We start from the raw sequence: 57,671 nt of genomic DNA, 5'->3' as shown, positions 1-57,671 counted from the left end.
GATCATAAGAAAATCCGCGCTGATCTCGAAAAGCAGGACGGCGCTGCGTTCGATCTTGCTTATCTGGCTGCGCAGATCCTCGACCATCAGAAAACAGCGCAGCTTCTGGCTTGGGAGATTGGCTCCGGCGAAGATCCAGAGCTCCAGCACTTCGCCTCAGGCAACCTACCAAAGGTGCTCGAGCACCTCGATATGGCGCGCACGCTGCACGCGGAACTGGCGGGACAAGCCTTGCTCGCAGCGGAAGCGCAAAAGAGCAAATAAACTGCCAGCCACATCCGCAACGTGAACAGGGCTTACCATTGCACGCGAGCCGCCAAACGCGTCTATCTTAGCTGTTGTGGTCATTCGGCGAGCTCCGCCTGTCAAACCGCCCTCAAAAGTGACCCTGGAGTGGAGTAGGCCCCTCAGGCCGGACACAAGTCAGGCCGCTGATTTGATCGTTTGCCGGGTGTGTTGATCTTCGAATTGCATTGGACGAGTGGTGAGTGAACCGTCGCCAGGCCGTGGGCGGCAAGATGATCGCGATAGGCTGTCGCATCATATTGTGACCGAGATCAAAATGATGCGCAGCGGGGTGGCGGTTTGCGTCCTTCGACAGCGGCGGCCAAAGCCATCAGCATCAGCCGAGCGTCGATCGAGCGGATGATGGCGTATCCGATACCCGCCGCGACAGGCATGCAATGACAACGGCAACATAGGCAAACCGGCAACGACGGTGACGTATGTGAGGTCGGCTACCCAGAGCTGATCGGGTCCACCGGAGATGAAGTCCCGGGCGAGGTTCGGGAAGATCGGTTGGTTGTGATCGGTATCCGTGGTCACCGTGAATCGACCGCGCATTTTCGGCTGAAGTGATGCCGCATCAGGCGGCAGATCTTCTTGTGGTTTACGATCATGCCTTTTGCCGAAGAGCGGCACGGCCACGACGCTAGCCATAGTGCTCGAACTGGTGCCAGATGGGTACCATCGCTTCGACGGTGTCGTTTGCAGCGCGGCGCGGCTGGTCGTAGAAGGTCGTGCGCGAGAGGCCGGTCAGCCGGCATCCTTCAGCGACGGAGAAACCATGGACCGGTGGTCGCGGATGTAGACCCGATTCTCTGCCGACGGCCTCATGCAGAGCCCCCACTAGAAACTCGAGTCCAGAACCTGCTTGCCGACTAGCCGTTCGAGCGCGGCAATGCGCGCTTCATCTCTGTCTGGTTCGTGGCCAGTGGCAAGCGGTACGAGTCTGAGGGCGTAGCAGTGAAGGAAATGCATCGCACATTGCGCGGCGAACGTGCTCCGCAGGGATTTCCGGCAGAAGCTCTGTTGCGGCGGGGCCGAACAAGGGGCGAGCTTCTTACCGGGCCTACGCCAACACCAGTGAGTTCAGGGTCCGAGACAAGCTGTAGAATCTCGCCTGCTTCGAATGCTGCCCGTAACTACACGAAAACTCATTCCCGACTGCCTGTGCCGATGATCTCCGGGGATACGCCACGACGCCTGCTTGATTTATGCGGGAGTCTCCCGACTACGTTGCTGGATGGGTAGCACGCCACAACTTGAGACGGTTTTGATCGAGATGATTGTCCAAGCTGCAGACTTTCCGGCGGCCAGCTTCGATTCCGTAGCAGGCGACTGCGCCGATAAATCTGGAGGCCGAATACTCTTCAATGTTCGCGTTGACAGCCATGCGGATGTTCAGCGAGTTGCCGCCATCGCGAGCAAATCGGACGGGGGGATGACTCCTTTGCTTCTGCTGTTGGATCGTACGGGGACATCGATCAAGATCCATGAGGTGCCGGTTGAGGACTACCCGTTGGTAGTCTCCATCGCCCGTTGGGCCAATCAGCCCCTTCACTCGCAAGCCATTACCAGCGTCAATGTCGAGGTTACCCTGCTCCTGGAAGCTGTCGCATCGGAAGCACGGCCGGATTAGCTGAATTGCGGTCTCAGCCGATGTTAGCGGGGCCTACGCGTTATGAACGGGCCCCCACTCTCCTGCTACTTTGTGCATTCCACACTGCCATTTATGCGACTTTTCGAGCACAAACCGGGAACGCCTGACCGTTTCCATTCATCGCCCAAGGCCAGTTTAGCGCTGGAAAAGCCAAAGTGCGGGAGTGCAGAAATGGCCGCAACGGGCCGGAAGCAGACCATCCGGTTAAGGGTACGGCGGGACCGTTGCCGCCATTCCCGATTCGCCAAATTCGGGCATGACGGCCTTTAGCAAAACTTGCAATCGACGGCTTGCTTCCGTATCACCATTGGGGCTTGGGCACAGTAGAGTGCAGTCGCTTGCACCTGGTATTGTCTCGAGGCTGCTCCACGCGCGGGCGGGTGGGGGGAAAACGACAAATCCACCCATGGGATGACATCTGACGACCTGGTCCTCAGTGGACCAACCAATGGTTCTCCTATACTTCTCGACGGTATAGGGTTTCGAGTTCGTAATCTCGCCCGACTTTCCATGATGCTCGGAACTGGCCAAGCAAGCGTCCCCGACCAACAGCGCCTTTTGAGTCGGCGTTGTTATCCGAACCAGATAGTCAGGCGAACACTTGAGCTCTGTTCCTATAAAAGGGCGCTCGACATCAAGGTCCTGATGGCGCGCCGCCCACTCCAGCGCGGGCGTAGCGCGCTCATGTGCCGGGGGGATCCGGTCATAGTCGATGAAGACGGGCTCAGCCTCGAAGTCCAATTCGATGACAACCTCACCTCTCGTGAGATGCCAAGAGCTTCGTTTCACACTCTCGACCACCTCAACGGTGCACAGGCCGGAGAATCCCTGTCGGCGCAGCTCTTTTGCGATCCAAACAATTCCCCAAAGCTCCCAAAGACGATTGAGGAAGAGCGGTGGGTAATGAGATCGCGCCGATTCAACCTCAGAAATCGCCTCTGACGGGGTCGGCGCGAAAGCGCGTAGCAGCGATCGAACTCTGTGATCTCGCTGAAAAAGCGGGCTCGGGTGGATTCGTGTACCAAGCTCAATGTCCCTCACGAAACCAGCAAGCCTCGTCCTCACATCGCCGAGTCCACGCAAGATTGAGCTCAGGCGCTCGACTTCCGCATTGATCTTTGTCTGACGATTACCAGGATTTTTCCGACCACTTTTGGCCGCCATGGTCTCAAGCGCACCCTCTAGAACCTTGGCAAGGTCGCATACTTGACCCGAACGGCGAGTCGCCCAGTGGGAGACTAGGGCGTTTTCTGCGAGCGGCACATCCTGTCTCGAGTGAGGCGCCAATTCCGTGAAGGGATTATTGCGGATCGAGCCTGCAGCACGGATCTCCTCTTCGAGCAGACTCATGATCTCGGCCGGCGTGCTTGAGCGCGGCCCGCTCACGGGCCGGCTCCATGTCCGGCCGGGCCGGTCGGCCAGCATGTCCCACACGGCTGCGAACCCTAGTTCACCTTCGATATCCTCCGCCATCGCAACCACATCGCGATAGCTGATAAGCGCCGTCGGGATGACATAGCAGCGCAGCACACTGTCCTTGGGGAATTTTAACACGGCGCTGACTTCGCCGAGCCGCCGCTGTCTCGACAATTCCTCTGACAGGTCCCATCGCTGCCATTGCATACCGTCCTCGCAAAGTTCGGACAGCTTCGAAACCTTCGTTTCACGGTGGCTAGGTTGCGCGGGGTGGCCCCGGGTTAAGAAATCCAGATAGGGATGATCGTCTCGGATTAGATAGCATGCGTCCGGTTTCCAGGGGTATTTGACACCCATCCCGTCCGCGTCCCTGACGCGCACCTCTTCGATGGTCGTCTGGTTCACTGCCACGGGGAAACGAACCCGAGGCGCGCCTGCTGGCGCGCCAGTTTGAGGCGACGTCGTGTTCTGGGCAGATCCTCGCCATCTTCGACAAAAGCTTCGATCGCCGTGAGCGCGGGGGCGAGCTGATCGAAGGCACCCGACAGTTTCACAAGTATGCGGCTTGCGATGAGGCGATCCACCAGATCGCTGCGATCCAAGAGCTCCTTGCCCTGGAGATCAAGCCGGTGATGCAGACTAAGCGATGCCCTGATGTCGGAGAGCACCCGGCGCGAGGGCAGCAGATCTTGACGAAGATCATGGTGATAGACCGCCTTGTGAAGCGCGCTCAACACGCCATCAATTCGTTCATCGGTGCTCGCACCAGTCATCGAGACTGCCGGCAGACCTGGGAGCGGGGTGAGAGAACGCAAGATCGTAAGCTCGGACGGTATTTCTCGATCATAGGGGACTTGCGATAGCTCTAACAGAAAACAGCGATCGATTACCTTTGGGGAGGGAGGCCTGGACGATTCGTCGATGTTCAGCGTCCCGAATACCCGACAGGCCGCGATCGGCTGATCTCGAGTCAGCGTGCCAGTCCCGCTATCGAGAGCATGGAAAAGCCGAGATAAATAATACTCTGGCCTCGTCAGATTAAATTCATCGAACAGGACCAGATGGGCCATCTCCCGTTGCGTGCGCAAAGCATTCAGCATGCCTTTGTCGCCAAAAAGGGCCTCGTCGTCCGCCCAATGCGCCTGCACGGCGACATCATGGAAGTCTTCTCCAGCGTTCTTGCCCAAGAGACGGGCAATCAACCGTACGAGCGTCGATTTCCCGCAGCCGGGTGGCCCGGCGAGTAGCACGATCGGTCGGACAGAGAGCGCCAGAAGCGACACTACGATGTCATCGAAGTGGAGATGAGGAGCCTCACTCTTAAGGACGTCGCGCAAGGTCGTCAAAGCGTGGGAGAAATCAGAGTCTGCGATCCGAATACTCCAGTCCGAGCGGCCATCCCGCTCTGATCGGGCAGAAGGTAAGAGCGGACCGGATGCGGCGACTACCGGTCCCGCCTTAGCCGGAGGAGCGCCGTCGACGAGTCTCATCTCGCTGACGACCACATCAGCCAACGGTTCGGCGGCATCAATGCCGTCATCCGACGTGAGAAACGCGTCCTCAACGTGGCGGCGAACAGGTCGGCCGTCGCGACCAATTGCGACGTCTGCTTCGCGATCATCGTCCGTATGCGGATCGTCGTCGACATCGATTCCGGCCATCAGACGCGCAGCGGCTGGGTCCCCTTCCTTGATAAGCCGCTCCAGCTCTTCGATTGAGACCCATCCGCGTTCGGCTGTGACCGCGACGATTTTAGACATGCCGAGATCAATAATGATGTCGTCGGCAGTGTCGACTGCCAGCGCGTTCGTCGGCAGAGGCTCGTCGAAGGGATTGAGCGCAGCTTCCTTTCTCTTTCGCAGTTTGCTGGCGTCGATCCAGAGATGCCCCGTTCCGTCCACCTGTTCCGAGGTTATGGACGCCCGCTCGGCTGCCGGGTCCCACACCAGCCGCATCCTGCCAGGCGAATGGCGGACTTGTATGGGCATAAAGCGTCGGCCGCGGCGGGCATCGACCCCGGCAGTGAGGGCGGGTACCAGCCGCGCCTTGGGCTCAGCGCCTTGGGCCAGAGCGGCTAGGCCATCGATCAGGCGTTCCCCACCGTCATCTACAAACGGGTCGTTTGGATCAAGCACGGTGACATAACGCTCCCGCTCCGCCGCCTCCTTGACACCCAATAGCAGCGGATGGGGGAGAGTGGCCTCAAGTGAAGCCGTGAAGAGCTCGCTGCTCGGTCCACTAGCCTCTCGAAGGCGGGGCGGAGCGTAATTGTGCAGAATATGTGCAAGGCCGCCAGCTGCAGCTGCGACGGCGAAAGAGCTTCCTACACGCAGCACGTTGGGGCGATGACCGTCCGGGAAGAGCGTCGCCAGCATCGCCTCTTCAAAGCCCGGCAGGAGGCTTGTTCCACCCGCCAGCAGGATCGTGTCTATCAGACGGTGCGCGTCACCAGGCGCATTCACGTCGCGTTCATGGAGACGTTCTTCGCTCTTTAGACGGGCGTCCTGCGAAGAGATTTGATTTTCGTAAAGCCGTTCGCATAGCTTTTCGAACAATGGACGCAACTCCGCCCAAAGCTCTGAAGAAACGGAGGCCAGCATGGCTTGGTCAATTGCAAGCGATGTCTGCGGCAACGAGTGGGGGTAGGAGTCCTGAGTTTTGCCCAAGCTAGCTTGCACTTTGTCCCGTTCGATGTCGCGCAGGACCGTGTCCGTAACATTCAGGCCAAGACGTTCGGCCAGTCGCCGATCTACCCATCGACCGGCATGATGATCGCTATCCCCACGCAGCGCGCGAAGCCGCAGGTCGCGCTGGGCACCCGTCTTGTCTATGTTGAGGATGGTACTATCGCGGCGACTGACGATCAGGGTCATGTTGGCGGTCGAGGCGCCGGCATCCACGACGAGGAGGACATTGTTCTCGCCTGCCTCGAGCTTCAGACTGCGCTTGAGAAGACGAAAATACTCCGCGACCATCTCTGGTTCTGGGAGAACTGTGACACCCGGAATGGCAGCCTCTATACCATCCTTGTACCGCGTTCTAGCGTCACTATCGGCGATCGACGGCATGAGGGCAAATTTGCGCCGCGACTGATATTCGGCGGGTATCCTGTCGAGGATCTTGCGGAGATATTCTCGAAAGACTTCGTCTCGTTCGAACTGTCGGAACGGCGTGCGAGGATCCGCCCGATCGTAAAAAATCTTCCGCACTGGGTTACCGTGCAACATCCAGTCCTTGATGTCATCGATTTCATAAAACCACGACGCATCGTCTGGGCGCTCCAGTTGGAGCGTCCACTGTTTACGGTCATTAATGGCCGGATCGGCGATTATGAAGCATTTAGACGATTGATATGGCTGATCATTATCCCATAAGAGAAATCGAAATGCAAAATCAGCCATGTCTACTATACTTCCGTCAATATCGAACTCTTGGTTTATGGGTGCGAACCAAGCTCTGGAACACTACCATATCACCAACTTCGCCCCATCTCGAAGCATATGCCGGTAGGAGCATCGCCCTTGCAAGAGGGCTCTGGCTTCGAGTTGCTAGGAGTATCCGGCTTCGGACAAAGTGACCGCTGATGTCGAACGGTTTCGGGATTGCCAAATCTTAGCAGCGATGCTGCGAGTGCGTGCAGATGCGGTCAGCTGGAGCGGCGTGTTTCGGGGTCACGACGATCACCGTGAACGGCGGGAATGAGGCGCAAAGCTGACACCAAAGCCGGCGCTTGGAATGTCGATTAGACTAGCTAAGGGGAAATCGAACGGCACGGTATTTCCGCAGCGCATCAAGAAGTCCAATCTCATCCGAGCTCATGGACCGCTACGCCCGGCACTACAGCCTTGGCGATCTCGCACAGGTGCTGGTGGTGCGTCAGGTAGATTACCTGTCCTGCACTGGCCATCTCCCCAAACAGCCGGAAAACCTCCTCGGACCGGACATGGTCGAAGGTCTCCATGATGTCATCGGCGATGAATGGAACTGAGGGTCGGAACTGTGCGAACTCGTAATACCCGGCAAGCCTGAGCGCCAAGTAGAGCTGAAAACGTGCCCCTTTTGACAGCGCATCGGCGACCTTGGATTGCCCGTCGCGCTGCAACGCGATGAGCACTTCCCCACCCTTCACGGGCTGGGTTGTCAGGCCAGAGTACTGGCCGCGCGTCATGAGGGCGAAGGCGTCCGACGCGCGCTCCATCATCCCGGAGCGATGACGTTCACGGTAGACGCGCAAAGCATTGCCAGCCGACATTATTCCCAATTTCAGCTCGATATAGCGGACGGCCTTTTCCTCGATTTCCAGAAGGACGGTGCGCCGTTCGGCATCTACGCGGGCAACAGCACTGTCGCCGCCAATAGCGTCCAGCTTGTCGGTCGCGCGCGTCTGCCGAATGAGCTGGTGCTGTATTGCCTCGTCAGAAGCGCGAAGCCGTTGCTCGGCCTCAGCCTTCTCGATTGCGAGACTGTCGAGATCGACGGCATCCAATATCGAACGCGCCTGCTCGAACCCTTCCGTCGCGAGCTCGGATGACACCTGCTCCTCAAGCTCGGCCACGGTTGTGCGCAGGCGATCCCTGTCGCGCAGCAGTTCGTCGCGTTGCACGACGTCCGCTAGCGTGGCAACGCCAAAGACGCTGAGGACCTCGTTCTTGTGGCGCTCATGCGCCGAAATCTCGGCATCGAGGATCTCACGCTGATCCTGCAGGCGCTGCAAGTCATTGACGAGGCTTGCCTTGGCCTCGCGCGTGCGCTCGGCGCGCTCCAGGCGCTGGGCAAGCCGGATCGCCAGCTGTTCCGGTTCGTCGTCGGCCGCCTCGCCCGCTTCGGCTGCAACGGCGGAAACCTCGACCAGAAAATTGTCCCTGTCGGCCTCCATCTTCTCGATGCGAAGCTGCATGGCGTCCCGGTCCTGAAGGCCCTTGGACAGTTCAGCGAGTTGATCAAGGACGCCCCCCATGCCGGACACCGAGATGCCGCTCTCCAGCCAGGTGCCCTTGAGCGCTTCGGCAGTACCGGCCTGCCATTCATCCTCACGTCGCTCCGCGACTTCGACAGCGCGGCGCCTGGCGGCCAGATCCTCTTGCCTTGTGCCAACGGTCTTGAGCGCTTCGGTGCGCTCAGCGTCCACCTTGAATTGTCTCTCAAGGAATAGCTCTGCCACGGCCATGACCGTCTCCAGGCTGTCACCAGCATCCGAACCGACGCCGACGCTCGCCAGAGCACCGTTCAACACCAGGCGTATTCGCCCTTCCTCATCAACCGCCCGCTCGGCTTTCTTGCGCGAAAGCTCGATCTCCTCCCAGGCCGCGAGCGCATCGATGCGGGCATCGATGCGGTCCTCGATCAGCTCGATCAGCTGTTCGGGTGATATTTCCTGGCACGGTCCGAGCAGCTCTCTGGCGGCCGTGCGTATTTCCAAGAGCAAAGCCTCCCGATCTGAGCCGTTGCGGGCAAGTTGGTCGCGCGCATGCGCGATGGCGGCCGCGGTTTCTGCGAGGTTGCGGCTTGTGCCGCGAATCTCGACCAGTTCCCGGGCGTTGGCCAAGCGGCCTGCGCCGACACTGTCGTCTCGGGCCAGTGTTGCCGCGAAATCATCCGCGGTTTCGCCAGTCAGGTCATCGCGATGTCTTGCCCAGGCCTCGTCCCGGGCGCGCCGAATGGCGTCCGCCGCATCATCGTCGGCGACATCGACCGAGGCTCGAAGGACTTCCAGCCGCGCCGAAAGCAAGTCGTGATTGCCTTGGTGCTCGGCAAGACGATCGGAAAGGACGCCTCTGCCCTTCCCGAGCTCCGCTGCCAGCGCTTTCCATGCGCCAAGCTGCGCAGCATTCGGTATGGCGATCCTGGCCAAGGCCTGCGCATCTCCTGACCAGGGATGCAAGCGCGCGATCGCGGCCTGCCATCGAATTGCACCGGCATCCGCGGCCTCGCGTGCCGCCTTGGTCTCCCTCATGTACCCACTGGCCTTTGCCGTAGCCAAAGCCGAAACCAGCCTTGCCCTGGCAGGCTCGGGCACGGCCCGTTCTTCTCCGACCCGCTCGCGTGCCGCCTGAAGCGCATCGGCTGCTGCCGCAGCCTCCTCGCGCGCAACGCGGACGCTGGTCACAATCCCCGATCGCTGCTCGATCATGGTGCGCACGGCGCCAATGGTTGCGGCAGGCAAGAGCAGTTTGGCAGGGTCTGGCTCAGAGGACCTGCCAAGAGCGGCAAGGCAGGCCGCCACGGCATTGTCGAGGATTTGCAGTTCCGTCCTGCGGCTTGGCAGGTCGAGACCGGCCGAGACGTGGCGCACCTTGCGGTCCGCCAGGCCGCGAACCCGTTCGGAAATCGCAAGGATCACCGCGTCCACGTCGACCGATGCGATTTTCGTCGTCACCCGCTCAAGCTCGTCCTCGCTCGCCGATAGCCGCGTTCTCAGGCTGGCGTCGGCCTCGATCATGTCGGCGACGTTGCCGGTCCAGCTCCGTGGCGGTGACGCGATCTCAGGCAACTCGGCCAATTGCGCTTGCTTGCGCCTGATGTCCGCAAGGATCGGCATCGCGCGAAGATACTTCGCGATCGTATCGAGCCGAGCCGACAGCACCGACCGCTCGGCGATGCTTCGGTCGTATTTTTCCGTCGCGTCGAGACGCTCGGCTTCAAGGCTCTCATAAGTCGACGCCAAAGTGTCGATCGCGTCCTTACTGGCCTTCAGTTCCGCAAGCCGCTTCTTGAGCAGTGCAAGCTCGGTTCCGTGTGCCTGCTTGCGATAGAGCCTGTCCGCCTCGGCCTCGAGCAGGCTCAATGTATCGCTTGCGTGCCCAAGCCCTGCGCTCGCCGTGAACAGCAGCTTGCCCAGGTCGCCGCGCGATTCCAGGATCGATCTTCCACCTGCTTCCAGCGTTTCGTCGTCCAAGGAGAACATGGTCTGGTATGCGTCGCGAGACAGTCCGGCGAGATGGGATGAGATCGCCATCTCGCTGACCGGTTGGCCAGCCGCGTTCAGCAAGGAGTTGGCGCGCTGTTTGGTGCGTGTGAAAAAGTGCTCCTCGCTGCCGAGTTCGAGCACCCCGCCGATGCGCATGGCGCTGTACTCGTGCAGGAAATTGTAGCGGCTGCGTTCCTCGATGCCGAACAGCAGGTCGAGATAGCCCGAAAGTGCTGTCGACTTGCCGGCTTCGTTCAGGCCGAAGACAATATGCAGGTCGGGACCCGATTTAGGTTTCGGACCGAAGTCGATCGTCCTGTCGGTGAACTTGCCATAACGGATGAGATCAAGTCGCCGCAGCCTCATTGTGATCCACCGGCCTTGAGACGGGCGGTAACCAGGTCGGCGCCCTTGGCAAGCACCCTGTCGAGGAACAGCTCCAGCTCAGCCTCGTCCTTGCCGGCGAAGTCGCGCCCGTCAGGCGGAAGGTCCGCGATCATTTTCTGGACAAGCGCCCTCGCCTCAGCTCGGAACGTGTCCGAGCCGGCATCGGCGCGCATGGATTGAGCGAGTTCGAAAATCGGATCGGCGATGCCCTCGGATGGTTCGGCCGCGGATGGAGAGACGTTAAGCTCGAGCTTCTCCACCCAGGTGTCACCCATCTGCTCCGCGACCTGCTCGGCTTCCGCGAGCAGCAGGTCGCGGTCACGGATCAGCGCCCAGGATAAAGGTGATGCGCCGGTCAGGCCGAGACGGACCATGGCATGACGGGATTTGACAGAGGCGCGAACACGTTCGAGCGCGGAGCGGACTCGGCCGACGACATCGGACCACTCGACCGTTTCGGTCAGGTCGACGTTCACCCGCTCAAACTGCGCGATACCGGTCAGCCGTTCTTCGATCTCAATGGTGCGGTCGTCGCGTATCGTCACCAGGGTGACGGATTTCTCCCCGGCCTCATTGATGTCCCTGCCCTGTGGAATTCCCGGCATCACCACCGTGCTCGATCCGGGATGGACCTGGCGGACATGGATGTGCCCAAGCGCCCAGTAGTCGAAGCCATGGGCATGCAGGTCGGTGGCGTTGCAGGGGGCATAGACGTCGTGGCCGGGCGATCCGGCCAGGCTGGTATGCATGATGCCGACATTGACCGCGCCTTCACGCGGCGCTGAATACTTGGGCAGCAGGCTGTCCGGCGCCTTGGGGCTGGCGAAGCTCAAGCCATGAAACATGACGTCGAGCCCGGCGGCTGTCTGCAGCACTGACTGGGGACTGCCACCGAAGATCGTGACCGTCTCCGGGAACACCAGCTGCTTCGATATGCGCGATAGCGCGTCATGATTGCCACGGATCTTGAAGACCCTGATGCCGGCCTGATGCAGCCGTGTCATCTGCGACCCCAGGAAGCGGGCGGTTTTCATCGACGTCTGGTCGCCATCATAGAGATCGCCGGCAATGACCAGCGCATCGACGCGTTCCGCAAGGCAGAGGTCCACGATCGAGACAAACGCCTGACGGCTGGCGTCTCCGACGAGTTCGGCAAGGTCGCCGTTTCGCATCGCCAGCGAACGCAGCGGCGAGTCGAGGTGGATGTCGGCGGTGTGGACGAATCGAAATGGCATGGGACTGGCTCCGGTCCGAGCATAACGGTGTTCGGCTGCGGCTCGACTGGAAAAATTTCAAGATACGGGGTGTTGCCCGCGCGGCGATCGGCACCTGACGGCCAATGGGCGCCGTCACCTGGTGGCAGGCGTAGGTTAGCGGAGCTCGTCTGGAATAAAGCCGCCGGTCTGACGTTTCCAGAGGCGCGCAAACAAGCCGTCCTGTTTAACCAGCTCGTCGGGCGTGCCTTCTTCCACGATACGGCCCTGATCGAGCACGACTATCCGATCCATCATGGCGATCGTAGAAAGGCGATGCGCAATGGCAATCACCGTCTTTCCCTCCATGACCAGGTTGAGCTGTTCCTGGATGGTGGCTTCGGATTCGCTGTCCAGAGCAGAGGTCGCCTCGTCCAACACCAAGATCGGCGCGTTCTTCAACAACACGCGGGCGATGGCGACGCGCTGGCGCTGGCCGCCCGACAGCTTGATGCCGCGGTCGCCGACGAAGGCCTCATAGCCCTTGCGGCCTTCGGCGTCCGAGAGATCGGCAATGAAGGCATCGGCGGCCGCCATTTTCGCCACCTCTTCGACTTCCCGCTCGCTCGCCTCCGGCCGGCCATAGCGGATATTGTCGCCAACTGAACGGTGCAGCAGCGCGACATCCTGCGCGATGACACCGATGGCGCGCCGAAGGCTTGCCTGGCTGACGGCGCGGATATCCTGCCCGTCGATCAGGATCGCGCCCTCCCTGATATCGTAGAAGCGCAAGAGCAGGTTTGCCAGCGTGGTCTTGCCCGCACCCGAGAGGCCGACGAGGCCGACCTTTTCGCCGGGACGGACCGTCAGCGACAGATTTTCGATGACAGGCTTGCCGGCCTTGTAGGCGAAGCTGACATTTTCGAAACGGATCTCGCCGGTCTCGACCTTAAAATCAGGCGCATCCGACCGGTCGGTGATGGTAGGCGGAGTTGTCATGACCGGCATGGCGTCCTTGAACGTGCCGATCGCCTGGAAAATCTGCTGGCCCATTTGCAGGAACGTGAAGATCTGTGTCGACAGCCGCTGGAGGATGTACACAGCGCCGACAAACTGGCCAACGGAGAGAAACCCTTTGACGAGACCAGAAAATCCGATCGAAAGCCTCGTCAGCCACAGCACCATATTGAGGACGACGACCGTCAGTTCCGAGGTGCGATAGATGCGTTGTTCGCGGTGTTGCGTCTGTACGGCCTCCTGGATGGTTCGACGGATAGCGCCGGCCTCGCTGTCTTCGGCAGCGAACTGCTTGATCATCTGCATGTTGGTGTAGAGGTCGGTGATGGCGCCGGCGACCATGCTGCGCTGCTTGGCGGTACGGCGCGCGCGTTCGGCAAAGGTGGGAACGAGTTTGACGGTGAATGCCACGTTGAGCGCGATCCAGACGACGACCGGCAAGGCAAGCTGCCAGGACAGCGAACCGAGCAGGACCACCGAGCCGACCAACTGGACCAGGAAGCGTGGGATGGACTGGAACGCGGCAATGATCTGCTGCTGGACGGCAGATGCCACCTGCTGCAGGCGCGAGGCAACCTGACCGGCATAGAGATCATGGAAAAAGGCGAGATCCTGTCGCGCCACCGCCTTGTGGCCCTGCCACTGGATGGCGGCCGGCATGCCGACGCCGAGCGTGTGCGAGGTCAGAGTGTTGAGCAGGAACGAGGCGACCGGCATGGCCGGAAAGATCAGCAGGCCAAGGAAAGTCAAAAGCGGCCATTCGTTTTGCAGGAATGCGGAAGCGCCCTGCTGCGTGACGCCGTCGACGATGACCGAAAGCCCCCAGACGATCGTCAGATTGATGGCTTCCATCGCCATCGAGGAAAGCGCTAGCGCAATTAGCACGCCGCGAAACATCGAAATAAAATGCAAAAGGACGGCTAGCGGCCCCTTGGAGGGCAGCGGCCGGTAGGGAATATCCAGTGGCCGGATCAAGTTCTCGAATGGACGGTAAATCGCATCTGAAATTCACATGGGCCGCTCGGGTCAAATCGGTAGGAGGGCGGGACTCAGCTCCACGGACCGGGATAGGATCAGTTACCGGCTGCAATCCTAGATAGAAGATCTTGGCACTCACATTTGCAAGCGCGCGGTCACAGAGCTCAAACGAGAGGGAAGGAATATCCCAGATACGCTGGTGAAGCATATCTCGCCTCTAGTTGGGAGCACACCAACCTGACCGGCATCTACACCTGGGACAGCGAGCAACATCTCTCGGAAGGCTTCAGGTCGCTTCGCCTCCCGGCAGGGCTACGGCGTGCCGCATAAGGTTCCTGCTCGGTTCGACCCTTTGCGTACGATTCCGCACTGTTCTTGTTCCGACGCCCTTGCAGAGAGGTTACGCTGCCTACTTTGCGATGGTCTCTGGAAAGCGCATTACCTTTAAGCATCGCATATCCCACGTTACTGTCTCATATTGTTAGGAGCCGGACATCATGGTCGGCGTCCGGTATACGTTTCATGCGGCCGTCGGCCGTGACCAAGACGAGATCGCGTTCTTTAGCTTGGGCGCACATCCAAAGGTCATTCTCATCAATGCCCAGTTTCTGTCCGGTCGCCTTGTCTACCCATTCCTCGATATACTTAGGGCGATCCTTACGAAGCATCTTGGCCAGATATTTCTGCGCAATACGCGCCTTCACCTCCGCGTAGACGGCGGCAGTATGATGGGTGATATCGAGAATCGCATAAGAACGTGCCTGGACGATCATCGCCTCAAGGGCGGACAGGTTGCCCTTGCCGATCACGGCAGCTAGCTTCGTCCCGAAACCCAACTCAGCTAGCGCGATCGCAGAAATGAACCGGGGGCTTTCAACTGGTAACGCTGCGAGAGACTGGCCTTTCTCCGCGTGGTGGGGATGCGTAGGATCAAGGTAGATCGACAGCACCGTCGTATCGAACAGGTACGCGTCCATCGGAACTACGCCACATAGTCGCGAAGGAAAATCGCTTCTTCGTGGGGCAGCGGTTGGAATACCGACTGAACCCAATCGCCGCTAGCTTTGAACCGCCCAGAAACCCGTTCCGCGAGGCTCAGTGCTAACATCGGATGGGACAAATCCCAATGCTGCCAACCATGTGCAAGAGGGCGTTCCGCGTCTTTGAAAAATGTCAGGAGCTGACGCTCGAGCCGAAGCGGCAAGTCATAAGCTTTCAGTACGGCCGCATCGATTTCCGTCAGGAGCTGTGCGAGTTTGGCATCTCTGTCGGCGAGCAGCTCCCAGTTTTGTAGCATCGTCTTATAGGTCGCAACGAGTTCGCCGATTTTCTCGGGCAACTGGACCGGAATAGGAATGTCGTCGACCACTGCAGTGCGAAAGCGATCTTTGGGCGAGTTGATTGCCAAGAAAGCGTTTGCCACGGCTCCATTCAGGACGGCGCTCAAAGCGAACAAGTCGGTTGATGAAACTGGATTCCTTGGGCGCATGGCGAAGAATTGCTGCGAGCATAGCAACCCCTCTAAATCGGCGAATCCCCCTATGCACCAAGCCCCTCGACTTAATCGAGTCGCGCTGGCGATAAGCTTAGGCGTAGACCAGTCATGTGTCGCCCCGCACCGAAGATTTTCACGACGGAAGTCTAGCCAGAGCTTCTGTGGCGGCAGATACTGGCGCAGGTGGCGCGCATTTCCATAGCCAGCCTTGTATCCTGTTAAAGGCTCAGGACTCGTCGCTTTCGCCTGGCTATAATGCCATTCTAGACCTCGGCGTGTCTCCAGAAGCGCTCCGAACTTCGGGTAGCTGCGTAAATAATCCCAGATGTCGCCAAGTGGCGGAAGCCATAGCTGTCCGCTTGGCGCGGCATCCACTGTCCGCTCCGCTTCGCGTTGAACTGTGATGTGACCGGTTTTCAGAAAAAGGCCGCGATCATACTCGGCCACTTCGGTCGAACGTATCGTAACCTTGTCATCGTCCGCCTCGCGCAAATCGCGGGCAATTACGGCGGAGGATTCCACGTCGGATGCGCCGAAAATGCCATCGGGCATTTTCAAGATCTCGACCAATCCGTACAGCGCTTCTAACCTTTTGCGCTGTTCGGCAAACTGCTGATCAACAATAAAGGATCGAGGAAGAACAAATCCCAGGGCAAGCGGCTTGGAATCCAACGCAGCACTTAGTGCCGCAATTGCCTTAGAATAGGTCTTGCTCGCAACTGGATATCTTGCGCGATCAGCCTTGCTAAAGGATTCAAACGGTGGGTTGCAGACAATGATGTTGTTGGCCTGCAGACGCTTCGCCAAAACATCATCGGTAAACAGGTCGCCTTCTCTAACATGCCAGCCGTTGTGGTTCGGATAGTCCGCGAGAATGAGCGATAAGGTAGCCACCTCACATGCGAAGGGATCGACCTCGTCGCCAGAAATGTGGTTGATGAGAAAATCGTGCCGTTGCTGATCAGTCCATTCGACCGGCAGAAGGTCGCGTAGATGGCGGAGTGCCGACACGAGAAAAACACCGGCTCCGGCAAAGGGCTCATAAATTCTGATATCTTCTGGGCGGTGCCGGTGCAGTTCAAGGCGCTGGACGACGTATTCCGCGACCTGCCGAGGCGTGCTGTGCGTACCAAACAGCTTGCGAGTCTCGGGCGTTACAAGGGTATTTTCGTAGACGAAGGCGAGGTCGTCGGACGAAATGTTGGAAAAGCTTATGCCGGCCCTCAGATGCCGCCATGCCGCATCAAAGATGCCTGGCAGTGCGGCGTTCGGCGTAGCCTCAATCGTTCCGAGCGCATAATAGCTTTCGATGCCAGCAAGCACGGACCCCAGATCGTCCGCGTCCCAGCCATCCGCGTAGGGATGGCGGCGGTCCTGCAGAACCTTGGCAGCCAGCAGACGAAAGACGACGCGGAACAGCGTCCGTACATTAAGCCGGTCTCCGCCGGGCACCTTACGGGCCAAGTCGAGGGTCTCGACTAGCAAGCGATCCAGCTTAACGTGAATCTCGCCTTCGATTGCTGGCAGAAGGCCCAGGTCAACAAAATCGAGCTGATAGGCTGTCCCTGACGCACCGATCGATTTCGCGCGGTGAATAGCATCGGGATGCCAGTTCGCCTGATTGCGTGCGAATAGCTCGGCTATATCGGCGAGCCTGACCTTTTCGATCGCACGCGGTGGTGCGTCGCTTCGCACCTGCCAGACCGTCACCTCGTCTTGCTCGATAACAAACAGGAGAGGTGCACCCAAGGCGCGATGCTCGTTCACCAGATCGACAGCGCGGCGGCCTCCGCCATTCACGACAGCGAGTGCGGCGGACCGGTAAGAGGGCGGCGTACGGGTAAAAGCGGCAAGAGGGACAGTCCGCGTCGTATTGGCGTCACTCAGCACATCCGCGAAGGCATAGTCAGGCACGACCGCCTCCGCGCGATAGCCGACGTCGCGGGCCGCTTGCGCGATGCTCTCGACCGCGTTCACGACCGGACTCCCCCTGCCGCGGCCACAATGCTGACTGGAATGGGGGGGAAGCGGAGCGACGCCTGATCCTCGACGTCGCTTGCAGCGAGGAGCTGCTCGCGGAGCCCAGACACGACGGACCGCAGTGGGATTGTGATCGTTGGCCGGTCGCTCATGAAATCGGCCAGCTCCGGCCGAAGCTGCAATTGCCCTTCGGGCAGATCAACGATCAGTTTGGTGCGCTCAAGTACGGGCCACGGCGACTGGTTACACAGCTCGAACAGCGGTTCGGCGATGGGCGCCAAAGCACCGACGCGAACAGCCATGTCAACCGCGAGCGAGCGGATCACCGCGACGGCGACCAGGTCACCTGAACTAAAACAAGGACTGTGGCCACGCCCCCGACGCAGCGGACCGAGCGCCTTCTTCCAGTGGCGATAGGTTTCCGGAGCGATCGATATCGCGCTCCGCAACTGACCGGGTGTGTATAGAACTGTCACGAATCGACTCACGATCTTGTTGCGAACAACAAGATGCCTCGTTTCGCCTGGCGAGGCAAGAACAATTCGCGAACGGCAGCCGCTGCGCTGCAGCAGCCCGTGTGATATCGGTCGAGGTGGTCCCTCAGGAGGCGGTAGCAGGTCCAACCGACAGCGTTTCCGTGTCCCACATACACGCGGTTGCCTTGATAGCCTCATAACTCACGTCGAGCGCAGGCTGCATGAGAACATATGCGGTCAGCCGCCGAACAATGGCGACGGCTTCGCGCGCCTCGGCCACCGTGATCGGCCTGCCGATAACCTCACGGTCACGATAAGAAAGCCATTTCTTGAGCACCTGATATCCGCCGATCGTCAGTTGGTAGACGCTAGATGGAACACCCTTCAGATAAGCTAAACTATTAAGTCTGACATCTACGGGCAGACCGAGCCGCGTCTCCAAGGCGACAACATCTTCTTCTAGCCGAAGGGCTGCCTCCTCCAGCGCCGCTCGCTCCTCCACGTCATAGCTGTCTCGCTCACGAATATTCCCATTGCCCGGCATCACCGGCGCACCGTTGCCGCCTCTGCCCCAGCTCGTGACCTCGAGATCGGAAGGTGCGAGTGCGCCGCCACCCTCGCGGACGAGCCGACCAAGCATTCCGAAAGGCGCATCGTAGGGCGTGACGTTCACTCCAGGGACGACCTGCTCGGTATCGAGCAACGCTGCAGCCCGGCGTCCTAGTGCAGCAGACGCCTCGAGGTGAATCAGATCGCTCGGGAGCGGCACCCGAGGCCAGCCCCCGAGTATGGCGGATTGATTTTCTTGAAGCCAGCCTGGAGCCGCCATGACAGCGAGTGCATGGTACCACGGAGCATCACCGAGATCGGCGTCCGCATCGGGGTCATTGTCCGTGATCGTCGCAAGCCATGTGCGGGCAGTCGCCGAGAGGTTCGCTCGCCGTGTCGGCGTAGCGAGAAGATCAGCTTGCGGCGCTGCGGACTCGAGGATGCGAAATGGAAACGCGCGGATGTTCGGACGAAGGAGGTGATAATCTGGTAGCGCAGTCACTGGCAGAGCCGGCATTCCCTCGTGTGGCCGTTCGGCCATCATCCGACTAACCAGAAATCGGTTTCCATTCCGGGCTGCAGCGAAGAACTCCGGCCGGGATCGATTCCAGATTGGCGCGACCGTCGTGTAGTAGGCAAAGCGTGTGTCGAGGGGCAGTGACGCGAACCGAACGATACGGTTAGCGTCAAAGCTTTCCCTGGCGAGCAATCGCTGGCGGGCGCGCTCCGGCTCAAAAGCGCCGGCATCCTCTACCGGGCCGATCCCCTCTGCCTTCACAGTTTCGAAGGTGAGCGAAGAATCCATATAGCGTCGCATACGATCGGCGAGACGGTCGCGATCGGTATCTATAAGACTTCCGCGGCGCATTTCGGCTAGCCCGCTAAATGGCTCTGCCTCGGCGAGCGCGATTAGATCGGGCCAGCTATCGTAGTTCGATGCGGGCCCGAGCGGTCGGAAATTGAAGCGGTTTGCGGGTGTAGGATTGGTCACCTCGAACCCGTGCTCAAGCGATCCGCCATCCAGCGCCTCGACCAGCTCTTCGCGCTTTCGGGTGCCCCAGAACTGGCGGTACCTGACTTCGGCTAAGCCACCGGTCGGTCCCTCGCGCACAAACATCCCGACGGCGGTTCCAAGCTTGATGCCTTCGCGATTGAAGGGCGTGGAGAAAACGGATGGATCTGGTCCGCCCTCAGGGGTGCGCTTGCCAGTCTCTCGGCTGTCGCCGTTGAGGCTGTCGATAAAAATGCTTTGGAAGCCCTCAAGGAGCCGGCGGCGAACGACCACGAACGATGGATCGCTCAAGTAAGAATAGCTCGACACAAAACAGATGATACCTCGGCCCGATCGTTCGGTGATCCGGCGCTCGGCGACGCGTAGGAAGCGCGTATAGAGCTCGTCGAGATTGTACTTTCGGATATTCCAGTCAGACCGAAGCCCCTGCTTGAAGGGCTCAACCAAGCCCTCCTCTTCGTCTGGGCTGACGCCGGCAAAAGCATTGTAGGGCGGGTTGCCGATTATAACGAGGATCGGATCTATGCGCTTCACGCGTTCCGCGGCATCGCGTTCGGGCTGAAGCTCTGGAAGGAGCAATTGTTCGACAGGACCAATCGGTTCATTCCAGCCGGTAAGTGCGTTGGTGAGGTAAACCGCAGCTCGTTGCTCGGCGGTCAGCGGAGCGCCCGCGTGCGCCAGCATCATGCCAATCTGCCAATGCGCGACCACAAACGGCGCGGGCATAAGCTCGAAGCCAAAAAGACGCTCACGTGCGGCGGTGTTGAGGTCGTGCGCGACAAGGGCGTCTTCGCCCTGCTCGCGCAGACGTCGCTCGATGACACGCAACACTTCGACGAGGAACGAACCCGTTCCGCAGCAAGGATCCAGCACATGAACGTTGGGGCTCGCCAGGCCGGCCTCAATCCCAAGTTCCTCGCGTAGCGCAAGGTCCACACGCTCTACCATATAAGTCACGATTTCAGGCGGCGTGTACCAAACACCCAACTGCTTGCGCAACGAAGGATCAAAATGCGCGAGAAAGGGCTCATAGAAGTATTGAACCGCGCGACCCTCATCGAAGGCCTCAAAAAATAGTATTCGGTCGACCCGGTGGAGTGCGTCTCCGGTCCAGTCGAGGATCTCGACCAATCCAAGCGGACCCAACCGGCTCGGCGTCGCGACCTGTTCGAACAAGGTGCGGACCATCGGCACGTGCATTGTCCATCCGGCGGCGTGCCAGTCGAAGCGTGCAGTAGACTGTGGTGGAAGGTCTCGAGCCCATTGCACCCATGCGCTGAAGATGCCGTAGAAGAGTGTTTGGACTAACGTTGACCGGAAGAAATGCTCGCCCTTGACATGATCGAACCGCAGACCCAGCGCCTGCTCGAGACCGGAGCGAACCGTCTGCAACGCTGGCAGGTCGGCGCTTGCCTCGATCCTTCGGAGTGCGTCGCGAGCGTAGGAGGCGAGCAGCCAAGCTAAATCCGATGCCCGCGTGAGCGGTGCAAGGTAGCTGAGAGCGCGGCGAAGGTAATCATGGAGCGCCTCAGCGAACTGGCCGAGCGTATTATCGGCGGACGCGTTCTGTAGATCCCAAAACGCGGTTTCGCTGGCGGCAAGGCTGAATGATTCGAGACGTATTGGCTGACCCTGCGCATTTCGACCTATTAGGAGGAAGGTGCGGTAGTTAGAGACCAAAACAAGCCCATAGTGTTGCCAATATTGCGATACCTGCAGCGTATCGGCAGTGAACCATGTCTCTTCGGCCAGCCCTTTCACCTCGACCACGCCACGCTCAGGCGTCGCGCCGGTGCCAGGCGCCGGCTCGCCGCCTCGACACTGCGCTTGGCTGTAAAGCCCAAAATCCGGATGACCAGCGCCTTGGTTGCGGATTTGACCGTTGGCTATCACGCGTGGGCGCAGCTGACGCCCGACCCCATTTAGCAGATTCTCCAGCGCGCTATAGTAGGATGTCTCGTTGGTCGCCGCGCCGGTAGCACGAATCTGACGCATCCGCGTCAAATATGCGTCTAGGAGTTCACGACTGGATTCGGCCAATTCGATTCACCTGCAACATTCGATTCATACCCAAATGGCACCAAGTGCCGTTACTGAAAAATCATACGCGTCAGGACGCGGTCAATCTTAAGATCTTTGGCTTAGCGCTTGACGGGGTGAAGAACATCGCGTGATAGGGCTCAAGCGCCTTCAGCCGGTCCGTTGTGCGCTGCTGCTCGGCCGTGGCGCCCGTATTGCGCGCGAGGGTCCGTGCATCCGCTTCGGTGACCCGGAGCACGAGATAACTCGCGACGGCTTCAAAAATCGCACCGTCAAAATCTCGGACGCCCTGAGATGCAAGTGCGAGCGCTAGGCCATATTTTCGGCATTCTTTTGCAAAACGCGGAATAAGTTTAAGCTTCGCAGCACGATGCGCTTCGTCGAAAATGATCGCGTGGGTGAGGCTATCCTGTACGCCGCGGCGGAACATATCTTTGTAAATGCTGTAGAGCACGAAAGCTGAGAAGGCACGCTGAACGATGTCGTTTGTGCTCAAATGCACTCTAACCAGCGTCGGTCTGTGATCCAAGAGGATGCCGGCCGCACCGTCGTCCCCATCAAAAAAGCCGTAGTCGGTCAGCTCTTGGAGCCGGGCAAGAAGATTTTGGTTCGGCTTCGGCCGCGATTGCAAAATGTCGACGAATGTCTTGAACCGGGGCGGGCCAGGACGATCGCCGTCTCGATTGCTCCAGCCGAGATCGTCATAGCTCTGCTTGATCGCGCCACGCAGTTCTTCGAGCTGGATTTCGCCAAGATCTGGAAAGATTGACGCGAAGATATCGCGTAGCGTTCCAGCCACGTCGATATAGGCCGTAGGTCCGGTCGCATCGACGCGCAACGGATTGAAGCCCAAACCATCGAAGTCGATCGTGCGCAAAGGGCCGAGCGTGTGGATGAGCTTCTCGTCGATATCGTCATGGTAAGAGAATATGACGGGCGCGATGCCAGCTGACTCCAATTGCTTAATGATGTTGATAAGGGCCGTCGTTTTCCCCATGCCAGGCAACCCCACCATCATCAAATGAGGATTGGTGCGGATCGAAACTGACCAATCTACTGGAACGTGGGTCAGCGTCTCGCCAAGCAATATTTCGACGGGATCTCCGTAAGATGACGACGTCGGCGTATCGAACGATTCAGTCTCCGACCGCGAGGCGCTTTTGAGGTCGGAACGGCTTCCAACGCTTGTTGCCACACTCGGGACCGCGGGCGTCTCCGCGTCAGGAAGCGAAATGGAGTCCGAAACCCCAGTGCGTGTCCGCAAGTCATCGGGCGTGTCGCCTCCTAGGGTCGAGTCCTCCGACACGCCTGTCTCCACAACGTCAGCGGCTGAGGCATTCAGCGACGAGGGAAATTCCACGGATATCTCATCGTGTACGGTCGGCGCCGGATCGCCGACACTCGGCTCCGGCGGTAGCATCATGCGCTCAGCGGAATGTCCCGTCTCGTCCGGCAGCATCGTCGGTCCAAACAGCCACAGTGCGGTTTCGCTGCGCTCGGAATATATGCGTTCAACTTGACCCGTGCGATGTTCAGGACAGAAGACATAGCCGACGTCTGGATCAGAGACAGTCCCGGGCAGATAGTCCTCCTTTAGTACCAACTGATCGATTTCATTTCTGAGCCGCACATAGCCCTTTTGCGACAGGCGGTGCCGGCTCGCTCGGTCAACGTAGAAGCGCATCAATTTGGCCAGCTGAGCGCGCCGTACGACGCGATCGAGCGGCGCCAACGAGTCGCCGAAGAACCAATCCATCCAGCGATCGCGCAGTTCACTGGTCTGAAGGACCATGTGAGCGAGCATATCGGGTTGACGCGCTGTACGCAGATGCTGCCGATGCTTTACTTCGACGAAGCGGAACTCCAGTGGGCCCCGGCTCGGCGCGCTCACATGGATGAAGTCCGCGCGGCGGGCGCTCTCCCCGACCTCCGTCGCCATATGGACGATCGGTGCGTGATCGGCGATCTCGTCGACCGGGATGAGGACCCCCTGCTCGACATTGAGCCAAGACCCTCGCTGTTCGCCGCTCGCTACACAATGCGCGTACATGAGCGCCAATGCGATCAGTTCGCCGGTCCTGGTACCGCCGTCGGCTAGCCGTATGGCGAGCCTGCCGCTCAGCGCCTTCAGCTGGCTGACAAGGAACCTGCTATTCCTCTCGCTGCTGCTCAACCCCATATCACCGAGCGCCTCATCCACAAGGTCGCGAACGGCGTCCAGATTTGTGGTCGAGGTGACGAGTTGGATCGCTGTCAGATCAGACCGCTCAGGAACAGTATCAATAACGAAACGTTCGTAGGCTTCAGGACTTGCTTGCGGAGAATCGAAATAGTCGAGCGCGGCGTTGCGATCGAGCGTTACCACCCAGTCGCTATGTTCGTGCAACCGCTCGACCCTCATGCGATCCTCCGCCGACAAGCGTGTCTTGAGAACGGGCCAATGATCGCTGGATCCGCCCAACGCTCGCGCGGTAGCGCGTGCTGTCGCGCGATCGACGCGCCGCAGGCGGTCGGCAGCATTCCGATTGTCGGGGCTCGGCTCGCCGCTCAGTTCGGGCGCGGCGAACGTCATCCACGCCAACTCTTCGTCGGGCACGGCGCGTCGCTCCAACGTTCGCAGCAGCCCCCAGCCGTGAAACGGTCGAGCATCTGAAATCGTCGCGGTGGCAACCGTATCCAGTCTCGTCTCGAACAAATCGAAGGCCAGGCTAACATGCGCCGCCCGCATATTGCCCCAGGCTGGGTCTTCGATCGCCGGCTCCTCCCGCTTAGCCCAGCGCAGGCGCGGCACCAAGACCTCGCCCGGTCGCGTCGCAGTCTCGGCCAGCCACCTATCTCGCGGATCTAGAACCTGACCACCTGCGCGCCGCCGTTGGCCGACTGTCGATAGGAACTGCCCGGCGCTGGAGGAGCCCGGGGCATGGAACAGATCGAGGGTGAAGCACAATGGTGATTCAGCCTCATCGTCCTCGTTCAATCCACGCGCCGCGAGCGCTCGCCCCAGAGCCCTGGCGACGGTCATGCCGTCGCCGGCCCGCCACGCCTGAATCGCCAGGAGATCAGGACGCTCACCACTCGCGCCACCATAGCAATCGAGATAGTGGCCTAGCTCGCGCGCGATTGCCGCAGCGCTCGCCTCACCGATCGATGGCGCAGACACCGTGCCGGCGCCGAGGCAAGCCGCGAGCAAGGCGGTCGCCGCCTTGGGTTCGCGCTCGCCGTCCACCGTCATGGCAATAGTGTGGAATCCGATCACGTCGGCAAACACGAAACCGCGCGTCTGCCCTGTCCCAGGCAACGCAAAGGGAAAGAATGCCGAGTCGATCGGCACAACCGTCTTCTGGATATGGCTCGGCGACAGTCCCTGTTCGTAGCGAGCATGCGCCACAACTTGATCGTAGTGGGCATGCCAGGCAAAGCGGACGGGGTGGAGCGGCGTAACGAGTAGGCCGATTAGCCGTCCTGATTGCGTTCGAACCTCTATCGTACCGTGTCGTGCCAGATGAGGCGTTCCCCCATCCAGAGCCTTCTCCCAGGCGTTGACGTAGTTGTCCGCAACCGACCAGCCGACGGTAACAATACGACCAAGCAGCCCTGCACTCCCAAGCTCTCCCGCGAGTTTGCGGCTAGCATCCCGTGCACGCTCCGTCGTCGCGCTTCGATCAGCCGGTTCGAGTTCGACGAACTCCAGTTTACCGATCGGAGAGCCGTCAGCGCGTACAGTCTGGACCCAATGACCGATGGTGCCACTGCGCGCAATCCAATCCATCTCCATGGCCCGTAACAGTGCCGGTCGGTGCACACGCGCGCCCTTGGTTGCTGTTTCTCCCTTCCAAGTGAGGAAGCCCTTTCGATCCTCGACAGGGCGCTCCGCGGCGCCGGGCCCGGCAACCAGTTGCTCAAATGCCGCGCGATCACTTACGCTTATCGCGCCTTCAACGAGCGTGCGGACCTCCTGGCCAGACGCGCTGGTCAGTGGCTTGATTGTCGCACCGAATTCGAGGGTGAACGGCTCGCTCTGCAGGGGCGCCACGTTCTCCAATCCGATCACCGCGACTTCTACAACTGCATCGAACTTCTCAGTTCCCTCAAGATCCTCGAAGTCATCAACCGTGATCGCGACCTGTTGAGTCTTATGGTCGCGGTGGCGCACTACACGCTCAGCAAGCATGTCTTCGCCAGCAATCACTGACACTCGATAGTCGACACTTCCGGCCTCCAGACTTTCGGGGTCACTGGACCAACGAACCGTCAGTTGCGCCCGATCCTTAGCGCTCGCCGTCCGGTCAAGAATTAAACGAGGGGTCGTGTCCTCACCCGCTGCTTTGGCCAAACCGGACCATTTCAAGATTCCGCCCTTAGCATCACGCCAGGGAGCCAGGAAGATTCGGCGCAACTCCTCACTCGCGAACCCGGGCTTTAGAGTGCCAAGCCAGAGGTTGGGTTGCTCTTCGATGCGCCGTGCAGCCTCCTCCGGACTCATGCCCGACACGAAACGCAGCGCCCGCTCCAACTCGGGGCCTCGTACGCCCGCATCTTCCAATTGCAGCGCGCGAACGCGCTCGGCTATCGCGCGCGTATCGCTCACATAGAGCAGGCGATCTGCGAGCTCGGCCGACATATCGAGTTCGCTCGTCGAAGGGTCGTCGTCGCTTGCAACCGGCCAGAGACCAAGCCGAGCGAGGGCACCGCCCGGATCATCCGCGGCAGCAACGTAGAAGTCGAATTTCGACCAAGGCGTCAGCCGGCGGCGGCGGCCGAGGCGTTCCGCGCGCCAGACAGCCTCATCCAGCACTCCCATGCGACCGAAGAACGGTCTGCGCGCCAGCTTCAGCGCCTCGCCGAATAGCTCAGCCTCGCCGATTTCACGGCCAGCGCTGTAAATGCCGTCGAGGCCAGCCCCAGCGCGGAGCGGATCCACCAGCAACAATGCGGCATCGGCCTTGTCCTCGCGCTGTTCAACGGCTTGATCAGCGGAAATGCGTCTGCTGCCAGCCGTGTCGACCACGGCATTAACCGTCCAGCCCGGCACTACGAAAGCCTCGCTGTCGGCCAGGGCATCAATTTGCTCCGACGGCAAACATCGCAGAAAAGCCACCGCGCCAGAACTTGGCGCCCCGAGCCGATTAACAACGGCCTGAGCCAGAAGTGCGGCATGGCGAGGTCCTGTCACGCGGGTTCTTCCATCTGTTCGATGTCGTGGTGGGCGCGATAGCGAGCCTTGAGCTTTTTCATACGCTCGGCGTCGTTGACGCCGATCAACAACCCCAGGTCTCGCAAGCGCCGCTCAAGCATCCGCCGATTGCGCTGGAGGAGATCGCTTGGCACCGCCAGGTTCGGTGGCGCCCGATCGATGTAGAGTCCATATTGCTCTCGCAGAACACGCAGGAAATCGGGGTAGGACAGCGGTTGCTCCTTGCGGCCCTTGCCGGTCCGACGAACGTGCCGATGCACAAGATATTCGATGACGGGGTTGGTTAGAACGAAGGACAAAGCGTCACCACGACGGCCCTGTCCTTTCTTCCGGGTCTGATGAAGGGTGACCTTGCGACGCTTGGCCAGTCCATTCACCTCGTCGATCATCAATGCCGAAGTCAGGAAGGTGTTAAGCCTTTCGGTTCCCTTACTCGAGGAGCCCGTAAAGGCAGTGCTCAACGCTTCCGCAAGCGCGCGGCCAGGATCACCTTCACCCGACTCTTCGCCGAGCAAGGCGCGCAACTCGAGATCCTCAGCCGACTCGGCCGCGTCGCGCAGCTTTCGCGCAGTTCGCGTAAAATGGCGCCGGGCGTCCCGTGCCTCCTCATGACTGCCATTCAGAACCGAACCGAGCAGATTGAGCCAGTCCGTACCGTCTGGCGATGTGGGCGGCCACGATTTGCGGTCAATCTCCGACTCGCTGCGCACAAAGTGGTCGAGGAGCCGCGCGTGCATCAGCACCGCCGGCAGCCGGTTAAGCGCCTGTCGCATCAGGAAGCCGGATTCCTCGGATGTGGCGCGAAGGGCTAGATCGGATCCGCTTGAGCAATCTACGAACAGCGGGAACTTCGGCGCAGCGGCCACTTCCGGCAGCACACCAGTTGTGCCCCAGCGGTTCATGATCTCCACGGTAGCCGTCAGGATTGTAGTCAACCCGATCGCGATCGCCGACTCGAACATCTGTAGAAGCGCCGCACGCGGCATCGCAGCGCCACGCGCATAGCAGTCGAGAAAGACCAAGAGATCATCTCGGAAAATCTCGGCCGCACGCGCTGCGATCGGGCGTTGATTAGGGATTGGCCCCGGATTGTTCCGCCCGATCGCCTTGGCCGGGGCCTCGCCGCATCCCTGCGCCAATCGGATCGTTACCAGCTGGTCGAGTGGAAGTGGTACCGCTTCGTCAAGCTCATCTGATCTAAGGTCGCTCTTGAGGAGGCCCGTCGTCTCCGTACCCGGCGCGAGCGACGCCAATAGATCGTTGTCCTGCACTCTTGCTCCGACCCGATATCGACCGCGCTCCGCAAATGGCTCTACTATTTCGCCGTCCCGCTGGTTGCTGAGCAGTGCGGTGACCATTTCGGGAACGCCGCGCAAATTCGCCGAGCTGCTCGGAAGGTCGATCCATGACGCAAAATAGTGGTTCGCAAAGCAGCGCTGAACCTGCTCGTCGTGAGACTCCGAATGCCGCCGATTTTCTAGGATCGACGTGAGCAGAAAGTCACCCAGGATTGCTCGACCAGTAGCGGAATCGAATCCTTCGATACTTGGGTCCTCGACCAGCCTCGCAACCGTCGTAGAGATAGTCGGGGGAGCGCCCGCACCGTAAGCCTCAGCGAATTTCCCTTTGCCGCGGCGATTCCCCCAACGGAAAAGATACAGCATCATCGGCAGGATAGCCCCGACCGAAAAGTCTTGCGGCGTGAACGGAAAGACTGGCGGATAGGTGCTCGTCCAAATCTGGGCGGTCATCTGGCTACCCAAAACGGATTCAACGACCTGACGGGTTTCGTTCGCCATTATGCGCTCTCGTTTTTGAGGAGGATCGTCTGGCGGCCGTCGCGACTCTCGATGTCGAGGCGATGGACTTTTTCGTTGTCCGCCGGGTTCCAAGCGTTGAGCGCTCGCTCGTCCTCCTGAGCCAATCGGCTTGTGAAAACACCTAGGTTGGCAAACACGTCATCAGAAAAGGCGTCGAGAATTTGAACACCATCAGCGAGATCCATCAAGAGGCTGTAGAGCTCGAGTGGGATCCGCAGTTCATCAGCCCCAACGTGATCGGGCGCATAGCGCAATGTAAGATAGCGGTGGAGCGTCTCCATACCGACCGTCGCCTGAAAATGCTCGGCGACTAGCGAGAAGCGCTCGAGAGATTTCTTTATCCAGAACGCGGTTTCTGTCGGCGTGCGGGGCACAACCCTGATGGGGACGCGGTCTAGTTCGCGGTAAGCGAGATCCGGTAGCGCCTCGAGCCTAGATAGACCGTTGCACAACCGCTGCTTGATCAAGGATTGCTCCTCGCCCGAAAGCAGCGGGAAATGCCGGAACTCGTCCGCGCGGCGGCCGTCGCGCAGTGTCAGGGCAGCCTCATCGCCGCCGACTGCCTGCACTTGACCCGCCGACCAGCCGAAGTAAGCTCGGCGTCGCGCGCCCCGCAACGGGAGGGGACGGCCAAATAGATTTCGAAACCGCCGTGCACCATGGGCGGGGTCTGGACCGCCGCGGCCGACGAGATAGCGATCGACCCGCGCGTGTCCCTCTAGCGCAGGATCGAGCCGCGCTAGTTCTCTCAACAAATCGCCCTGACGGGCCGGCGACTCGGGATTAAACGCATGGTCTGCGGGATCGTGGGGCTCCAGGTCAGGATTATTGTGCAAGTCTTCGCAGGCATTTAGTCCGAACAGAATGTAGCTGATCGCGGCCTTGAGTTCGCGCGCGGTGATATGGATTTCGTTGCGCTGGTGGACTGTCTGCAAAGCGTCGGTCAGCCGCGCCCGCAAGCGGTTGCCTTCAGCGAGGATGCTCGGATCGCTACTTGCGCCCATCATGTCGGCAGAGCTCTTCATCGTACAGCGCGCCTGAGCAGTGCAGGTTCGGCAAGGGGCCCAGATGGTCGCGGCAGCGTCTCCGCCGACGAGACGGCGGACCAACTCGTCAACAAACTCGGTCGTTATAATACCGCGGGCTACGTCCAGCCCGCCGACGAGCGAGCGATTATTGAGCTCGACGAGTCGGATATGAGGAGAAGTTTGCTCGCTCTGATGACTGAGCGCCGCCGCCAGGTCGGAGGTCAGGGCCGTTTCGCCCTGCTCCAATTCAACGTGCTCAATCCACTCCATGAGCCGACCATCATTGACCGCGACCAGATGGACTCGGCGGTCATTTGTTGGTCCGTTGAGAAAAGGACCGAAGAGTTCGTCAAGCAGGCTGTCAGCCGATCGGCCCTTCCAGCTTGCAGCCCCGTCAAGATTGATCTTCGCTGTCCGACCCGCGAGGTCTCCCGTCCATACGCGTTCGCTCGACTGCGGCGGTTCGCCACCGAGAGTTTGGACAAGTCGCTGCAGGAAGGCGGTCTTCCCATCGCCAGCGTTGCCGCAGAGAATTATGAGCGACACGTCTCCGGCCGCGATAGCCGCCGGCAACACTGTATCGAGCGCGGTCGGCACATAGGTGTCGAACGCAAATTCGGAGTCGAGGCCGCGGGTCTCAGTATTGCCGAAGCGAGAGCCCGGATAGGTGCTGAGGATGTCCTTCACCCGCGGAACCTCGTTCGGACCAAGCGGCTCGGGGGCAGCCGAAACCGCACCGGCTGTGGGTACGGAATGCTGGCCGATGGAGCGGCTTGCGCGCAATTCCTGCAGCGCGGCGCCCGCGTTCACGAACCGCCTATTCGCAGGGCCAGTAGCCCGATCAAGAAGGGGAACTAGCGCTGGAAAGGCAGCTCGCTGCTCGTTCGTCCAATCGAGACCCAGCCCAGCTTTTGCTGGTGCCGGCGGACGATTGGTGATCGCATGAAACAGCGTTGCTGCAAGGCTATAAACGTCGTCTCGGGCCAGGTTTCTCCCACCGTCGCGCCGCTCCGGCGAGGCGTAGAGCACGGTACCCTGGCTGCGCGGCTGACTGTCAATCGGTCCCGCGAGATCATAGTCGATGAGGACGACCTGCGCCTCATCAACGAGAATGTTGGATAAGCTAACGTCGCCGTGCACCCAACCCTGGGCGTGAAAAGCGTCAAGCGCTTCGCACAGCGTCTCGAACCAACTGATGACGAGCTCTTCAGTGGATTCCGCTCCGTCCACCTGCGCGATGAAGTCTAGGTCGCCGGACCAGGTGCTGAGTGGAGCCCCCTGCGTCCAACGGAGCAAGCTCATCAGTTCGTTCACGTTCCAACTGCTCGAACATTCAAGGATGTTCGAGAGCCCTCTGCGCAACGACAAGGGGCGCAATCTTTGATAGGCCGCCAGCGACGCGGGGCCAAGGTCAGGATTGAAGACCGCCTTGCCAACGAACGTTCCGATCGGCTCCCCATCTTCAACGTCAAGCTGCTCAAGCTTGAAGGTCCGGCCGACACCGCCCTGGCCGAGCACGGAAACCACTCGGTAGTGCGAATCCTTCCACTTGAAGCGATGCCCTTCGTCCCACCTTGCAGGCGAAATAGCTTCCGGCTTCACGGGCGGCAGTTCGACGGGTTCAGCATCTCGCTCCTGAAGGAGATCCAGAATGTCTCTTGCGCGAGGGCGGCGTGACGGATCGGGATCGCACCCCAGGAGAAGGATCTCGCGAATATCCGGCGCCTCATCCGCCGAGAAGAGCTCGACCAACACGCCGCACAGGCTGAAAAGGTCGGATGACGGCGTCGCCGCAGCTAATCCATTTGATCGAACTTCGGGCGCTGCGAACGCACCGAGATTGTCGCCGATTTGGCCTTCGCTCAACGTCTGGGCAGACGTGAGCCGCGCCCACCGCCAACCCGCAAACAACGGGCTGTTATCGGCCCGAACACGCAAGCTTTCTGCTTCGAGCGCCCGATGGAGGAGCGGTCCCTCGCTTGACTCCGTAAACTCCGCGAGGGCGATCAGCGAACGTTCGGCGAAGTCCCGGCGTTGGGGCAAGGTCCAATCCCGGTTTTCCTTCAACACCGATGTCGGGACCGCAGCGCTGTCGCTGACGCTGAAGAAGAACATCTCGCCGGCGTAGTTTGGTAGCGCCTGCCAGGTATCAACGAGGCTCGGAAGGTGCGGCGATTTCTGAAACCGCTGGATGACATCGAACTCGCGGCGGGCGCGGCGCGCGGTCAGTGCTGGAGCCTCGCCTGGCGGCGCGGCCGACAAATCGTAGGTGTGAAGAAGGACACGATCGCCGGACCACGGATCGCGCGCAGTGAAAATGCGCTGAAAGCGATCCTGTTCGTCGGTCAGGAGCCGGAGCTCATCGAAGCGACCCAATCGCTTGAGCCGAGCGGCATCGGCGAGATTATACCGAACCGCCAAAGCATTCGCGAGCTTGTTGCCATCGACCGACCCCGGCGACTTCGGGCCGGCGACAAGGTCCGGAACATCCTTCAACCCATAAGCGAGAACGCCGAATGGATGCCTCGGCGACTGGCCATTGCGCTTAAGCGATCCGGGTTCGCGTGTGAAGAGGAATGCCGGAGGGACAAACCCAAGACGCGGGTCGACGGAACGAAGCCTTCCGGCGATCCGCTTAGACTTCGCCACGACTAGTTCGGCCGCGGGATCCGAAATGTCTCCCTGTCGCAGGGCAGTAGCGTCCCAGTGCTTGACCTCGACGACCACGACACCGCCCGGGCCAATGATCACAATATCGATTTCGTCTGCTTGGCCACGCGGATTTGGATGCGTGAGATTCGTCAAGACAAAGACAGTGTCCTGCCCATCGGCACGACGAAGCTCTAGGTTGACGGCGTTATAGGCCGTGAGTTCGCTTGCATTTGCAAACGGGCCGCAAGGTAAATGTATAACTCGCAAGCGAATCCCCCCCGTTCAATATCATTTAACTACAAACGACCCCAACGCAACCACATAGAGTGGCGGGAAATGCAGAGTCCAATCGCGCGTCCTGTAAATCCGGGGAAAGCGGTGCGGAATGGTGAAAAGTTAATGTTGCTGGAGTTTTGGAGAGTATCGCCGCAATTAACTCTGTCCGCCAGGAAAAGATTCGACCGCAAAGTCGCGCAAGGAATTGCTCGGGCGATCCCTCGCGAGATGATGGATGGCAACTCAACAGGAGTACCATCCGAGACGTTCAACGACCGCCTTGCGGCACAAAGCGGTCATGCCTGCCTCCGCCGGCAATTGTTCGGGGGGACGGAGACGTCAGAGCATTCCTGAATCGTCCCCAATGCGGGGTTCTTGAAGCCGGTTAATCCCGGTCTGCCAAGATGTCATAGCTTGCATCTTCTTCAATGCTCTCGCTGATCGCAGCACCAGATTCGGAGCATGAACTCAAGTGGCGGTTGCCCAGGCCCTATCAAACATCCCTCCCCTCAGCTACCAAACTCGATACCCTCGCTATTAACGCCTGCATCTTCCTCTTCGCCCTCCCCGCTGCTCAGCCCGGTCGGAATATCTCCAGCCAGCAGTTTCTCCTTCGACAGCAAACCGGCATCCTCGAGCGCCTCGAAATCCGGCAAGTCGCGCAGCGTATCGAGCCCGAACTCCAGCAGGAACTCTTTTGTCGTCACGTAGGTGTATGGCGCGCCCGGCGTCGGGCTACGCGGCCCGGAAGCGATGAAGCCGGCGCCGCGCAGATGACCAATAAAATCGCGACTGATCTCCTTGCCGAAAAACGACGACAATTCTCCACGCGTGATCGGTTGGAAGTAGGCGATGCACATCAGCACCAACACTTCGGGCTGCGTGAGGTCTGCCGCGCGCTCACTTCCGCCTACGGCCGCTCGGATGGCGTCGGCATAGGCCGGCCGGGTCAAATGTTTCCAGCCGCCGGCGACGGCGACCAGGTCGTAAGGCCGGCCGCGCAGCTCCTCGCGAATGTCATCGATCAAAAGGTCGACGCTGCAGCTTTTCCCGACGATCCGCGCCAGCGTCTCGCGCCCGACCGGCTCGCTGGAGGCGAAGATCGTCGCCTCGACCCGGTGCATCCATTCACGCCAACGCGCTTCCGGCGGCAGATGATCGAGTTCCCGATCAAACAAATGGTCATTTGGCTGGCCGTCGCTTCCTTTTGCTCCTCCCCTTCTCCTACGTACGCTCTCCGCTATCATCTTCAGAGCCCGTAAAGGCGGAACGTGGCACGGCCGGACAATTCGCGCACGGCGCCGAGTTCGACCAGCCGGTCGAACAACCGGCGCAGCCCACGGTCACTCATGCCTGCGATATTTGCGGATGCGACGATCGCGTCATCGGACAGGAGTCTTTCGACGACGATGCCCGCCGCCTTGGCCCGCAGTTTCGGCGCAACTGCAAGCAGCCGGTCCGCGCGGCGCTCGAGCTCGACGGAGAGATCAATGGCGCGCAGTGTAGCGCGCGCCTGCGCGGCCAGCAGGCTTTTGGCCCAATCGGAGTCCGTTTCGGCACCTGCGGCCAGAGCTCCACCCACTGGTCGACGCGCCCGACCCATACCCACAGCTAAGGCCGCCTCGCCGCCCAGCAAAGGGATTGCATGCGTCCAGCCCAGCCGCTGCGCGAGCAAGGCATCGGCAAGCCAGGCTCCGAGGACGCGCCCGAAGCCGTAACGCTCCGCGGCCGCGAAGGCCCCGACCAGCGTTTCGACCGTTCCGGTGTTGGCCACAAGCTGTCGGAGATCATCGGCTAGTTCGCCGACTGCGTCCTGGTCGCGGCGGATACCGAGGTCATCAAGCACCGCGCCAGTGCTCGCCTCTGTCAGCAGTTTCTCGGCAGGCGTGCCGGCCAGCCGGCGCCAGGCAAGCAGCATCGATCCGGCCGGGCCGACAGACAAAAAATCGCCCGGGCGTGTGAGCAGCACAGCATCGCGCAGTGCGCTTTCATCCTCGACGCGGCCGGCCTGCCTTGCCGTCACCGCTGCGGCGACGAGGGCCAGGCGCTGCCGCCAGGCGCCGGCCCACCGCTCTTGCCGGCGGACGACCGCATCGAGCATGCTGATGGCGGCGCCTGCGACGAGCGCGATGTCCTCGACATCTTTTCCCGCAAGGCTTTGCGCATCCGGGACAGCGCGGCGCAACCAGACCGGCACCGTTGCCATTGGCGCGGTCGAAGGGGCACCGGCGAGCGCGGTGTAGTGGTGCGGAGAGGGTTTGGGACGCAGAATCATCGCAAGCACGATGAATCATGGCGGCGCTTTTGGCAACGGAAATAGGCAGAAAGCGCTGTACCTGTCGCACGAGAAAAACGAACGATAAATTGCATTATCCGTCGTTTTCGCCTTTATATAAGGAATGACCGTTTTCATCGAGCAGAAGCCCAAAAATCACGCCGAGCGACCTTCCGGACCATCCCACAGTGCAGGGTCGGCGGATCATGTTTCGACCGCGCAGGTGTCGGCCGAGACCGATGGCGACCTGCCGGACATCATCGACGTCGTCATGGAGATGGGCGCAACGCCTGAAGAGACGCTGGCCGAAGCCCCCTCCCCTCTTCCGGCCGTCGCCAATTCCCGCCTGCCGGCGCATCTCGACGCGCTGGCTGATCGCGCCCGCGATTATGTCGAAGCGGCGAGCTCGGCCAATACCCGCCGCGCCTACGCCTCGGACTGGAAGCAGTTTGCGAGCTGGTGCCGGCGCCAAGGCGTCGAGATGTTTCCGCCCGATCCCCAGGTTGTCGGGCTCTACATCACCGCATGCGCTTCCGGAAAGGCGACCGGCGACAAGAAACCCAATTCCGTCTCGACGATCGAACGCAGGCTCTCCTCGCTGACGTGGAACTATGCGCAGCGTGGCCAGCCGCTGGACAGGAAGGATCGCCATATCGCCACGGTCATGGCCGGCATCCGCAACAAGCACGCCGCCCCGCCCCGGCAGAAGGAGGCGGTGATGCCCGAGGATCTGATCGCCATGCTGGAAACGCTCGAGCGAGGCACCCTGCGCGGCCTGCGCGGCCGGGCCATGCTGCTGCTCGGCTTTGCCGGCGGCCTGCGCCGTTCCGAGATTGTCGGCCTGGATTGCGGCCGCGACCAGACCGAGGATTCTTCCGGCTGGATCGAAATCCTCGACAAGGGCATGCTGTTGCGCCTGCGCGGCAAGACCGGCTGGCGCGAGGTCGAAATCGGGCGAGGCTCGTCCGACACAACCTGCCCTGTGGTGGCGCTGCAGACCTGGCTCAAGCTGGCGCGCATCGCGCACGGTCCCCTGTTCCGGCGTGTCACCGGCCAGGGCAAGGCCGTCGGCGCCGATCGGCTCAACGACCAGGAGGTCGCCCGCCTCGTCAAGCGGACCGCGCTGGCAGCGGGCGTGCGCGGCGATCTGCCCGAAGGCGAACGCGGAATGATGTTTGCCGGCCATTCGCTGCGCGCCGGCCTGGCGTCCTCTGCCGAGGTCGACGAGCGCTACGTCCAGAAGCAGCTTGGTCACACCAGCGCGGAGATGACCCGCAAGTATCAGCGCCGGCGCGATCGCTTTCGCGTCAATCTCACCAAGGCGTCGGGACTGTAGCAAAGCCCCTCCCCCCGTTTTCGGCCGTCGAATAGCGGCCCGGCAGGGTGGGATTTTCACCTTAGCGCTTCAATTGAAATCGGGAAGTAAAACCGACATCGGCGCGGGCGAGCGGGCCGATCAGGGTCTTTAGAGGCAGATCGGCTAGTTGGTAAGCCATTGATTCCTTTGTACACGAATCGCGCAACGGAAGCTATATTGCCGCTACCTTCCGTCACAGGCTATTACAATAGGAACAAAGATAACTATCGATAATGACCTCTTATCGATAGTGATGGTTTTTGACCCGCAAATCAGCCAGACTCGTGCAGATGATGCCCGCCGGCGTCGTGCGGCCGGGGTTCTGGACGGTCTTTCCCGGCCAATAGAAAGGCACCCGGCATGTCCGAGCAAAAACCCGTCCGCCTGCCCGACCCCGCTTCCGTCGAAACCGTGCTCGCCGCTCTGCAGCCGCAGTCGGCCGACGCCGAGCTTGCCCCGGCCCTGAACAAGGCTTTTGCGGGCTTCGCCTTTACCGTCGCGAGGATCGACGATCCCTACTGGTGCAACCCTCATGCTGTCGTCGCTGCCGACGGCACGCGCCGCGGCGACCATCGCGCCTGGGTCGAGCGCGCTCTGGCCGATGTCGGCGGCGACCTCACCGCCTTCTGGAACCAATATCGCGAGGGCGGGGAAAAATTCACCGAATGGCGCGGCACCAGCGCCTTCGCCTTTGCTCCGACCGGTCCGGGCGTCGCCGATTTTGTCCCGCTCTCGCTCGGCCGCGAGACGGAACATCTGGCCGGCCCGGTGGTCGATCGCGACTATCGCCCCACCAGCGCCGACCATCTGTTCGAACCGGCCTGGGTTTCTCGCGAGTCCGCGGTTGAGGCGTGGCAGCTCGCCGGACCGGTCTATCGGCTGCGCGGTCGCACCGGCGGCGGCATCGTCCACATGCGCAGTTCTTTGGCGCGCCGCGCCCGCATCGAACGCGAGCAACGCGAGGCACAGCGCCCGGAGCTTGAGGCCCGCACTATCCGCGAGGTCGGTCCGGACGGCGCGCGAAACACGCCGTTCCTGGACGCCAACCCGGACTGGTTCGATTTTTTTCCGCGCGAAAACCGCTTTTTTGCCGACTGGGCGCGATCCAGTGCCGCGGCTGACCGCATCTTTGACCACTGGGCCTTCGACATCCACGATTTCGAGGGGCGCGGCCACAAACGTGAGATCGGGTTTATTCCGCGGCCGCTGAAAATGCCGGCCGAAAAGTTACTCGCTGGAGAGGGTGTGTCCGTGCACCGGCTGATGGAGCGTATCGAGGCGATCGACGCGGAAATGGACCTGCCTTTCGCCTGGTTTTTCCTGATGACGCACGGGCACTGGGTCGATCCGGACGTCGGCGATGCGATCGCCGACGGCCTGCGCGCCGGGCGCGTGCGGCTGCCAGACCGCTATGCCGCCGTGCTGCTTGAGTGGGCAGACAGAAAATATCTGTTCTGAGGCGGCGTCATGGACCTTCGCCTGCCAAAGCCCGCATCCGACCAGAAACTGCGCCGCGCCGAGGCGCTCGACGCGCTGGAGTCCGTGCTGCCGTTCGACCGCAGGGAGCAGCTGGCCGAACTGCTCAGCGACGATGACGTTGAAACCCTGCGGCACCTGGCAAAAGAAGGCATCGGCGAGAATTCCCTGCGAGCGCTGGCCTCCGACGTCGGCTACCTCGAGGCCTGGTGCCTGGCGGCCACCGGTTTTCCTCTGCCTTGGCCGGCGCCGGAGGCACTGCTGATCAAATTCGTCGCCCATCACCTGTGGGATCCTGCAAAGCGTGAAACCGACGTTTCGCACGGTATGCCGGAAGACGTGACCGCGGCGTTGAAGTCGGCCAAACTGTTGCGTGTCGATGGACCGCACGCGCCGAACACCGTACGCCGGCGTCTCTCGAGCTGGTCGACGCTGACCAAATGGCGCGGTTTGCGCGGCAAATTCAACGCGCCGGGGCTGCACAGCGCCATAAAACTGGCGGTGCGCGCCAGCGCCCGGCCGCGCGGCCGCAAGAGCAAAAAGGCGGTGACCGCTGATATTTTGGCCGCCCTCCTGAAGGCCTGCACCGGCGATCGCCTGGTCGACGTCCGCGACCGCGCGCTGCTCATCACCGCCTTCGCCTCGGGCGGTCGCCGCCGCAGCGAGGTTTCGTCCCTGCGTGTCGAGCAGTTCGTCGAGGAAGAGCCTGTGCCGGCCGATCCCAAGGATCCAGAGGGGCCAAAACTGCCCTGCCTAAAAATCCGGCTTGGCCGCACCAAGACGACACAGGCCGACGCCGACCCTTTGTGCTGCTCGTCGGCCGTCCGGTGCTGGTCCTAAAAGACTGGCTCGAGCGCGCCGGGATCACCGACGGCGCCCGTGTTTCGCGGCATTGACCGCTGGGGCAATTTGGAGAAGCGAGCCCTGACCCCACAGGCCGTCAACCTGATCCTGAAACGCCGCGTCGCCGAGGTTGGCCTCGACCCGCAAGCCTTCTCCGCCCACGGCCTGCGCTCCGGCTACCTTACCGAAACCGCCAGGCGCGGCATTCCGCTGCCCGAAGCCATGCAGCAGTCGCAGCACCGCTCGGTGCAGCAAGCCTCGAATTATTACAATGACGCCGAGCGGACGCTTGGAAGGGCGGCAAGACTCATCGTTTAGAGACCCTGAGGACTGCCGGTTGCGGCGCCGACCTCCATCGCTATCTGCCGCTCGGCGGCAAAGCCGGTCATCGCGCGCAATAAAATAATACGCATGCGGGGTCTTCACCACGAGCGTGCGCCGGTTCATCATGTCGTTGGTCATCGGTGGTTCCTTCGAAACAGGTTTGTGTGAGCAACCCGACCCAGCCGGAAAAAATCGATGACCGCCGCTACGCCGCTCGCTCGCTACAGCGCCGTTGGAGGCCGCGCTCGCGAGCGGCTTTGTCATCGCCGAGCTACACGCGGCGGGGCATGCTCGAGACAGCTCATGATGCCATCTCTGATGAGTTGACTCCAGGCGACGCTATAGGGGGCACCGAACGACAATGCCTGTCAGCTTCAATGACATAGAGTTAGCTTTCGAATTCGTCAGCTCCGTGGGCACGGGAGAAAATCAGGCCTTTCTGTGCAAGCAGTCCGGCACGCTCTACTGGCATTCCGAGGTCACGGGCGATTTGGACGAATTGCCGGATGATATCGACGACAGCGACAAATACGTCCAAATACCTGACAAGAAAGAACTCGACCTGGGCAAGCCGCTCGTGTTGGACTTCGCCCGCCAGTTTCTGCCAGACGACGTCGGTGACGTTCAAGAAATCTTCAGCAAAAGAGGCGCGTACGCAAGATTCAAGGACCTGTTGCAGCGAAGGGGTGCACTTGATCAGTGGTACGATTTCGAAGCGAATGCGGAGGAAAGAGCGTTGCGGATGTGGTGCGATCTCAATTCGATCGAGGTCGGTGACTGATATCGCCCCCGAAAGCGTCGCGCGACACCTGCAGCCGAAAACGCTCCTGTCCTTCCAGAATGCTTCATCGCCAGGACAGCTGGTCCTTCGGCAGCCGGCCGCTCGGGTCGAATACAGTTACCTTGTGCGGAAGACGCGGACCCCAGTGCCAAAGCACCAGGTTGCGATCCTCCGTCTCGGCACCGGGAGCAAAACTCGGAACCAGAATGCCGGGAATGCCTTGCGGCCGCAGTCGGTTATAGATCGACCATGACGCCGGGCGGTTTCCATCGCTGAGAGCCGTCGCCCAAGCGCAGGCCATGTCCTCGAGCATGATGGAGAATTCTCCCCTCGCCTGCTCTGTCGTCAGGTCCGTAATGTCGTCGCAATCGACTTCGTAGGAGCACAGCACGCAAGGGTCGATCCGATGCGCGAAACCCTGGTTGGCTTCCTTGACCGCTGTCATGACGGTCAGCGCTAGATAAAGCGCCGGCACACCCTTGGGATTGAATCGGGCACCCCGGATCGCCGCTCCATCACCGGAAGTCGGCTTGAATGCCCAACGTGGATCGTGCGCCCTGTAAAAGGTTGCGGCAAACCTCAAGCAAAGCCACCAACGGCCATATGATCGAGATAATCGCGAACGGCGGCGGCCTTGCCCTCCTTCACAAGCGCTTCGGCGGTGCGCCCGCCGAATGCCGGAAGCGGCTGGGCTCGATACCAGGCCATCGCCTGTTCCTTGCCGCCCGCCCAATCCGTCACCCGACTGATGATCTCGAGCATTTCACGCAGACGTCCCTGTGTCTTTACCGTCCGGCTGCGCTCAGACCGGTAGAGGGTCTCGCGAGCAAGACCGGCGGTCTGGGCCAACTGGCCCTTGGACATGCCAAAGCCATCCGCGACCTGCTCGATTGCGATCTTCCCGTTCCGGTCCATATAGGACAAGACGAGAGGTTCATTCTGCACGGGTATCTTGAGTGCTTGGCCCATAGGAGTCATTCCACCATATAGATAGTCATATTTCTTGTGCAAAATGTATGGCACTTCTCGACCGCTTTCAAGTCCGGAATCGAACCAGCTTGAGCTCCTGCAAGCGGATACCAAGGGGAGCTGCTCAATGGTCCGGCTTCGTCAGCCAAGAACCTGCTCCATCGAGCCCGAAGGCTTGATCTCGTCGCAGAACCAGTCATGGTGACCTGGACCCGAGAGACTTCATCGCTGCTGCAGGGACCGCCGTCAGTTTATAGTCCGCGGCTGACGCTCAACATCTCCGAGCCGCTTGTACGCTACCCAGGCATCTGCAGGTACGGCGCTGCCGACAAGCACTGCAGCCACTGTCCACGTCCTATCGCGCGGATCAAACCCTGAGCCCTCGCTCGGCAAATCCCGGTACCCACACACTCATCCGGTCATCCGCGCCGTTGCCCCGTTGGCCTTCAGCGCCGCCATCAGCATCGGTCCGACCGAAAACTCCCCCGCCCGCGCCTTTTCGGTCAGCACCCGCAGATAGCCGCCTGCGGAGTTGATATGCTGTGCCCTTTGCACAATGCAGGCAATCACCATAGCGGCGACCTCCTGGCCCATCACATGGCAGGCTTCCTCATAGGCTGACGGCGAAACGCCAAGGTAGCCCCGCACCTGGGCCGCCGTGATCATCAAATCGCGCCAGTTGCCGATCCCGTCGACGGCGTAATCCGAAAATTCCGGGCAGGCCTTCAGCACAAGCCCTAGCGGATAGGTTTTCGGCGGCTCTGCGGTCCTCGTCCTTGGCTCGGCCGTCGACCCGCTTTTTTCTAAAGCCGGTTCAAATTCAAAAATAGAGTCGGTATTTGAATCAGATTGCTGCCGCTCGCTTTGGGAGTCATTGCCGCTCGGATTCGTGGATTTCATGTGAACTTCCAGCAGCTTATCCACTTCGTCATGCAACGCGGCCAGATCGCCCACGATCGGCTCTAGCTCGACAACGGAAGCTCGGCGCGGAATTGCCTCCACAACGGCGCGGAAACGGTTCCACAGGCCTCCCCAGTCGCCCGGCACATCCTCCTCAACCGCCGCCTCGATCAGCTTATGGATGTCACGGCGGTGCAAGGTGATCCGCTCGCGCATAAGCCTGAGCGCCCTGTTGTGGGCGCGAACACGCTCAGCCGCCGCCTCGAACTCGTGAGCACGGGCCAGCAGCGGCGCCAGCGAGAAGCCAAAAGCCTCCTCGATCTCGCCTCCCCTGCCCTTGCGCGCGTAACGCTTGCCGTTCGGGCTGTCCCGACGGACGATCAGCCCGCAGTCCACTAGGGCCGCCAGGTGCCGTCTGACCGTGGGTTCAGGCATCCCATGAGCTCTAAGCGACAGCTGTGCGTTCGAGGGAAACACGATGAGGCCATTTTCCTCACTCAGCTCGCTGTCAGGATAGAATGACAGCAACGCATTCAGGACGGCCAGGGCGCGATCGCCAATGCCGACGATGCTCTTGCCCTCGCAGAGGTCGCGGTAGATCTGCCATTTGTCGACGACCCTGTCCTTGGGGATTTCACGTGAGTCGTTTTGCGCTGCCAGCATGGCAAGCGACATCGGCCGCCGCCCAAAGGGCGTCGTTGCAATACCCGTTTCCATTTCTTCCTTCGCCTTCAATTAGGCAAAAGAAATTTGCTCGCCGAATCGACGCCTAGACTCTTGACACTGATTCGCGAAAATGTGATTCTCAGCTTGCTTAAGGATGAGAAGGGCTTCCGCGACGGTGACGTTCGGGGGCCTTTTTCTTTTGCGGGTTTAGTCTCCTGTTGCCTCTTCTTTCGACGTTCTGAATGCCTCGTAAAGGCTGTCCAGGTTCTCCGAAATGTATTCGCCGAACTCGGCCGCGTCTTTCGCTTTCAGCGCCAGACTGAAGGCCTTTCCATTGTTTCTAATCGTCGCGGCGACCGATTTGTCAGCCGGTGCCCAAGTTCTGTCGTTTCGCGGAGCTAGCCCTTTCCTGATTGCCTTATTGGATTTCGCTCCATTCAGAAAATCAAAGAGCAGGTTGAAACGCTCGTCAGAATCCGCAGCCGCGAAATCTTCACTGGCCACATAGCTCTTGGCAATTGGCGTGTTCTTGGGGTTCTCGACGAGTTTCCGAAGATCCAACCACCGGTCGCGTCCAATCCCTTTGGCCGGCCCAATCGCATCAATGACGACCGCGGGGATAGCTTTCGGAATCGTCAGCATCTTAGAGAGGGTCTGGTAGTCGACCGACAGAGCAGATTGGATGGTTTCGCGGCTGAAACCAAGCCCGTCCAGTTGCTGGGCGAACAGAACACGCTCAATAAACGTAAGATTGGCGCGGGCGGAGTTTTCCTGCCCCTGTGCGACAACGTGGTCGATGTCTGCCAACGTCTTCACCACGGCGCGGACAGGCCTCCCGAGTTGTTTGGCAACTCTCACCCGTCGGTGTCCGAAAACGGCCATGTAGCGGCCTTCGGTGCTGGGATGGGGTCTTACAAGAATTGGGGTATCCTGTCCCCTCTCCCTCACTGCCTCCAGCAGTTCGTGGTATGCGTCGTCCTGATCAACGCTCATGCGGTCGGGCACAAATGACCTGTCGACAAGGTCGGGATCAAGTTCAATAACCGTTTCGCCTTCGGCGAGTTTGGAGGCCTGCCTGGCCAATTCATCGATCGACGATGAGATGGACCTCGCCGCTCCGAATTTGCGAAACCCGGAAGCTGGCTCGCCATCTTCTGCCGTTTCGGGCGCGGATTCCCGCATCAAATTGTCGAAAACGTTCTTTCTTGCCATTTCAGCGTCCCGAAATTTGGGTCATTCATCTGATTTCATTGCAATAAAACCTGACTTAGACGGCCGTCTATTTCGTACGTCCCCAAGCCCCGTGGATCAGTTCTCTGATCTCCGCGTTAACCGCTTCCATCGACTCCATGGCACGGTCGTACGTTGCCCTAATCATCCCGGATTTCTCGACCTCATAAAGCGTCTGCTTCGTTAGCCCAGCATCCGAAATCGCGGTCGATTTCAACATCGGCGTCTTGAGCATTTGTGACGCGAGCATTGACTGCATGAATCCGACCATCTGGGCTTGCGGGACGTCGGTCGGTTCGTATCGAGTGATCAAATATCTGAACCAATCTAAATCTACGTCGCCGCCCGCCTGGCGAATTGTCTTCAGGATGTCGCCGAGCATCAGAAGGAACTGCGACATGGACATCAGGTCGAGCATCTGCGGATGTACAGTGATCAGCACCGAACTCGCCGCCGACAAAGCGGTCAGCGTCAAATAGCCCAGCTGAGGCGGACAATCGATTACGACCACGTCGTATCGGTCATCGACCTCCCGCAATACTTTTTCGATGCGATTCCAAAACGTCTTCCCGACGACGGAATTCTTGTCCTGCATCGCCAGTGGAGTGTCATACTCATATTCCTGCAATTCTAGCGATGCAGGGATAAGTTCCAGGCCTGGAAAGTTTGTCGGCAAGATCACGTCGGTGATGGGCTTCCGCTCGTCGTCGTAACGGATCGCTTCGTAGATCGACGGATTCTTGTCGAGTTCGGGTTGGATGCCGTACAGGGCCGACAGCGAAGCCTGTGGGTCGAGGTCGATGGCCAATACACGGTGCCCCGTTAGCGCCAGATGTTGCGCAAGGTGTGCGGCCGTCGTTGTCTTTCCGCTGCCCCCCTTGAAATTAACAACGGCAACGACCTGCAGCTTCTCGTCCCTGCGGCGGTGAGGAACGTATTTCTTCACATCGGCTCGGCCGTGACGGTCGAGCCATTGACGCAGCTCCATGATCTGCTCTGCCGAATATGTCCGGCGACCTCCGGCATGTATAGTTGGCTCGACACCCTTGCCTTCAAGGTGCAGCTTCTTGAGATTGCTAGTCGAGACCCCGAGAAAATGCGCCGCTTCCCCGAGTGAAAATTGCCGCAAGGTCTTCCTGGCATTCGGTGGGAAGGTCTCGAAACGAAGCTGGTTCAGCTTCCTGGAAATCTCGCGGCCTTGTGCCAGAATGGTGTCGTCGAAGAGGGGTTTCGACACGGGCGCTAAAACGTTCATGCTTTCCGGAGCCTCAAGTGACGGCATTTCGCCGAAATTCTTTCGAATGCCGTCATTATGTCCGATTCGTTTGTCCCGACAAGAAATTTTAAGTTAACAAAAGGTTAACGCTAACTGGCGGCAGAAGGTCATACGGAATTGGTTTATTTGAATTTGAAACTCGGCGCGGTCAACGCGTCTGTCCCGGGCAGGTGCGAAATGCGATCCAACGATTTTCGATGAGGCATTTCTTCGAATCGCACCGCCTACCTGCTCGCCGCTTCACCCCACTCGATCCCTGATGTCTTCGAGGCGATGTACGCCAAGCCCGAAGTCGCCCGTTTTCAAAGCTGGGAGACCTGCACCGAAGATGACGGATGGCGCATTCCTGGAATCGACGCGCTGCGCAATCCAGGCAATCCGGGATGGTTCCAGTTTGCTCTTGAGCGCAATGAAGATCGAAGGATTGTCGGCGATAGCGGCCTCAAGACATTCGAGGCGGATACTCGGCTGGCGCAGATCGGGTCCACTAGAGGGCAGCAATATTGGATTCACAGTTACGCTACCGACGCGGCCCGCAGTTTGATCGAATGCGCCCTCTACAATTTCCCCCATTCACCGCAACATTGCGTCCTGTCGACTGGCGCTGTCCGCGTTCTCGAAGAATCCGGCTTCGTGAAAGAGGCTCATTTCCGGCCATCTGAGTGGTTCAAAGGCGTGTGGACAGACGACGCGATCTATGCGCTCCGCTGGAGCAGGCTTGCGGCTGCGCTCTGAATATTCGAACTGAGACGCTTCCGGTCTTGTTGGGGCCCTTTCGACCTCGCGTATAACAGGGCACTGTCAGCTGTCCGAGTGTTTTCACTAATTTTTTTGCCATTTAGACGGCAGTCTATTTGATGCGAGGTAGCGAGTCCGCCGCGCAAATAGTCGACGGCAGAAAGGTCGTGCCACGGCCCCGGCGCGTTGAACTTTGCCACCAAGCCGCGCCATATCGTAAACGTCGACCCGTTCGACAGCCCGCCCGCGAACCGTCGAGGGCGCGTGCGGCCCGTCGCTGCGTAAAAGCCCCCTCGGGTTTCAGCGTCGCCGAGACGGCGGCCGGCATGCCGTGTGCGAGATCGGCTTCTCGCTTTGCGGGATCCCACAGATGATGCGCGACGAACTTGATCAGCAGCGCCTCCGGCGCCGGCTAGGGCAGGGGCTCCACACCTACGGCGGCCTGTCACCAGGCTTCAAGATAGCCGAGGTCTACGCAAGCGCCGTTAGCGAGTTTTCGCCAATACCTCGTTTGGAGCAGCGTCTCGATGTCGTCGTCGGACAAGATCCCGGCCAGAAACGCGCGGCGGTCGAAGGGCAGCACCGAATCCAACCCAGCCGCGATCGCGTGGCCGACGTCCGGATCAACCGCTGCCCGTGCGTCATCAGGAAGCACCAGGCACAGGGAAGGCCGTTGCGTATCGATCGCCTGGATGCGTTCCGTCAGCCGGTGCACCGAGACGCCTTCGTTGGCGAGCACCCGCTCAGTTGGCATTTTCATCGGCCACGGGATAAAGCCGATCTCGCGCCGGTCGCGCCCCTCAAGGTCGTGGATGTCGAAGGCCCAATGGGCAAAAATCCGGTGAGCGCAAGCGCAAGACCGCTCCAGTCGCCGCTCACCCCTAGCATCTGAACTTTAGCAATTCTTCCAGGACCTGATCAGTCCTGGCGGATCCAGGTGGACGAACCGAAGCGCTGTTTGGCTTGAAACGCCTCTCCCTCAAAATGGTCCCGTCCTCCTGAGCCTGTGCCCGCCGCAAGCGGGATGTTGGTGCCGCTGTTTCGAGCAGCGACCGTATATAAGTTGGATCTGGCTCGGATAAACGGGCCGCGTCATGCCATCGGGCTCAGACCATGGATTCGCAACACATCGAGAAGGTCAAAAAATGTTGCCCTGACATATCCGTTCCTACTTGACCTTCCCTCATATAAACAGCGCTGTAGCGAGCGAGCGGCGTAGCGGCGGTCATCGATGTTCTTCGGTAGGGTTGGGTTGCTGACACAACCTGATTCGAAGGAACCACCGATGACCAACGACATGATGAACCTGCGCACGCTCGTAGAGAAGACCCCCGATGCCGATATCCTGCGCGAGATGATCGGCTTTGCCGCCGAGCGGCTGATGGAGCTGGAGGTGGGCGCCGCCACCGGCGCGGCCCATGGCGGGAAGAACCCACTGCGGCTTGTCCAGCGCAACGGCTACCGCGACAGAGACTGGGAGACGCGGGCCGGCACCGTCGAGCTGCGCATCCCCAAGCTCAGGAAGGGCTCTTACTTCCCGAGCTTCCTTGAGCCGCGGCGCATGGCCGAGAAGGCGCTGATCGCCGTCATCCAGGAGGCCTACGTCCAGGGTATCTCGACGCGCTCGGTCGACGACCTGGTCAAGGCGATGGGCATGAGCGGCGTCTCCAAGAGCCAGGTCAGCCGGCTGTGCGAGGAGATCGACGGGCAAGGTGAAGGCCTTCCTCGACAGGCCCATCGAGGGCGACTGGCCCTATCTGTGGATCGATGCCACCTACCTGAAGGTGCGCCGCGGCGGACGCATCGTCTCGGTCGCCGTCATCATCGCCGTCGGTGTCAACGCAGACGGCCGGCGCGAAGTGCTGGGCATGGAGGTCGGCCCGTCTGAGGCCGAGCCGATCTGGACGGAGTTTTTGCGCAAGCTGACCCGCCGCGGCCTGCGCGGCGTCAAGCTCGTCGTTTCCGATGCCCATGAAGGCATCAAGGCGGCCGTCACCAAGATGCTGTGCGCGACATGGCAGCGCTGCCGGGTCCATTTCATGAGGAACGTGCTGGCGCATGCCGGCAAGAGCGGCCGCCGCGTCGCCTCGGCCTTCATCGCCACCGCCTTCGCCCAGGAGACGGCCGAGGCCGCCAGCACGCAATGGCGCGCCGTTGCCGACCAGATCCGGCCGAAGGTGCCCAAGCTCGCCACCATCATGGACGACGCCGAGCCCGACGTGCTTGCCTACATGACCTTCCCCAAGGAGCACCGTGCCAAGCTGCACTCGACCAACCCGATCGAGCGCCTCAACGGCGAGATCAAGCGGCGCACCGAGGTCATCGGCATCTTCCCAAATGACGACGCCATCGTCCGCCTGGTTGGCGCGATCTTGCTCGAACAGAACGACGAATGGGCCGTGCAGCGCGCCAGATACATGACGCTGGAAACCATCAGCCAGATGAGCGATGATCCTCTCATCAGCCTGCCAGCCGTGGCACGCTGATCATCCCGGCCCCTTGCCGGAGAGCGCGGCGACCAAGCCGTCAGCTACACCACGCCATGGGGCACGATCCAGGGATGGATTCCGATTGAAGGCGTACCTCGCCCGATGGTCCTGCTCAATGCGATTGTTGAGGTATTGGCTTTGCGGATCCGGATCGGATTCAGCCGGCGCCGGGAGCGATCCTGCAAGCGATTTGTAGCGTCGCAGGAAACGATCGCCTCCAGGTTGGTCTGGCTCCCATCGATGACAACGCGCTCGGGCCGGCCATGACGGTCCAGCGCCTTTCTGAGGAAGCGCTTGGCCGACGGCAGGTCACGTTGTGCGCTGGAATAGAATTCGACGGTGTCGCCGACGCTGTCGATGGCGCGATAGAGATACATCCACTGGCCGCGGACCTTTATGTAATATAAGTTTCGTCGACATGCCATTGGCTGTCACGCTACGCTTGCGCCGATTGAAGCGCTCCAGCAACAGGGGCGAGAAACGAACGGTCCAGCGGTGGATGGTCGTGTGATCGACGGCAATGCCGCGCTCGGCCATCATCTCCTCAAGATCGCGCAGGCTAAGAGTCCTCTCTGATTGGGGTCGTTTTGGTCAAGATGCTCCTGCACTTTTTTCTGGACCGTTCCGTGGGTCACTCGCTTCTCTTCGCGGTCAGCGCTTGGGCCGCCGCATGATGGGGTCAGTAGCGAGGCGTCTCAATCTGTTTCACGACCTTGCCACGCTTGGGCCGGCAGGTTCGGGACTCTCAACGAGATCGCCTCGCCCATCGTCCCCAGGGAACGATCCGGGCATCGCCCTTTCGGGCGAAGGCTTTGTTCGTGTTGCTTGCTCCTCGATCTGTCTCAGTTCATGCGGCCAAGTGAACAGGCTCCTTTCCAAAGCGGAACTCGGTCGCGTCGGCCCACATGCGATGCAGAATGACGGCCAGTTTGCGGGCGACCGCGACCCGGGCTCGCGCCATGCCGCGCCGCCTGGCGATGTTCATGCCCCATGCTCTGAGGCTCGACCACTTCTTCGATCGCACCAGCAGTGTGTGGGCCGCTTCATAAAGCGCGGTGCGTGCAAGTTCGTCGCCGCATCGGCTGATCTTTCCCTGGATGTCGGTTTCGCCGGACTGGTAGCGTGCCGGCGTCAGTCCCAGATGCGCCCCCACCGCCTGCGAAGAGCCGAACCGCTCAGGCCGGTCGATCGTGGCGCGGAAGGCGAGCGCGGTGATCGGCTCGAGGCCCGGCGCGCTCTTCAGCCGCCGGCAGACTTCTTCATTGCGGACGATGTCGAGAACCTGCTTCGTCAGGCGGGCGAACTCTCTCAGCATCACGCTGAGGATCGCCAGCAGCGGCTCGACCATCGCCATCACCTCGGCGTCAGCGCCCGTCAACTCACGCACGCGGCCGGCAAACGCGCTGCGCGACGGCAGGCCCAGCTTGACGCCGGCCTCGCGCAGGATCGCCCGCACTACGTTCTCGATCGAACGCATCTCGTTCAGCACCGTGCGGCGGGCAACCAGCAGCGAACGCCACAGCCGGCACTGCCTGCTCTTGACATGCACCTGCCGATACCAGCCAGTGCGCATGATCTGCGCCAGCGCGCGGGCGTCATTGCGGTCGGTCTTGTTGGGCATCGTCTTCATGGCTGCGTTGGCCTTCCGCGTCTCGATGCAGGTCGCCGGCAAGCCTTCAGCGTGCAGTCCATCGTGAAGCCAGGCCGTCAGCGAGCACGCTTCCAGGCCGATCCGCTCAAGCGGCAAGCCGGCCCCCCTCAGCGCTTCACACAACGCCTGCGGATCGCTCAACGTTCTCGCCTCCTTCACGATCCGGCCAGTCTCGTCGACAATGCAAATAGAGGTCTCTTCCAAAGACACGTCCAGTCCAGCAAAGTACTTCATGGCTGCTCCTTCCAAATGTTTGTGGCGACTCACATCGACCACGTTTTCACATTTCGACAGGAGCAGCCGCCATCATTTGGCTCGGTCGAGACCCCAATCACCCCATCTGTTTTGAAAATCAGGGACGGGCGTTTCTGCGGACAAGATTGCCGCCCATAGGGACGAGGATCATGCCGTGAGAGACGTCGATGCGCTGCTCGTAGTCGCGCACGAGGCGGCGCCATCGGGTCATCCAGCCGAAGGTCCGCTCGACGACCCAGCGTCGGGGCAAGACTTCGAAGCCCTTCTGGTCATCGGATCGACGGATGATCTCAACCACGAAGTCCAGATAGGCGGCCTTGTCCATGAGCTTCAGCCGATCGTAGGCGCCGTCGGCGAACAGGTGTTGCACCCAGGGCCAGCGCTTGCGGATGCCATCCAGAATCGCCTGAGCGCCGGCGCTGTCGGAGATATCGGCTGGCGTCAGGTTGACCATCAACAGCCGCCCATCCGTATCGACTGCGATATGGCGCTTGCGTCCGACAATCTTCTTTCCTGCGTCGTAACCCCTTGTTCCAGCTTGCGGGGCCTTGACAGACTGGCTGTCGATCACCGCCGCCGACGGGCTCGCCTCGCGTCCGGCCCGCTCACGATCCAGCATCAGCGCCCATCATGTACGGTCTGGAACAGAAACCGCCGCGCCAGCTCTCGAAACCAGCCATAGACCGTCTGCCAGGGTCCAAAGTGGATCGGCAGCATCCGCCAGCCGCAACCCGAACGGACCAGGTAGCGCACCGCATTGATCACCTCGCGAAAATCAACCTCGCGCGGACGGCCACGCCGCCCAGGCTTGGGCATCAGCGGCGCGAACTGCTCCCACTCCTCATCCGTCAAATCAGACGGGTAGCGCTTGGTCTTCTTGGCGATCTGGGCCATCATACTGCCGCAAGCTGCTCAGCGCGTTCCAGATGCTGTTCCTGACCAGGCCGGTTCTCTCGGTAAAATGCTTGGCCGAAATATATCCTCCATGCAGGCAGAGCTCCCTCAGGAGACGTATATTCGACTCTGTCCCTAAGTTAACCGACGTACCTTGCATTGACCCCTACTGTCGGGGTCGTCGAGTCCGCGACACGGTGATGTCTGGCTGGCGTGCCGCCGCGCTCTCAGTGAAGCCATTGAATAATATGCAGAACAGTTTTCCTGGGTCGCTTCCTGTGCAGTTGGCACGACTCTTGATGTTCGTTGTACGGCGGCAAAAGCCGCTAAATGGCACACTGGTTCATCTTATTTGATCTCTAGGAAAGGAGACAGCAATGAAGGTCGATATGTCAGAACTCGGCATAGTGAGGATACCGTGACCCAGATCAAAAGCGCGATCATCGTCAATCCCTATTTCGACGGCGTCTGGCCTTTCTCGGCGAATTACTGGCGCGACCTTTGGCGCGAGGCAGGCCCTGTGGAATTTGTGCGTCGCGACGGCACCGAACTCACAACATTCTTCCAGGACGTCCAGTCGGCCGACACCCGTCGTCTCGCGCTGCTCGGCGCTGAAATTGACTTGCAGGGCCTGGCAGCCTTCCCCCAACTCGAAGAGATTGGTCTCGGAGAGGTCGAGCTAAGCAAGGAGGTCGTCGAAGAAGCGCAGAGGCGGTCTATCAGAATCTACGCGCCCACTTCTGAAGGCTATTGGGGCCAGTCAGTGTCTGAGTTCGGCTTGGCACTTACGCTCGGGGCTCTGCGTCGCATTCCGCAAACTCACCGTCAGATCCTGACCGACCTGTCCCCGTGGGACTATGAGCCGGCCGCCAGCGGTCCCTGGCACGGCAAAAGAGGGTCGCAATTCGGCGACGATGCAAATTTCACGAACGGCACGATTGCCGGGAAGCGCGTTCGTGTCGTCGGCGTCGGCAACATTGGAAGCCGCTTCGCTTCGTTCTGCCATATGCTCGGCGCGGATGTGGCAGCCTGGGATCCCTTCGCTCAAGACCCTTGCTTCCATAGGGCTGGGGCTCGTCGTGAGTGGCATCTGTCTCAATTGGTGCAAGACGCTGAGATTTTTGTACCGATGCTTCCGCTGACGGATTCCACCAAGGGTCTCGTTACCGCTCCATTGATCGAAACTTTGCCAAAGGGTTGCTTGGTCGTACTCGTGACGAGGGCGACAATCTGTGACGTTCCAACGATCCGCCGACGCGTTCTTGCCAACGAGTTGGCGTTGGCGGCCGATGTGTTCGACATCGAGCCGTTGCCCCTCAACGATGCACTGCTGGGGCGTGACAACGTTGTCCATACTCCTCACAACGCTGGCCGCACAATCCATGCCAATGAGGAGTTTGTTCACAGCATCATCAGGCAGTTCCGCCCAGTTGACGTTTGAGGCGTTACGACGATGGCATCGAAAAAGCTCAATATCGCGATCGTAGGGCTCGGCTTTGGAAGCGAGTTCGTCGACATCTATCGGCAGCACTCGGACGTAGGTAACATTACGCTGTGCGACCGGCGGCAATCGCGTCTCAGGGACCAGAAAGCAAGTTTCGGTATCACTCGCCTTGCGAACAATCTCGACGAGGTGCTGAGTGATCCGGAAATAGACGCGGTTCATCTCTCGACTGGCATCCCGGACCACGCCCGTCAGACGATTCAAGTTCTTGGAGCAGGGAAACACTGCGCCTGCGCAGTTCCGATGGCTACCTCCATCAGCGAGATCCAGGCTATCATCGCGGCTGTCCACAAGTCCGGTAAGAAGTATATGTTGATGGAGACCCAAATCTATACGCGGGAATTTCTCCATGTGAATGAACTCGCTCGACAGGGTGTTTTTGGACGAGTTCAGTTCCTACGCGGGGCCCACTATCAAGATATGGAGAACTGGCAGCCCTATTGGGCCGGTTTGCCGCCCATGTGGTATGCGACCCACGCCGTCGCGCCTTTGCTTGCTCTCACGCAAAAACGTGCGGTGAAAGTGCACTGTTTTGGCAGTGGCCATCTACGGGAGGAGCTGCATAAGTCTTACGAGAATCCGTTCCCCATAGAAACTGCCATCTTCTCCCTGGAAGGCGATGAACCGCTGGCTATGGAAGTCTCAAGGGCACTTTTTCATTCGGCGCGGGCCTATACGGCAGCATTCACGGTTTACGGAGAGGACGCAGCTTTCGAGTGGCAACAGATCGAAGAAGAGGCGCCAGTGCTCTTCCGCTTGTCAAAACTGGGGGAATTTCCTGGCGCCAGACGGTCCGAGGCCGAGCGCATAAGTTTGCCCAGCTTCTCGCACTTACTGCCTGCCGAATTGATCCAGTTTGCTGACGGCTATAACGGGGGAGCCTACCCACACCTCGTTCACGAGTTCGTTCGGAGTATTGTCGAGAATCGGCGACCGTCAATTGATGAAGTAGCTGCGGCGAACTGGACCGCACCTGGCATTTGCGCACATGACTCGGCAATTCAGGGCGGTGCCGCTGTATATATTCCGCAGTTTTGATCACCTTCTAGTGGATTGATCGAGACAAAAGAGGCCGATTTTGGATTCTAATTTTAGTCGGAGTATGCGACTATGGTGCATGCGCAAAGGTATTACGTTTGAGGTTTCCGCGGCTGATCGAGTTCGTCTCAATGCAATCGTTTCGGCGGGCAGTTCGCCTCAAAAGCATGTGTGGCGGGCGAACATCGTCTTGATGAGCGACGAGGGTCTGAACCGTCGCGATCATGGAGGCGACGGCCAAGTCGAAGGCCTGCGTCTGGCGTTGGCAGGAACGCTTCATGGCGGAAGGTGTAGACGGTCTTTTGCGCGACAAGAGCCGGCCGCCCGGCACTGCGCCGCTTGAGGTTGACCTTGTTGACCGGGTGGTCACTCTGACTCTGGAAACGCCCAGGCAGGAGGCCACGCACTGGACCGTTCATGCGATGGCAAAGGCCGTTGGGATTCGCGGCGTCTTCGGTCGTCAAGATCTGGCACGAGCACGGCCTTGCGCCGCACCGCTGGCGCAGCTTCAAACTGTCGAATGACAAGGCTTTTGCCGAGAAACTGCACGACGTCGTCGGGCTCTATGTGTCGCCGCCGGCCCATGCCATTGTTCTTTCCGTCGATGAAAAGAGCCAGATCCAGGCGCTCGCCCGGACGCAGCCAGGACTTCCTTTGAAGAAGGGCCGCAGCGGCACGATGACCCATGATTACAAGCGCCATGGCACCACGACACTCTTCGCTGCCCTGAATGTTCTCGACGGCTCCGCGTGCTGTGACCTTTCTTCAGCGGATCGGCGGCGGCATTCTCATCGCTTTAGGCGTAAACCTAGCATTCGCACGCCAATGAGGCCGTCGATAGGTTAGGTGCGCTACGTTCGCCGGAAGCAACGTGCCCTCAGCGAAGATGAATCGTGTGCAGCTTCGCGATCTCGCGTTCGAGCTTGCTTGTAATGTCCTTTCGCTTATGGACGATCGACTTTCCACCCGAGTGTCTGGACCCGCCATAGGTCGCCAGAACAGCCCCAGCGAAATAGATCATCAGACCCGTCATCGTGGCCGGTGCGTAAGCCACGCGACCTTCAACAATCTGAAACATGAAAACGAACAGTGGACCGAGCGCCGTGATCGCGGCCAGTGTCAGGGTGGACATCAGCGATATCGCCTTTTGCATCGCAAAGACCGGAAACGCCATGATCACAAAGCCGATCACGATAACAGCTAGGAGCTCGCCGGGATCAACCGGACCCTTCCCATCGAGGCCGAGCCATGCGGCCGGGAGCGCCACCATCACGTAGAGCGGAAACCGCAGTCCATATTGCACAGCCGGTGCGATGCCGAGGCGATTGAGCCTTTGGCTGTAGATCATCATCGCCGCGAGACTGATGGGCAGACACACAGGTCAACAGCAGTCCGGCGATCGCGATACTCCAGCCGCCTCGCACGAAGCCTGATTGTCCAAGCAGCGTGATCGCCGCCAGATACCCAACGCCGATCACCACAGCGATCAGGCCAACGCCTTCGACCCGGTTGCGCAGCGGGGATGCTTCCGGAATCCCGCAAGCCGAGGCGACCAGGATGGCAATGGGTATCAGCCCTGAAAACACGGTGAAGACCACAGCCGGTTCGATCATTTGAAGCGCGAAGAAATATGCAATCCAGACAAGGGCCGTCGAGAGGTTCAACCCGAACAGACTGGCTCCATTGGCCCATGCAGTTTTCAGTTGCTCCGGAGTCCGCACCTTCGCCCAGATCAGCGCTCCGGCAGCGGTGAATCCAAAATACTGCCCCGCCGATCAGGAACGAATCGTATTCCTGAAATACGCCACCAAAAAACAGGCCTGTGCCGCTTCGAGGATCACAAAGGAAAAGGCCCCGATCAGCCCGAGCGTTGCACGGTTCATCGTCTCACCACACCAATTTTTATTTTGATACGGCGAAAGTGGCGAATAAGGTGGCCAAAATATCCGAAAAAATGGCGTTTCAGACCACAGGAGGCGCTGAATATGGACGAGCTGGACTTGCGGATCGTGGCCGTGCTTCAGGCCGACGGTACGCTCACCAAGGCGGAGCTGGCTGAGGCGGTCGGCTCGACGCCTTCGACCTGCCTGCGCCGGGTCGCGGAGCTGCGGCGAACGGGCGTCCTGAAAGCCTGCGTCTATCTCGCGGACCCGGCCAAGCTCGGGCGCGGCATTCGGGCTGTTGATCCCATCATAGCCGCCCTCGCGGTTATCATTTGCGTGCAGCGTCGTGAGGCGTGATCTTCGTCGTTTCCTTATAAGTCTCGACGGGGGACGCCGATGGTCGATCACGAGTTTGAAAACCAGGTCCGTGCGGATGGAGCGCATGTGCCTGCTGACTTGCAAGCCCCTGTCGATGATGTGGATCGCAGCATGGGCGAGGTGGTCAAGGTGACGCCGCTCGCCATGGGAAGCTACGACAGCAATGCTTGGCAGTCCGAGCCGGGCATCGAGCGATACCGTCCGCTCGAAGGCGCGGCCGCCGGGCCGGAAACCGAGGTGCGCAAGCGGCCCGGCACTGTCGAGGTGTCGTTCGAGCTTCCCGACGACCGGCAGATCGTCGAGCAGGTGGTCGAGACGATATTCCAGGCGCACAGCTATCCGAAGCCGGTCATCAGGATCCGGACCGTTCTCACCAGCCGCTCCAAGGGCCTCGACGACAGCGCCAATCCGAACCGCTGGTGGAACACGACCGGCGACTGGAAGAAGAAGGCCGGCCAGTCTGGAACAGATATCGTGCGGGAATGAGCGCGACCGAATATCGGCTCGGCCTAGTGCTGGTCACGGCGTCGGCGGTCGCCTGGAGCACGGCGGGCTTCTTCACGCGGCTCATTCCGCTGGATAGCTGGACGATGCTCGCCTGGCGCGGCATCTTCGGTGCGATCGGCATCGCCATGGTGATGCTCGTTTGGAGCGCGGTGGCGCGTGGCGCAGCTTCCGCGACATGGGCTGGCCCGGCACACGACGGTCGCGCCTGTAGCCGTGATCTATGCGACGGTTCCGTTCATGCCGGCCGCCTGCCTGTCGGCGCTGCTGAGCGGACTGGTCTGCTGGCCGTTCGGAGAGCCGCTGGCCGTCTCCGGCTACGAACTGTTTCTGCTGGCGCTGTTCGGCCTCGTGACTCGGCGGTCGGCCTTGCACTGTTCACGCTCGGCGCAAGGCTTCTGCCCCTGATCGTGACGGCGTCAGAACATGATGTTCGGGCCATCGAAATCGGGAAGTAAAAGCGACAGCAACCGAGGCTTTGGCGCGGCTCGACGAGCGGCTGGCCCGCTCGCCCGTCCGCGACGGTTTAGTCGAGCGCCAGCACTTTGCCGACACGGCCGCAGCACTTTGGCTCGAGGGCGAGCTCGTCCACCTCGAGGACCTCGTCCTGCACGACGCCCACATGGACATCGGCACCCCAACCCACGAGCTCACCCGGGCGCATGCGATCCTGCGAACCCGCCGGCGGATTTTTGCGAACAAGCCGGACTGGGCACTCGGCCGCGACGGTTTTTTGGCCCTGACCGGCCGCGGCGGCGCGACGGCGGCATCGGAACAAAAAAGCTGGGAAGGGCAGGGGGTTCCTGCCGCCAGCGCCGTTGAAGCCGATGCTCGGGATGACGCAGAGGACGACCTGCTGGCCGAAGAATTTGCCGAGATCGATGCCGTCCTGGCGCGCTCCTCGAAGATTCTCAGTGGCGCCGACGTGCCGGCGAAGACACAGCGTTCAGACGACCGACCGGACCTGATCCACGATCTCGATTGGAATGAAGACGAACGGCTGGCCGAATGGCGGGATGTGATTGCCGGGACACGCGATCTGCCGGTCGTCCTACGCGGCGCGATCCTGTTCGAGGCATGGCAAGACATCGAGGTGCTGCAGCACGCCGCCTGGATCGGACCGCTGCTCGTGGCCGCACTGTTGGGGCAGGAAGGTCTTGCCGCTGGCCATCTCGCCTGCCTGCATCTCGGCGCCAAAAACTTCCGCGTGAACGGCGGCGGGCGCGCAATTGTCAAACGGCTTCCAAAACTGACCCCCGATCGGCGTCCAATTTTGACCCCCCCCTATGGAATGCGCGGCGGTCGGCGTTCGCCCGGGCGGAGCTGGTCAGGGTTGCACAGCCCGGGCGAGCGCGGATTGCGCTTGGCAGCTGATGGGGTGATCAGGCGCGGTTCTTGAAGCGCCAGGACTCGTTTCCGGTCTCGATAATCTCGCAATGATGGGTGAGACGGTCGAGGAGCGCTGTCGTCATCTTGGCGTCGCCGAAGACGGCGGGCCATTCGCCGAACGCCAGGTTGGTGGTGACGATGATCGAGGTCCGTTCGTAGAGCCTGCTGATCAGGTGGAAGAGCAATTGCCCGCCGGCTTGCGCGAACGGGAGATAGCCGAGTTCATCGAGCACGACGAAGTCGAGCCGCGTGAGGTAATCGGCGATGCGGCCCTGCTTGCCGCCGCGGTGCTCTGTCTCGAGCCGGTTGACGAGATCGACGACGTTGAAGAAGCGGCCACGTGAGCCGTTGCGGATCAGGGCGCGGGCAATGGCGATTGCCAGATGCGACTTGCCGGTTCCGGTCGGACTGGGCTCATAATGCCCGTTATCAGGATGGCGAGGCAAAGAAGATTGTCCGTTACGCCTTTCATCCACGTTCGGGCGGGGA

The 57,671-nt window shown here is 60.5% G+C and carries 37 protein-coding genes and 6 pseudogenes (1 of these 43 running past the window's edge); 16 read left to right on the top strand and 27 right to left on the bottom strand.

The genetic code is table 11. The features are described from left to right. Nucleotides 1-264, top strand: partial view of a DUF4142 domain-containing protein gene (locus tag NKJ32_RS25990; RefSeq protein WP_352789869.1) — the final stretch only. Its footprint begins 339 nt before the window's first position; 264 of the gene's 603 nt are visible here — the last part of the coding sequence; its start codon lies beyond the left edge, outside the window; it ends in the stop codon at nt 262-264. A 276-nt stretch (nt 265-540) separates the two neighbouring features. Here NKJ32_RS25990 and NKJ32_RS25985 read toward each other — a convergent pair whose 3' ends face one another. Then, the gene (locus tag NKJ32_RS25985; protein ID WP_352789872.1) at nt 541-927 is read right to left on the bottom strand and encodes a hypothetical protein; all 387 of its coding nucleotides are present in this window, start codon (nt 925-927) and stop codon (nt 541-543) included. 628 nt (nt 928-1,555) lie between these two features. On the opposite strand from NKJ32_RS25985, the gene NKJ32_RS25975 reads away from it, so the two are divergent. Next, the gene (locus tag NKJ32_RS25975; RefSeq protein WP_352789875.1) at nt 1,556-1,921 is read left to right on the top strand and encodes a hypothetical protein; all 366 of its coding nucleotides are present in this window, start codon (nt 1,556-1,558) and stop codon (nt 1,919-1,921) included. Between the two features lie 225 nt (nt 1,922-2,146). On the opposite strand, the gene NKJ32_RS25970 is transcribed toward NKJ32_RS25975, so the two are convergent. The 5 genes from NKJ32_RS25970 to NKJ32_RS25950 form a co-directional block, all read right to left on the bottom strand. Continuing rightward, nucleotides 2,147-3,769, bottom strand: coding sequence for a hypothetical protein (locus NKJ32_RS25970; RefSeq protein WP_352509229.1), 1,623 nt, complete (start codon nt 3,767-3,769; stop codon nt 2,147-2,149). Further along, nucleotides 3,760-6,759, bottom strand: coding sequence for an AAA family ATPase (locus NKJ32_RS25965; RefSeq protein WP_352509228.1), 3,000 nt, complete (start codon nt 6,757-6,759; stop codon nt 3,760-3,762). The genes NKJ32_RS25970 and NKJ32_RS25965 overlap by 10 nt, the downstream gene beginning before the upstream one ends. Nucleotides 6,760-7,163: 404 nt before the next feature. Further along, a complete protein-coding gene (locus NKJ32_RS25960; RefSeq protein WP_352829245.1) occupies nt 7,164-10,631 on the bottom strand; it encodes an AAA family ATPase in 3,468 nt (1,155 codons plus the stop codon). After that, nucleotides 10,628-11,887: a metallophosphoesterase family protein gene (locus tag NKJ32_RS25955; protein ID WP_352509226.1), complete on the bottom strand. Its 1,260-nt coding sequence runs from the start codon at nt 11,885-11,887 to the stop codon at nt 10,628-10,630. The genes NKJ32_RS25960 and NKJ32_RS25955 overlap by 4 nt, the downstream gene beginning before the upstream one ends. Nucleotides 11,888-12,022: 135 nt before the next feature. After that, nucleotides 12,023-13,870, bottom strand: a complete 1,848-nt coding sequence (locus NKJ32_RS25950) for an ABC transporter ATP-binding protein (RefSeq protein WP_352829252.1) — start codon at nt 13,868-13,870, stop codon at nt 12,023-12,025. Nucleotides 13,871-13,988: 118 nt separating this feature from the next. Between NKJ32_RS25950 and NKJ32_RS25945 the strand changes: the two are divergent. Beyond that, nucleotides 13,989-14,170, top strand: a pseudogene (locus NKJ32_RS25945) (Tn3 family transposase); the annotation flags it as partial. Nucleotides 14,171-14,313: 143 nt separating this feature from the next. Here the strand turns inward: NKJ32_RS25945 and NKJ32_RS25940 are convergent. The 9 genes from NKJ32_RS25940 to NKJ32_RS25900 form a co-directional block, all read right to left on the bottom strand. After that, a complete protein-coding gene (locus NKJ32_RS25940) occupies nt 14,314-14,817 on the bottom strand; it encodes a PIN domain-containing protein (protein WP_352509225.1) in 504 nt (167 codons plus the stop codon). 5 nt (nt 14,818-14,822) lie between these two features. After that, complete coding sequence (locus NKJ32_RS25935; protein ID WP_352509223.1) at nt 14,823-17,312, bottom strand: HsdM family class I SAM-dependent methyltransferase; 2,490 nt, start codon at nt 17,310-17,312, stop codon at nt 14,823-14,825. After that, nucleotides 17,309-17,791, bottom strand: coding sequence for a hypothetical protein (locus NKJ32_RS25930; RefSeq protein ID WP_352509221.1), 483 nt, complete (start codon nt 17,789-17,791; stop codon nt 17,309-17,311). Before NKJ32_RS25930 ends, NKJ32_RS25935 begins: the two co-directional genes overlap by 4 nt. 124 nt (nt 17,792-17,915) lie before the next feature. Then, a complete protein-coding gene (locus tag NKJ32_RS25925) occupies nt 17,916-21,392 on the bottom strand; it encodes a type ISP restriction/modification enzyme (protein WP_352509219.1) in 3,477 nt (1,158 codons plus the stop codon). Between the two features lie 70 nt (nt 21,393-21,462). Continuing rightward, entirely contained in the window at nt 21,463-26,565 is a 5,103-nt protein-coding gene (locus NKJ32_RS25920; RefSeq protein WP_352829242.1) for an ATP-binding protein, read from the bottom strand. Next, a complete protein-coding gene (locus tag NKJ32_RS25915; protein WP_352509217.1) occupies nt 26,562-28,385 on the bottom strand; it encodes a methylation-associated defense system protein MAD7 family protein in 1,824 nt (607 codons plus the stop codon). Before NKJ32_RS25915 ends, NKJ32_RS25920 begins: the two co-directional genes overlap by 4 nt. Next, the gene (locus tag NKJ32_RS25910; protein ID WP_352829240.1) at nt 28,385-32,353 is read right to left on the bottom strand and encodes a protein kinase domain-containing protein; all 3,969 of its coding nucleotides are present in this window, start codon (nt 32,351-32,353) and stop codon (nt 28,385-28,387) included. Before NKJ32_RS25910 ends, NKJ32_RS25915 begins: the two co-directional genes overlap by 1 nt. 518 nt (nt 32,354-32,871) lie before the next feature. Further along, nucleotides 32,872-33,606, bottom strand: a complete 735-nt coding sequence (scpB, locus tag NKJ32_RS25905; protein ID WP_352509230.1) for an SMC-Scp complex subunit ScpB — start codon at nt 33,604-33,606, stop codon at nt 32,872-32,874. 5 nt (nt 33,607-33,611) lie between these two features. Continuing rightward, nucleotides 33,612-34,637 carry a DUF1403 family protein gene (locus NKJ32_RS25900; protein WP_352829250.1) on the bottom strand — a complete coding sequence of 342 codons (1,026 nt, stop codon included), beginning with the start codon at nt 34,635-34,637 and terminating at the stop codon, nt 33,612-33,614. Between the two features lie 124 nt (nt 34,638-34,761). Between NKJ32_RS25900 and NKJ32_RS25895 the strand changes: the two genes are divergently transcribed. The 4 genes and pseudogenes from NKJ32_RS25895 to NKJ32_RS25880 all read left to right on the top strand — a co-directional run bounded on the left by NKJ32_RS25895 (nt 34,762) and on the right by NKJ32_RS25880 (nt 39,418). Next, the gene (locus NKJ32_RS25895) at nt 34,762-35,973 is read left to right on the top strand and encodes a site-specific integrase (protein ID WP_352829238.1); all 1,212 of its coding nucleotides are present in this window, start codon (nt 34,762-34,764) and stop codon (nt 35,971-35,973) included. A 381-nt stretch (nt 35,974-36,354) separates the two neighbouring features. Then, nucleotides 36,355-37,452, top strand: a complete 1,098-nt coding sequence (locus NKJ32_RS25890; protein WP_352829236.1) for a hypothetical protein — start codon at nt 36,355-36,357, stop codon at nt 37,450-37,452. A gap of 9 nt (nt 37,453-37,461) precedes the next feature. Beyond that, nucleotides 37,462-38,631, top strand: a pseudogene (locus tag NKJ32_RS25885) (site-specific integrase). A 367-nt stretch (nt 38,632-38,998) separates the two neighbouring features. Next, nucleotides 38,999-39,418 (top strand): hypothetical protein, encoded by a 420-nt coding sequence (locus NKJ32_RS25880; RefSeq protein ID WP_352829234.1) that lies wholly within the window; start codon nt 38,999-39,001, stop codon nt 39,416-39,418. A gap of 64 nt (nt 39,419-39,482) precedes the next feature. On the opposite strand, the gene NKJ32_RS25875 is transcribed toward NKJ32_RS25880, so the two are convergent. The 6 genes from NKJ32_RS25875 to repA form a co-directional block, all read right to left on the bottom strand. Next, on the bottom strand, nt 39,483-40,001 hold the full coding sequence (locus NKJ32_RS25875; RefSeq protein ID WP_352829232.1) for an RES family NAD+ phosphorylase: 519 nt from the start codon (nt 39,999-40,001) through the stop codon (nt 39,483-39,485). Beyond that, the gene (locus NKJ32_RS25870; RefSeq protein WP_352829230.1) at nt 39,998-40,387 is read right to left on the bottom strand and encodes an antitoxin Xre/MbcA/ParS toxin-binding domain-containing protein; all 390 of its coding nucleotides are present in this window, start codon (nt 40,385-40,387) and stop codon (nt 39,998-40,000) included. Before NKJ32_RS25870 ends, NKJ32_RS25875 begins: the two co-directional genes overlap by 4 nt. A 5-nt stretch (nt 40,388-40,392) precedes the next feature. Beyond that, nucleotides 40,393-40,536, bottom strand: coding sequence for a hypothetical protein (locus NKJ32_RS25865; RefSeq protein ID WP_352829228.1), 144 nt, complete (start codon nt 40,534-40,536; stop codon nt 40,393-40,395). A gap of 262 nt (nt 40,537-40,798) precedes the next feature. Further along, nucleotides 40,799-42,004, bottom strand: coding sequence for a plasmid replication protein RepC (gene repC / locus NKJ32_RS25860; RefSeq protein ID WP_352829227.1), 1,206 nt, complete (start codon nt 42,002-42,004; stop codon nt 40,799-40,801). A 156-nt stretch (nt 42,005-42,160) separates the two neighbouring features. Then, the gene (gene repB / locus NKJ32_RS25855) at nt 42,161-43,165 is read right to left on the bottom strand and encodes a plasmid partitioning protein RepB (protein ID WP_352496414.1); all 1,005 of its coding nucleotides are present in this window, start codon (nt 43,163-43,165) and stop codon (nt 42,161-42,163) included. Between the two features lie 67 nt (nt 43,166-43,232). After that, nucleotides 43,233-44,438, bottom strand: coding sequence for a plasmid partitioning protein RepA (gene repA / locus NKJ32_RS25850; protein ID WP_352794933.1), 1,206 nt, complete (start codon nt 44,436-44,438; stop codon nt 43,233-43,235). A 225-nt stretch (nt 44,439-44,663) separates the two neighbouring features. Between repA and NKJ32_RS25845 the strand changes: the two genes are divergently transcribed. After that, nucleotides 44,664-45,194 (top strand): GNAT family N-acetyltransferase, encoded by a 531-nt coding sequence (locus NKJ32_RS25845; protein WP_352829248.1) that lies wholly within the window; start codon nt 44,664-44,666, stop codon nt 45,192-45,194. 182 nt (nt 45,195-45,376) lie between these two features. Here the strand turns inward: NKJ32_RS25845 and NKJ32_RS35560 are convergent. Continuing rightward, nucleotides 45,377-45,801 (bottom strand): annotated as a pseudogene (locus NKJ32_RS35560) (integrase); the annotation flags it as partial. Nucleotides 45,802-46,482: 681 nt separating this feature from the next. On the opposite strand from NKJ32_RS35560, the pseudogene NKJ32_RS25835 reads away from it, so the two are divergent. Then, nucleotides 46,483-47,683 (top strand): annotated as a pseudogene (locus NKJ32_RS25835) (IS256 family transposase). Here the strand turns inward: NKJ32_RS25835 and NKJ32_RS25830 are convergent. From NKJ32_RS25830 to NKJ32_RS25820, 3 genes and pseudogenes are all read right to left on the bottom strand, one after another. Further along, a pseudogene (locus NKJ32_RS25830) lies at nt 47,684-48,250 on the bottom strand (IS6 family transposase); the annotation flags it as partial. Between the two features lie 283 nt (nt 48,251-48,533). Continuing rightward, entirely contained in the window at nt 48,534-49,571 is a 1,038-nt protein-coding gene (locus NKJ32_RS25825; protein WP_352829224.1) for an IS110 family RNA-guided transposase, read from the bottom strand. Between the two features lie 118 nt (nt 49,572-49,689). After that, nucleotides 49,690-50,489, bottom strand: a protein-coding gene (locus NKJ32_RS25820; protein WP_502902699.1) for an IS5 family transposase whose coding sequence is annotated in 2 segments (ribosomal slippage) — nt 49,690-50,219 and nt 50,219-50,489 — 801 coding nt in all. Because the reading frame shifts where the segments join, the coding sequence is not laid out codon by codon here. Nucleotides 50,490-50,904: 415 nt separating this feature from the next. Here NKJ32_RS25820 and NKJ32_RS25815 point away from each other — a divergent pair. The 3 genes and pseudogenes from NKJ32_RS25815 to NKJ32_RS25805 form a co-directional block, all read left to right on the top strand. Then, entirely contained in the window at nt 50,905-51,927 is a 1,023-nt protein-coding gene (locus tag NKJ32_RS25815; protein ID WP_352829222.1) for an NAD(P)-dependent oxidoreductase, read from the top strand. 12 nt (nt 51,928-51,939) lie between these two features. Next, nucleotides 51,940-53,028, top strand: coding sequence for a Gfo/Idh/MocA family protein (locus tag NKJ32_RS25810; RefSeq protein ID WP_352829220.1), 1,089 nt, complete (start codon nt 51,940-51,942; stop codon nt 53,026-53,028). Nucleotides 53,029-53,107: 79 nt separating this feature from the next. Continuing rightward, nucleotides 53,108-53,823, top strand: a pseudogene (locus NKJ32_RS25805) (IS630 family transposase); the annotation flags it as partial. An 82-nt stretch (nt 53,824-53,905) separates the two neighbouring features. Here the strand turns inward: NKJ32_RS25805 and NKJ32_RS25800 are convergent. Further along, entirely contained in the window at nt 53,906-54,379 is a 474-nt protein-coding gene (locus tag NKJ32_RS25800; protein WP_352829219.1) for a DMT family transporter, read from the bottom strand. Between the two features lie 634 nt (nt 54,380-55,013). Between NKJ32_RS25800 and NKJ32_RS25795 the strand changes: the two genes are divergently transcribed. The 4 genes from NKJ32_RS25795 (at nt 55,014) to NKJ32_RS25780 (ending at nt 57,192) form a co-directional block, all read left to right on the top strand. Continuing rightward, the gene (locus tag NKJ32_RS25795; protein WP_352829217.1) at nt 55,014-55,268 is read left to right on the top strand and encodes an Lrp/AsnC family transcriptional regulator; all 255 of its coding nucleotides are present in this window, start codon (nt 55,014-55,016) and stop codon (nt 55,266-55,268) included. A gap of 132 nt (nt 55,269-55,400) precedes the next feature. After that, the gene (locus NKJ32_RS25790) at nt 55,401-55,775 is read left to right on the top strand and encodes a hypothetical protein (protein ID WP_352829216.1); all 375 of its coding nucleotides are present in this window, start codon (nt 55,401-55,403) and stop codon (nt 55,773-55,775) included. 177 nt (nt 55,776-55,952) lie between these two features. Then, nucleotides 55,953-56,201, top strand: a complete 249-nt coding sequence (locus tag NKJ32_RS25785; RefSeq protein WP_352829214.1) for a hypothetical protein — start codon at nt 55,953-55,955, stop codon at nt 56,199-56,201. Nucleotides 56,202-56,271: 70 nt separating this feature from the next. Next, on the top strand, nt 56,272-57,192 hold the full coding sequence (locus tag NKJ32_RS25780) for an RHE_PE00001 family protein (RefSeq protein ID WP_352829212.1): 921 nt from the start codon (nt 56,272-56,274) through the stop codon (nt 57,190-57,192). Here NKJ32_RS25780 and NKJ32_RS25775 read toward each other — a convergent pair. Then, a partial coding sequence (locus tag NKJ32_RS25775; protein WP_352829210.1) for an ATP-binding protein occupies nt 57,176-57,671 on the bottom strand: 496 nt, incomplete at its 5' end. The two genes, NKJ32_RS25780 and NKJ32_RS25775, sit on opposite strands and share 17 nt — an antisense overlap.

The sequence above is a fragment of the Mesorhizobium sp. M0159 genome (assembly GCF_040322295.1).
GTDB lineage: Bacteria > Pseudomonadota > Alphaproteobacteria > Rhizobiales > Rhizobiaceae > Mesorhizobium.
The sequence above is the reverse complement of the archived record's forward strand: the minus strand, read 5'-3'. Positions and strand labels throughout refer to the sequence as shown.

What these genes read in the sequence shown, in the direction of transcription:
- NKJ32_RS25965 (WP_352509228.1), bottom strand. Translation starts at nt 6,759, where the DNA reads ATGGCTGATTTTGCATTTCGATTTCTCTTATGGGATAATGATCAGCCA.
- NKJ32_RS25960 (WP_352829245.1), bottom strand. Translation starts at nt 10,631, where the DNA reads ATGAGGCTGCGGCGACTTGATCTCATCCGTTATGGCAAGTTCACCGAC.
- NKJ32_RS25955 (WP_352509226.1), bottom strand. Translation starts at nt 11,887, where the DNA reads ATGCCATTTCGATTCGTCCACACCGCCGACATCCACCTCGACTCGCCG.
- NKJ32_RS25940 (WP_352509225.1), bottom strand. Translation starts at nt 14,817, where the DNA reads ATGGACGCGTACCTGTTCGATACGACGGTGCTGTCGATCTACCTTGAT.
- NKJ32_RS25915 (WP_352509217.1), bottom strand. Translation starts at nt 28,385, where the DNA reads ATGGCGAACGAAACCCGTCAGGTCGTTGAATCCGTTTTGGGTAGCCAG.
- NKJ32_RS25900 (WP_352829250.1), bottom strand. Translation starts at nt 34,637, where the DNA reads ATGATTCTGCGTCCCAAACCCTCTCCGCACCACTACACCGCGCTCGCC.
- NKJ32_RS25895 (WP_352829238.1), top strand. Translation starts at nt 34,762, where the DNA reads ATGACCGTTTTCATCGAGCAGAAGCCCAAAAATCACGCCGAGCGACCT.
- NKJ32_RS25890 (WP_352829236.1), top strand. Translation starts at nt 36,355, where the DNA reads ATGTCCGAGCAAAAACCCGTCCGCCTGCCCGACCCCGCTTCCGTCGAA.
- NKJ32_RS25880 (WP_352829234.1), top strand. Translation starts at nt 38,999, where the DNA reads ATGCCTGTCAGCTTCAATGACATAGAGTTAGCTTTCGAATTCGTCAGC.
- NKJ32_RS25870 (WP_352829230.1), bottom strand. Translation starts at nt 40,387, where the DNA reads ATGGGCCAAGCACTCAAGATACCCGTGCAGAATGAACCTCTCGTCTTG.
- repC (WP_352829227.1), bottom strand. Translation starts at nt 42,004, where the DNA reads ATGGAAACGGGTATTGCAACGACGCCCTTTGGGCGGCGGCCGATGTCG.
- repB (WP_352496414.1), bottom strand. Translation starts at nt 43,165, where the DNA reads ATGGCAAGAAAGAACGTTTTCGACAATTTGATGCGGGAATCCGCGCCC.
- repA (WP_352794933.1), bottom strand. Translation starts at nt 44,438, where the DNA reads ATGAACGTTTTAGCGCCCGTGTCGAAACCCCTCTTCGACGACACCATT.
- NKJ32_RS25825 (WP_352829224.1), bottom strand. Translation starts at nt 49,571, where the DNA reads ATGAAGTACTTTGCTGGACTGGACGTGTCTTTGGAAGAGACCTCTATT.
- NKJ32_RS25810 (WP_352829220.1), top strand. Translation starts at nt 51,940, where the DNA reads ATGGCATCGAAAAAGCTCAATATCGCGATCGTAGGGCTCGGCTTTGGA.
- NKJ32_RS25800 (WP_352829219.1), bottom strand. Translation starts at nt 54,379, where the DNA reads ATGATGATCTACAGCCAAAGGCTCAATCGCCTCGGCATCGCACCGGCT.
- NKJ32_RS25795 (WP_352829217.1), top strand. Translation starts at nt 55,014, where the DNA reads ATGGACGAGCTGGACTTGCGGATCGTGGCCGTGCTTCAGGCCGACGGT.
- NKJ32_RS25790 (WP_352829216.1), top strand. Translation starts at nt 55,401, where the DNA reads ATGGGCGAGGTGGTCAAGGTGACGCCGCTCGCCATGGGAAGCTACGAC.